We start from the raw sequence: 57,201 nt of genomic DNA, 5'->3' as shown, positions 1-57,201 counted from the left end.
AGCCACTGCGGGCCGCTGGTGTAGGGCAGGCCGGCGTCCAGGATGGCTTCCATGAGGGGGAATTTCGGGCTGCCGTCGGCCAGCCGGGCGCGGCTGACCACATTGCCCACCACGAACACATCGGGTCGCAGCGCCAGCTGGTCCGCGCCAAATCCTTCGATCAGCTCGATGCCCAGGGCCCGCAACTGGTCGCTCATGGGCGGATAAACGCCGGCATCGCATCCGGTGACCTTGTGGCCGGCTTCGCGCGCCAGCGCCGCCAGGCCGCCCATGAATGTTCCGCAGATTCCCAGTATGTGTATGTGCATGGGCGCAGATTCTAAGGTTCAACCAAAAAATGACCGGTAGCTCTTTCATGGTATGCGCGAGAAGCTATGAAAAACATAGTGTCTGCCGGGGTGTCCGGGGACAATGACCGTCACTGCGGCGGGCCATGGCGCGCGCAGCGGCGGTCTGTCACGGGTTGGCGCCACAATAGCGCCTCCAACGCCATCCAACGCCGCCATGCCTACACCTTTGAGCGCCGAAATCGCCAGCACCACTGCCCGGCTGGTCGTGGAAGAAGGGCTGGAATGGGGGCCTGCCAAGCGCCGCGCCGTGCGCGAGCTCGGCCTTCCGGTGCGCACCCCCCTGCCCGACAATGACCAGGTGGAAGAAGCCGTGCGCGAGTACATTGCTCTGTTCTGCGCCGATACCCAGCCCCAGGAATTGCGCGCTCTGCGCCAGCTGGCCCTGGTCTGGATGGAGCGCATGGCCGCCTTCCGGCCCCACCTCGGTGGGGCGGTATGGCATGGCACGGCTACCCGGTTGTCGGATATTTACTTGCAGTTGTTTTGTGATGACTCCAAATCTGCCGAGATCGCGTTGATAGACCACCAGGTGGACTATGAACCGCGCACCGTCACAGGTTTTCATGGTGAATCTGTCGAGGCCCTGAGCGTGGGCAGCATGTGCTCCGAACTGGGTGAAATGATTGGCGTGCATCTGTTGATCTACGATCTCGACGATTTGCGCGGGGCGTTGCGCCCTGATGCCAAGGGGCGATCGCCGCGGGGCGACATCACCGCCGTGCGGCGCCTCCTCCAGGAAAATATTCCATGACTGCACCCGTTACCGAGTCTTCTGCAACTGGCGAGCCTGCTCGCGGCGCCGCGCCCGTGAACCGGCGCCGGGCGCTGTATGCCGGTGTGGCCGCTGCCGCTGCAGTTGGCGGCGCGGGCCTGGCATGGTGGCGCCTGCAGCCCCACGCCATGGAGGCCGGCGCCGAGCAGGTGCTGTGGACGCAGGCGTTCGATACGCCCGAGGGCACGCGCTTGGCCATGCAGGCGTTTGCTGGCAAGCCCCTGCTGCTCAACTTCTGGGCGACCTGGTGCCCGCCCTGCGTGGACGAGTTGCCCATGCTCAATACCTTTTACCGTGACAACAAGGAAAAAGGCTGGCAAGTGGTGGGATTGGCGATTGATCAGCCGTCTTCGGTGCGGAAATTCCTGACCCGTCTGCCCCTTGATTTTCCGGTGGGGTTGGCGGGGCTGGGAGGCTCGGAGCTCGGGCGCTCCCTGGGCAACCTGACAGGTGGGCTACCTTTTACGGTGGTTTTCAGCCCGGAAGGGAGGGTGTTGCATCGTAAAATGGGGCAAGTCACCCCGCAGGATCTGCAAACATGGGTGGCCATGCGCTGAACATGGTGCGGCGCGGGGCGGGGCCGGATTGGTGGGGGTCCAGAGGCAATACCCTGCTGTCAGCGGTGAAAAATGTGCTCTGAAGACTGAAATAGGCTGAAATTGGAGTAAATTCGCGCCTTATTCAGTTTTATGGCCGTTGGAGCTCCCATGGATTTGCGAAAACTCAAAACCCTGATCGACCTGGTATCCGAGTCGAATGTGTCTGAACTCGAGATCACCGAAGCCGAGGGCAAGGTCCGCATCGTCAAGAGTGGCGGTGCCGTGGTGCAGCAATATGTTCCAGCCCCCATGCCCGCGCCGGCTGCTGCAGCAGCAGCCGCTCCGGTGGCTGTGGCGGAGTTGCCCGCCCCGGTGGCTGCAGCGCCCACTGGCCATGTGGTGAAGTCTCCCATGGTTGGCACGTTCTACCGTTCGTCGAGCCCGGGCGCCAAGGCCTTCGTCGAGGTGGGCAGCCAGGTCAAGGAAGGCGAGACGGTCTGCATCATCGAGGCGATGAAGATCCTCAATGAGATCGAGGCCGACAAGTCCGGCACCGTGACCAAGATACTGGGCGAGAACGGCCAGGCCGTCGAATACGGGCAGCCCCTGTTCGTGATCGAGTAAGGCGTTCATGTTCAAGAAGATCCTTGTTGCGAATCGCGGCGTTCTTGCCGCAGGCAAGGCGAAGCAAATTGCACTGGCACGCGCCAGCGTGCAGGCGATGAGCCGCGAGACAACCCATGTTTAAAAAGATTCTGGTCGCCAATCGCGGCGTTCTTGCCGCAGGCAAGGCGAAGCAAATTGCACTGGCACGCGCCAGCGTGCAGGCGATGAGCCGCGAGACAACCCATGTTTAAAAAGATTCTGGTCGCCAATCGCGGCGAAATCGCCCTTCGGATCCAGCGTGCCTGCCAGGAGCTGGGTGTGAAGGCCGTGATGGTCTATTCTGAGGCCGATCGTGATGCCAAGTATGTGAAGCTGGCCGAAGAGGCCGTGTGCATTGGCCCGGCGCCTTCGCCGCTGTCCTATCTCAACATGCCCGCCATCATCTCGGCCGCCGAGGTGACGGATGCAGAAGCCATCCACCCCGGCTATGGTTTCCTGTCCGAGAACGCCGACTTTGCCGAGCGCGTGGAAAAGAGTGGTTTCCAGTTCATCGGCCCCACCCCTGAAAACATCCGCATGATGGGCGACAAGGTGTCGGCCAAGCAGGCGATGATTCGCGCGGGTGTGCCGTGTGTGCCGGGGTCGGACGGCGAATTGCCGGACGATCCGGTGCAGATCCGTCGCATTGCCAAGGCGGTGGGTTATCCGGTGATCATCAAGGCTGCTGGCGGTGGCGGCGGCCGCGGCATGCGCGTGGTGCACACCGAGGCGGCGCTGGTCAATGCCGTGCAGATGACCAAGGCCGAGGCGGGTGCTGCGTTTGGCAACCCGGCGGTGTACATGGAGAAGTTCCTGCAGAACCCCCGCCATATCGAGATACAGATCCTGGCCGACAAGCACCGTAACGCGGTGTATCTGGGCGAGCGTGACTGCTCGATGCAGCGCCGCCACCAGAAGGTGATCGAAGAGGCGCCGGCGCCCGGCATTCCCCGCAAGCTGATCGAGCGGATCGGGGAGCGCTGCGTGGCGGCCTGCAAGAAGATCGGCTACCGCGGTGCGGGTACTTTCGAGTTCCTGTATGAAAACGGCGAGTTCTATTTCATCGAGATGAACACGCGCGTTCAGGTGGAGCATCCGGTGACCGAATGGATCACGGGTGTGGACATCGTGCGCACGCAGATCATGGTGGCAGCCGGTGAGAAGCTTCCCTTCACGCAGCGGCAAATTGAAATCCGTGGCCATGCCATCGAATGCCGGGTGAATGCCGAAGACCCCTACAAGTTCATCCCTTCGCCGGGGCGCATCACCATGTGGCATGCGCCGGGTGGTCCGGGGGTGCGCGTGGACTCGCACGCATATACCAATTATTTTGTGCCCCCGAACTACGATTCGATGATCGGCAAGATCATCGTGCACGGCGATACGCGTGAGCAGGCCCTGGCCCGCATGCGCGCGGCGCTGTCGGAAACGGTGATCGAGGGGATCAACACCAATGTGCCGCTGCACCGCGAACTGATGGTGGATGCCAAGTTTGTGGCGGGTGGTACCAACATCCACTACCTGGAAGAGTGGCTGTCCCAGCACAAGCGGTGAAGCCACCTTGTGCATCGTTTCATGCTGGCTCCTGGCAACGGGTGCCAGCATTTCATTTTTTCTGAGAGGCATGTCCCATGTTTGAGCTGAGCCTGATGTGTCCCGAAGACCGCATTGAGGCGGTGAGCGATGCGCTGGACGCGCTGGACGCGCTGAGCGTTTCGGTGGAGGATGCAGATGCGCAGACCGATGCCGAGCAGGCCTTGTTCGGCGAGCCGGGCATGCCGCCGCCCAAGGATGGTTGGCAGCGCAGCCGGGTGGTGTCATTGTTCGCGACCGAAGCGGTTGCCCGCGAGGCGCAGCAGTTGCTGGCGGTGCAGGATTTCTTCACGGGGTGCCAGGTGCTGGGGTTGGCGCGCGTGCCGGATCAGGACTGGGTGCGGCTCACCCAGTCACAGTTTGCACCCGTGGATATCACGGCGGATTTCTGGATTGTTCCGACCTGGCACGAGCTGCCTGCGCAGGCGCTGCGCAGCATCCGGCTGGATCCGGGGCTGGCTTTTGGCACGGGCACCCATCCCACCACGCGCATGTGCCTGCGGTGGATTGCGCGCCACGGTGTCACCAGCGCCGGGGCGGGCAATCCCCTCGGGCGTGTGCTGGACTATGGCTGTGGTTCGGGCATCCTGGCCATCGGTGCGGCGAAGTTCGGTGCAACCGACATCGATGCGGTGGACATTGATCCGGCTGCCGTCGAGTCCACGGTGCAGAATGCCCAAGCCAATGGTGTGCTGGTGCATGCCGGCCTGCCGGACCAGGCCCACGGGCTTTATCAGACCGTGCTGGCCAACATTCTGGCCACTCCGTTGAAGGTGCTGGCACCCTTGCTGTGCGCGCATGTGGCTCCGGGCGGACACCTCGTGCTGGCAGGTATCCTGGAGCGCCAGGCGCAGGAGCTGAAGGAGGCTTACGCTCCCTGGATCCGCCTGGAGGTTGCCGACACAGAGGATGGCTGGATTCTCATGACGGCCGCTCGCTGAAGTTGCAACCCCGTCGCAGTTTATTGAGAAGGGCGCCGACCACCATGGATCGCAGATGAGTCAGATCACACGCTGCCCGTCCTGCGCGACGATGTTCAAGGTGGTTGCCGATCAGTTGCGCATTTCCGATGGCTGGGTGCGATGCGGCCAATGCAAGGAGGTATTTGACGCATCCGCCCATTTGCTGCCTTCCGAGCCGCAGGTCTTGTTGCCGGATGTTTGCATGGCGGCAGCGCCACCCCCACCGGCACCTGCCAGGCGTGCGACCGATGATGTGCAGGTCTGGGGAGCGTATGCTGACTGGGGGCAGACTGCAGCGACGGCGCCCGGCGTGCCGCCCGTCGGTGCACAGGATTTGCCCGAGGGTCCCGTGGCATCGGATGCCATGCTGGATGTGCCCGTGCCTGCGGTTTCTGCATTGCTTGTCGCCGATGCAGAGACTGTCTTCTCCCCTGAGATGCGCCCGGCCTTGCAGCCAGGTGGCACATTGGCGTGGCGGTCGGTTGGATCGACAGGCGATACTTTCCTGGAGCCGGCGGTCGACGACCGGGCCCCGGCCATTCCGGCGGGGGCAGGGGAGTCTCGGAAAGAAGAGACTCCTGCGATTCGGATCAACGAATGCCCGGCCGGCTACGAGCTGCCAACCGCCGAGCTGGGTGACCCGGATGTGGCCGATGGGTTGCCGGATGGCATCCCGGCGGCAGGTGCGTTGTATGCGCCTTTGGAGTTGCTGCGCAAGCCGTCTGACGAGGCGCCGTCACCGACCGGCTTTGGCGGCGAGGGGGAGAGCGAACCGGCGCAGGAAGACGAACCAGAGCGGGCGTCCAGTCAGCCATTGGAAGCGCCCTTTCCACCGGAGGTTTTGCTCAGGCCCGATAGGGGTCAAAGCGAGGCGTTGGAGGTGGCTGCTCCTGACGGTATGCCCCTAGCGCAACAAGAGTACGACCCACCCGAGGACAGTGTGGGTGCGGAGGATGTGAGTTTCGTGCGCGCGGCCAAGCGCAAGGCCTTCTGGCGACGCCCTTTGGTGCGAGTAGTGCTGGGGACGATCGGGGTCGTGCTGTTGTGCACCCTGGCATTGCAGGTTGTGTTGCAGGAGCGGGACCGCATCGCGGCCATGGATCCCCGTGTGCGCCCCTGGCTTCAGGCACTGTGCGAACCATTTCAATGCACATTGGCTCCGCTGAAACAGATGTCGGATGTCGTGATTGACAGCTCTTCCTTCAACAAGGGGCGCGGGGACAGCTACCAGCTGACCTTCGCCATCAAAAATCGCGCCAACATCCCCTTGGCCATGCCCGCCATGGAGTTGACATTGACCGATGCACAGGACCAGCCCGTACTGCGGCGTGTATTCTTACCGCCGGAGATGGCAGCCCCTGCGGAACTTCCTGCCCTGGGCGTTTGGAACTCTTCGGTGGCGGTCATTGTGACCACTGGCGGAGCGCGCGTGGCGGGCTACCGGTTGCTGGCGTTTTATCCCTAATCTCTTGATCTACCCTCTTGCCATGGCTGTACTGATTTGCGGTTCTCTTGCGTTTGACACCATCATGACTTTTGAAGGGCGGTTCGCCGAGCAGATACTGCCCGATCAGCTTCACATTCTCAACGTCTCGTTCCTTGTGCCCTCCTTGCGGCGGGATTTCGGTGGATGCGCCGGCAACATTGCTTACAGTCTGCGGCAGCTGGGGGGGGAGCCGCTGCCCATGGCCATGCTGGGCAGTGATGGGGCCGACTACCTGGTGCGATTGAAAGAGTTGGGCATCAGCACGGCGCATGTGGGTCAAACCCATGACACCTACACGGCGCAGGCCATGATCATGACGGACCGTGACAATAACCAGATCACTGCCTTTCACCCCGGGGCGATGATGCAGGCCCATGTGAATCGCATTGAACCTCGGGCCGATGTGCGCCTTGGCATTGTTGCACCCGATGGACGGGATGCCATGCTGGAACATGCGGCCCAGTTTGTGGCGGCAGATATTCCGTTTGTCTTCGATCCAGGCCAGGGGCTGCCCATGTTCAGCGGAACGGAACTTTCCCGGTTCGTCGAGCAGGCCACCTGGGTTGCCGTGAACGACTACGAAGGCAAGATGCTGTGCGATCGTACCGGCTGGTCTTGCGCTGACATATCACGCAAGGTGAAGGGATTGGTCGTTACGCTGGGAGCCCAGGGTTGCGAGGTGTGGATTGATGGCGAAAAGACGGTGGTCCCTGCGGTGCAGCCTGCCCAGGTGGTGGATCCGACCGGGTGTGGAGACGCATGGAGGGGGGCGCTGCTTTTCGGATTGGAGCGTGGCTGGCCGCTGGTGCGTTGCGCGGAGTTGGGCAATCGGGTCGGAGCGCTCAAGATTGCACAGCGTGGTCCACAAAATTACCGGCTGGACTTTACGCCCGCCTGATGCCACTTCTCCATCCGGTGGAGGCGGTCACTTGGCTGGTTGCGTTGGGCTTCATCTGTACTGCCAGTGCTGCGCCTTCGCGTTGGTTCAGGGTAGAGAAATGGGCTGAACGGGCTGGCTGCCGAGATGGGTCTCCGCTCTATCGATGGCGGGGCACTATGGTTTTGGCATAAAAAAGCCCGGTGCACAGGCACCGGGCTGGGCACGCAGTGTGCCGGACTTATGGCTTCGTGCCGGTAGGGAAGGGCCAGGCTGCCTGGGGATTCAGTGTGGTTTGCGCAGCCGGCGCGGCAGCGGCGGTCTTGACGGCTTTCTTGGCTGGGGCGGCTTTCTTGGCCGGGGCTGCTGCCTTTGGGGCAGGTGCCGCAGCTTTCTTGGCAGGAGCGGCTTTCTTTGCGGGCGCAGCCTTCTTGGCAGCCACTACCTTCTTGGCGGGAGCAGCCTTCTTCGCCGGTGCAGCCTTCTTGGCGGCCACTACCTTCTTGGCGGGAGCAGCCTTCTTCGCCGGTGCAGCCTTCTTGGCAGCCACTACCTTCTTGGCGGGAGCGGCTTTCTTCGCCGGTGCAGCCTTCTTGGCGGCCACTACCTTCTTGGCGGGAGCGGCTTTCTTCGCCGGTGCAGCCTTCTTGGCGGCCACTACCTTCTTGGCGGGAGCGGCTTTCTTCGCCGGTGCAGCCTTCTTGGCGGCCACTACCTTCTTGGCGGGAGCGGCTTTCTTCGCCGGTGCAGCCTTCTTGGCGGCCACTACCTTCTTGGCGGGAGCGGCTTTCTTCGCCGGTGCAGCCTTCTTGGCGGCCACTACCTTCTTGGCGGGAGCGGCTTTCTTCGCCGGTGCAGCCTTCTTGGCGGCCACTACCTTCTTGGCGGGAGCAGCTTTCTTCGCGGGTGCAGCCTTCTTGGCGGCCGGTTTTTTCGCAGTTGCCATCATGTTCTCCTTGGGTCAATTTGCAAAGAGCACTTCCTGTCTGCAGTGGACAGAAAGCGATCCATGGAGATGGGGCAGAACCCCATCCCCATGAACACGGGAACGCCCCGCACGGCGCCGCTTTGCAGCGCTGTGTGTATTGGGCGTGGTGTAAGGATCCATGGTGGTGTGATGCAAAAAGGCGCTAGTCCCAGGACAGCGCACCACCGGACTGGTATTCAATAACCCGGGTCTCGAAGAAGTTGCGTTCCTTCTTCAAGTCGATCATCTCGCTCATCCACGGGAACGGGTTCTCTTCGTTGGGGAAGAGCGTTTCGAGCCCGATCTGCGTGGCACGGCGGTTGGCGATGTAGCGCAGGTAGCCCTTGAACATGGAGGCGTTCATGCCCAGCACGCCGCGGGGCATGGTGTCTTCGGCATAGCGGTATTCCAGTTCCACGGCCTTGAGGAACAGCGCCTTGATCTCGGCCTTGAACTCCGCGGTCCACAGGTGGGGGTTTTCCAGCTTGAGCTGGTTGATCAGGTCGATGCCGAAGTTGCAGTGCATCGACTCGTCGCGCAGGATGTACTGGTACTGCTCGGCGGCACCGGTCATCTTGTTCTGGCGGCCCAGCGCCAGGATCTGGGTGAAACCGACGTAGAAGAACAGGCCTTCCATCAGGCACGCGAAAACGATCAGCGACTTGAGCAGGGTCTGATCGGTTTCGGGTGTGCCGGTATGAAAGTTGGGGTCCATGATCGCCTCGATGAAGGGGATCAGGAATTCGTCCTTGTCGCGGATCGACTGAACTTCGTTGTAGGCGTTGAAGATCTCGCTCTCGTCCAGGCCCAGCGATTCCACGATGTACTGGTAGGCGTGGGTGTGGATGGCTTCTTCAAATGCCTGGCGCAGCAGGAACTGTCGGCACTCGGGTGCCGTGATGTGCCGGTAGGTGCCCAGCACGATGTTGTTGGCGGCCAGCGAGTCGGCGGTCACGAAGAAGCCGAGGTTGCGCTTGATGATGCGGCGCTCGTCGTCGGTCAGGCCGTTCGGGTCCTTCCACAACGCGATGTCGCGCGTCATGTTCACCTCTTGGGGCATCCAGTGGTTGGCGCAGGTGGCGAGGTATTTTTCCCAGGCCCACTTGTACTTGAACGGAACCAGCTGGTTGACGTCGGTCTGGCCGTTGATGATGCGCTTGTCTGCGGCGTTCACGCGGCGGTGTACGGTCGCAGCGGTGGGCGCATTGCCACCACCGATGGCGGCGGCGGCAGCACCTGTCGTTTGCAGTGATGGGGTCTGGAAAGACAGAGGCGGTTGTCCCGCCAGGCGGTTGCTGTGCAGACCGCCGTCCAGTTGATTTTGCGATGAGGGCTTGACTTCTTCGTCCCAGGTCAACATAGATTTTCCAGTGTTCGGATTATGAAAGCAGTGCTGCGAAAAGAAAAGCACTGAAGCGTTGCGCAGCAAGGTTTTGTTGCTTCACAGCACATGAGCAATGCCTCGGATGGGTCCGAGGCATTGCAGGCGAAGTCTTTACTGGCAGGCTTCGCAACCGGGATCGTCGATGGCGCAGAACTTCACGTCCGTGGCAGGCACTGCTGCGGCTTGCTGAGAGGCCGCAGCGGCTGCGGCTTCCAGCGGGCTTGGCTTGGCTTGCGTGGCGGCCGAAGCTGCCGATGCGCCGCTGTCGCTGCCCGACGAAACTGCGTTGAGCTGGCGTGTGTTCACGGTGCTCATCTCGACGTGCGTTGCGCTTTGCGTGCGCAGGTAGTACGTGGTCTTGAGGCCGCGCACCCATGCCAGCTTGTAGGTGTCGTCGAGCTTCTTGCCCGATGCGCCCGCCATGTAGATGTTCAGGCTCTGCGCCTGATCGATCCATTTCTGGCGGCGTGATGCGGCTTCCACCAGCCACTGGGGCTCGACTTCGAACGCGGTGGAGTACAGCGCCTTGATGTCCTGCGGCACGCGGTCGATGGGGTGCAGCGAGCCCTTGAAGTGCTTGAGGTCCATGATCATCACGTCGTCCCACAGACCCAGGCGCTTCAAGTCGCGCACCAGGCCGCCGTTGATGACCGTGAACTCGCCCGACAGGTTGGACTTGACCGACAGGTTGCCGAAGGAGGGCTCGATCGACGCGTCCACGCCGATGATGTTGGAGATCGTGGCCGTGGGGGCGATGGCGACGCAGTTGGAGTTGCGCATGCCGTCCTGTGCAATCTTCTTGCGCAGGGCATCCCAGTCCAGCGTGGACGAGCGGTCCACTTCCACATAGCCGCCACGGGCCTGCGACAGCATGTCCAGCGTGTCGAACGGCAGGATGCCGCGATCCCACAGCGAGCCCTTGTAGCTCGAATACTTGCCGCGCTCCCTGGCCAGCTCGGTGGACGCCCAGTAGGCGTAGTAGCAGATGGCTTCCATCGACTGGTCGGCGAATTCCACGGCTTCCTGCGAGGCGTAGGGGATGCGCAGTTCGTACAGGCTGTCCTGGAAGGCCATCACACCCAGGCCGACCGGACGGTGGCGCAGGTTGGAGTCGCGGGCCTTCTTGACCGCGTAGTAGTTGATGTCGATGACGTTGTCGAGCATGCGCATGGCGACCGTGATGGTCTTCTTGAGCTTGTCGTGGTCGATCTGGCCGTTCTTCAGGTGTTGCAGCAGGTTCACCGAGCCCAGGTTGCACACGGCGGTTTCGGTGTCGCTGGTGTTGAGCGTGATCTCGGTGCACAGGTTGGACGAGTGCACCACGCCAGCGTGCTGCTGGGGCGAGCGCACGTTGCAGGCATCCTTGAACGTGATCCAGGGGTGGCCGGTCTCGAACAGCATGGTCAGGATCTTGCGCCACAGATCGGTGGCCTGTACCGTCTTGGCGGGTTTGATCTCGCCGCGTGCAGCCTTTTCTTCATAGGCCACGTAGGCTTTCTCAAACGCGGCACCAAACAGGTCGTGCAGGTCGGGCACGTTGGAGGGCGAGAACAGCGTCCAGGTGCCCTTTTCCATCACGCGGCGCATGAACAGGTCGGGAATCCAGTTGGCCGTGTTCATGTCGTGCGTGCGGCGGCGGTCGTCGCCGGTGTTCTTGCGCAGCTCCAGGAACTCTTCGATGTCCAGGTGCCAGGTTTCCAGGTAGGTGCAGACGGCGCCCTTGCGCTTGCCGCCCTGGTTCACCGCCACGGCGGTGTCGTTGACCACCTTGAGGAAGGGCACCACGCCCTGCGATTCGCCGTTGGTGCCCTTGATGTGGCTGCCAAGGGCGCGCACGCGGGTCCAGTCATTGCCCAGGCCGCCGGCAAACTTGGACAGCAGCGCGTTTTCCTTGATCGACTCGTAGATGCCATCGAGGTCGTCGGGCACGGTGGTCAGGTAGCACGATGACAGCTGCGAGCGCAGCGTGCCGCTGTTGAACAGCGTGGGCGTGCTGGACATGAAGTCGAAGCTGGAGAGGATTTCGTAGAACTCGATGGTGCGGGCTTCGCGATCGATTTCACCCAGCGCCAGGCCCATCGCCACGCGCATGAAGAAGGCCTGGGGCAATTCGATGCGGGTTTTCTTGACGTGCAGGAAATAGCGGTCATACAGGGTCTGCAGACCGAGGTAATCGAACTTCAGGTCGCGCTCGGCCTTGAGCGCGGCCCCCAGGCGCTGCAGGTCGTACTGCAGCAGGCGTTCATCGAGTAGGTCGTTTTCCACGCCTTTTCTGATGAACTGGGGGAAATAGTCCACATAGCTCTGCGCCATTTCGCTCTGGGCGACGTCTTTGCCCAGGACTTCCCGCACGATGGTGTGCAGCAACAGGCGCGCCGTGGCATAGGTGTAGTCCGGATCCTTCTCGATCAGGGTGCGGGCGGCGAGGATCGAAGCCTTGTACACCTCTTCCATCGGAACCCCGTCGTACAGGTTGCGCATGGTTTCCGCCACGATGGGCAGGGCCGACACATCCGCGCCGAGGCCGGTGCAGGCCGACTCAATGAGGGACTGGAGGCGGGCCAGGTCCAGAACGACGCGTTCGCCGTTGTCCAGCACATGCAACCGGGGTGCCGTTGGCGTCTGCTCTTCGCTTTGCCGGGCGCGCTCCTGGGTGCGGCGTTCACGATAGAGCACATAGGCCCGTGCAATTTCATGGTGGCCACTGCGCATGAGGCCCAGTTCCACCTGGTCCTGCACGTCTTCGATGTGGAAGGTTCCGCCGCCAGGACGCGAGCGCATCAGCGCGCGGGTCACATTCTGGGTCAGCGTGTCCACCACTTCGCGCACGCTGGCCGATGCGGCGCCCTGCGTGCCATGCACCGCCAGAAAGGCTTTCATCATGGCGACGGCGATCTTTTGCGGCTCGAACGGGACGACCGCGCCGTTGCGCCGGATGATCTGGTAATGCGTCAGCACGTTGGCGGATGCGCCGCTGTGTGCTGGCTGCGATTGCGGGGTGGCTGCGAGGGCGGCGACGGGGGTGTTCAAAGCAGCTTGCATGGGGTTCCTCTTCTGTGGGCTGTCTGGGATGGGCTGACGGGCTGGAAACGCTGCCGCGGTGCCCGGATGGGGCGCGGCGTTCAATCTTTTGCACACTAGCTATGGTGTGTCGATAGTGTTCAGGACACTACCGGTAGTGTACAGCCGGGAAAACCCTTCTCGCCTGAAACCATCCGTGGCGCGGTTGTTCGGCAGGGTGTTGGCAAGCACGGAGAGCCGCGTATCGCCGGCATTTCATGACCCGGATCAAGCAATGTCGGGCCGTGCAGGCGGTTTTTCGGTAGCAGCCCGCATGGGCATTGCGTCCGATATTTTTTTCAATTTGTCGTGAACGCGTTGCAAGGAGTGATGCTTGCTCGCGACAGCCGCATCATGGGCCGGGGGGCGGTGCGTTGCGGGTGCCGATCGGAAACCGGGCGAGAGGCCACCCAAGCAGGTTCTGCAGCCGTGACCAGTCAAATCCGGGTCCTGGATCCTGTTTGCGCCCTGGCGCGATGTGTTCGTGTCCCGCCACATGGGCAATGGGGTAGCGCTCCTGGATGTCGGCGCACAGACGGGCCAGCACCTCGTATTGCGCCGGTTCAAAGGTCTGTCCTTCCAGTCCCTCCAGCTCGATGCCGATGGAGTCGTCGTTGCATTGGGCGCGTCCACGGTAACTGGATTGGCCGGCATGCCAGGCGCGCTGGTCGCAGTCCACAAATTGCCAGAGGGTGCCGTCGCGCGCTATGAAAAAGTGCGAAGACACCTGCAGCCCCCGGATGCTTTGGAAGTAGGGGTGGGCGTCCCAGTCCAGCGTGTTGGCAAACAGCCGTTGCACTGCCCCGTTGCCATAGTGTCCCGGCGGAAGGCTGATGGAGTGGACCACGATCAGGTCCACGGCGCCGCCGCCGGGGCGCAGGCCAAAATTGGGCGACGGCTGCCGCAGGGCGTCCCGATGCCAGCCTGCGTTCCACAAGTCCGGGGCGGGTGGCCCGTCAGGCAAGGTCGTCATGCACGTCGTTGTCGTTCGGCGCGGCAATGTTCAAGCGGGCGATGCGGTAGCGAATCTGGCGCAGGCTGATGCCCAGGCGCGCCGCCGTGGCGGTCCGGTTGAAGTTGGCCTCACGCAGCGCGCGCACCAGGATCTCGCGTTCCTGCTGGTCCAGCCAGGCCTGAAGATCACTGGGCAGCGTGGCACAGGGGGCCGGCCCGCCCGTTGCCGGCGTGCCAGGCGGTATGGGAGCGACGGGCGTTGGCGGGGCGGGGCGCGGGGGGCGGTTGCCAAAGGCATCGGCCGTGGAGGGGGCGCACTCCACATGCAGTTCTTCGCCATCACTCAGTGCCACCGCCCGGTGCAGCAGGTTCTCCAGCTCGCGCACGTTGCCGGACAGGGGGTAGCTGGCAATGGTGCTCAGCGCATGCTCGGTGAGCGCTGGTGGCTTGATTCCCGATTCGTGCGCAATGCGGGCCAGCAAGGCGGCGCACAAGGCAGGCAGGTCCTCCCGACGCTCGCGCAGCGGCGGAATGACGATCTCGATCACGTTCAGGCGGTAATACAGGTCCTGGCGGAACCGGCCCGACAGCACATCGGCAGCCAGGTCCCGGTGGGTGGCACTCACGATGCGCACGTCCACGGTTTCCTCCTGGGTGGAGCCCAGCGGCCGCACGCTGCGCTCCTGGATGGCGCGCAGCAACTTGGATTGCATGGCCAGCGGCAGGTCGCCGATTTCGTCCAGAAACAGCGTGCCCCCGCGTGCGGCCTGAAAGTAGCCGTCGCGATCCTGGCTGGCCCCGGTGTAAGAGCCTTTGCGGGCACCGAAAAATTCGGCTTCGAGCAGGTTTTCGGGGATGGCGCCGCAATTGACGGCGATGAGAGGGCCTTCAGCGCGCTGGCTGCTGGCGTGCAGCGCCTGGGCCACGAGTTCCTTGCCCGTGCCCGACTCGCCATGGATCAGCACCGGGGCCATGCTGCTGGCAACCTTGGCGATGCGCTGCTTGACGTTGCGAATGACCGGCGATTCGCCCACGATGCGGTCCATCGCACCCCCGGTGCCGACGGGTTCGGCCGTGCTGCCCGTGCGTCCGGCATTGCGGCTGGAGCGTGGCGCGGGGACGCCCCCCGTTCCCTGCACGGCCGAAGCCACCACCGAGCGGAACTGTTTCAGGTCTACTGGCTTCGTCAGGTAATCGAACGCGCCCGAACGCAGGGCTTCCACCGCATTTTCCGCGGATCCGTAAGCCGTCATGACCACGCAGCGCTCCCGGCGCTGCTGGTCGCGCAGGTCCCGCAGCAATTCCATGCCAAAGCCGTCGGGCAGGCGCATGTCGGTGATGACGGCGTCAAACCGCAGGTCTTTGAGCTGCTGGCGCGCCTCCTGCATGCTGGAGGCGGTTTCCACCCGGTAGCCTTCGCGCAGCAGCGTGAGTTCGTACAGGGTGCGCAGATCGGGCTCGTCATCGACGACGAGGATGGAGGCAGCTGGGGCGTTCATGGATTCAGGGGCGTTTCAGACCACGATGGTGTCAAACAGGGTTGCATTCTCTGCAGGGCGCGTGTTGCGGCGGAAACCCACGGTGAAGGCATTGCCACCGGTCTCGCCGCGCTTTGTGGTGCGCGCCAGGCGCTGGTAGCGAATGGATGCGCTGTGGCGCTGGCACAGCTCCCGGCAGATATACAGGCCCAGCCCGCTCGATCGGCTTTCAGAGGAAAAGAAGGGCTCGAACAGGTGGCGCTCCACCGATTTGTCCATGGGCGCACCATCGCTCCATACCTGAAGGCTGACGGCCCCCGAGGGGCTGACGCGCGTGGTGACGACCAGCGAATCGTCGTGCTGGCCCTTGTAGCGCAGGGCATTGTCCAGCAGGTTGAACAGTACACGCCGCAGGTGCTCCGTATCAAACTCGATCTGGGCCCCATGGGCCCTCAGTGAAATGGTGGCGCTGCGCTGCGCCGGGTCCTGGCGTTGCCAGTCGGTACAGATTTGGGCCACGGCGTCGTCCAGCATCAGTGTGGAGGCGGGCGCATGGCTGATCTGGTGCTGCACGCGGGCGATGTCCAGCACCTCTTCGGCGATGCGCGCCAGGCGCTCTGCATTCTGCCGCACCATCTGGGCCAGCCGCTGGTGGCCCGCGTCGCTGAGGTCCTCCTCCAGCAAGGCATTGGCCTGAACGATGGCCGCCAGCGGGTTGCGTATTTCGTGGGCCACGGCGGCAGACATGCGGCCCATGGCGGCCAGCTTTTCCGTGCGCAAGCGCGCTTCCAGCTCGCGCAGATCGTGCAGGAACATCACGCACAGGCGCTCTTCGGGCTCTGGCAGTGATTCACCGCGCGAGGTGGTGAGCCAGGTGCGCACATGCAGTCCGGTCGGGCTCTGCCCGGGGTGCAGCAGGTCCGCGTCGGCCGTGACGGGCTGACCCTGGCGGAATGTGCGCTGCGCCAGCGACACCAGCGGCTCCCAGGCGGGGCTATTGTTCAGGGCAAAAGGAGGTTTCAGGGCACCGGGGCCACCCAGCAGCAGCAATGCAGCAGGGTTGGCAATGCGCACCATATCCTGGTTGTCCAGCACCAGGACCCCGTCGGTGAGGTGCTCGATCACCAGCGCGTTCACCTGCGACTGCACTTGTGCTGCCCTCTGGCTTTGCAGTGCCAGCTGCTGTTCGCGCGTCAGTCGCACGGACAGCTGGTGCACCAGGTAGGAGATGATGAAGAAGCCGGTGCCTGTGAGGGCGCTCTGGAGGTAGCGGGCTGCGTCATCCCCGCCGCTGTGCAGGCCCTGCCACCAGGCCCAGGCCAGCAGCAGCAAGGTGACGCCCGCCGTCGTGCCGAGGGCCAGGGTCAGCGTGCCCAGCACCGCCGCCATCAGGATGGGCAGGCCGAACAGGGGGGTGTAATTCATGGTGCCGGCCTGCAGCAGCTGCAGGGCGCACACTGCCGCCAGGTCCACTCCGATGAACGGGAGCCATCGGGCGCCCGCCGTGGGCGGTGGTGGGGCGTGGCCCGCCAGCGTGCGCTCGGCCAGGGTCGCGGCCAGGTAGGCCAGGCACACCGTCAGCACCGCCGGCTCCACAGCCAGGTTCATGAACTGGCCCAGGCCCTGCAAAAAAAGCAGTGCCAGCGCCACCATCACGCGGCCTGTCAGGAACCCACGCCACAGGCGCACAAAAGGCGCATCAGTCGCTGAAGGGGCAAGGCCTGGCAGGAGATGGGGCATGGTGTCAGGCGCTGTGCTGGCGCCTGTGCTCGGCGCTGCAGTAGGCGTGATTGCCCAGCATCAGCGCCTCGGCGCGTGGCACATGCACGCCGCAGTGCTCGCAGGCCACCATGTCTTGCGGCAGAAGCGGAGCCCGGGGCGCTGCCCTGGCGGCGCCGGAGATGGTGGGCCGGCGGCTGCGCCAGATGCCCACGGCCACCGCCAGAACAATCAGCAAGACGAGGTATTTCATGTGCTTCGACCCAATACCACCTCCATCACGAAGCGCGAACCCACATACGCCAGCAGCAACAGCCCGGCACCCGCATAAAGCATGCGCACGGCATTGCGTCCACGCCAGCCAAAGCGCGAGCGGCCCAGCAGCAGGGCGGCAAAGGTGATCCAGGACAGGAGCGAGAAGACCGTCTTGTGGTCCCAACGCCCGGCATGCCCGTAAAGCATTTCCCCAAACAGCCAGCCGGCCAGCAGGGTGGCCGACAAGAGGACAAATCCGGCAGTCACGAAGCGGAAGGTCAGCCGCTCCAGCGTGAGCAGCGGGATGCCGTTCTGCGGGTCTTCGGCCTGGCGAATCTGGCGTTCGGCACGCGTCATCAGCCAGGCGTGCACTACCGCTGCGGCAAAAAGCCCATAGCAGGCAATGCCCAGTGCGAGGTGCAGCGGCAGCCAGGCGGAAGCGGTCACATGCAGAGGCTGGCCAGGAAACAGCAGGGTCAGCAGGACTGCCACCGCGCCCAGCACCGCCAGCATCCAGCGCGTCCGCAATTGCGGAAAAAGCTGGCGTTCGACGGCATACACGGTGAGCACCAGCCAGGCGGTCATCGACAGCGCGGGCGCAAAGCCGAAGCGGGGGGCATCGCCCCACAGGCCCCACACCAGCACGGCGGCGTGCAGTACCCACGCCAGCAGCAGCGCATTGCGCGCGGCGGTGGCGCTCAGGCGCGAGGACGCAGCCGCCGGTACGGCATACGCGGCAGCGGCCGCCAAGGCCAATAGCCAGCTGACAGGGGAAGCACTGGGTAAAATCATGGGCACAGTTTAGCCTTTCGCCCCACCGCCAGCGCCCTGGCGGGCCCGCATACACAACGACAGCCAGGCTGGCGCGCGGGCAACACCGGAACTTCTCCTATGGCCTCCGCCCTTACCGACAAACTCACGCGCCTCGTCAAGGAGATGCGCGGCCAGGCCCGCATCACCGAATCCAACGTCACGGACATGCTGCGTGAAGTGCGCATGGCCTTGCTGGAGGCCGACGTGGCCCTGCCCGTGGTGCGCGATTTCATCGCCCGCGTCAAGGAAAAGGCCCTGGGCCAGGAGGTGCTGGGCTCGCTCAAGCCGGGGCAGACGCTGGTCAGCATCGTCAACCGCGAGCTGGCCGCCACCATGGGCGAGGGCGTGGCCGACATCAACCTGGCGGCCCAGCCGCCGGCCGTGATCCTGATGGCAGGTCTGCAGGGCGCGGGCAAGACCACCACCACGGCCAAGCTGGCCAAGCACCTCATTGAAAAGCGCAAGAAAAAGGTGCTGACCGTGTCGGGCGACGTGTACCGCCCGGCCGCCATCGAGCAGCTCAAGACCGTGACCAAGCAGGCCGGTGCCGAGTGGTTCCCCAGCACGCCCGAGCAGAAGCCCCACGACATCGCCGTGGCCGCGCTGGACTACGCGAAGAAGCACTACTTCGATGTGCTGCTGGTCGATACGGCCGGCCGCCTGGCCATCGACGAGGCCCTGATGCAGGAAATCAAGGACCTGCATGCCACCCTGAATCCGGTCGAGACCCTGTTCGTGGTCGATGCCATGCAGGGCCAGGATGCCATCAATACGGCAAAGGCCTTCAAGGAGGCGCTGCCGCTCACTGGCATCGTCCTGACCAAGCTCGACGGCGATTCCCGCGGCGGCGCCGCCCTGTCGGTGCGCCAGATCACGGGCGCGCCGATCAAGTTTGCCGGGGTCAGCGAAAAAATCGACGGACTGGAAGTGTTTGACGCCGAGCGCCATGCCGGCCGCATCCTGGGCATGGGCGACATCGTGGCGCTGGTCGAGCAGGTCACTGCGGGCGTGGACATCGAAGCGGCGCAAAAGCTGGCCGCCAAGGTCAAGAGTGGCGACGGGTTCGACCTGAACGACTTTCTCTCGCAGATCCAGCAGATGAAGCAGATGGGCGGCCTCTCCAGCCTGATGGACAAGCTGCCGTCGCAACTCACGGCCAAGGCCGGCGCGGTGGACATGGACAAGGCCGAAAAAGACATCAAGCGCAAGGAAGGCATCATCCAGAGCATGACCCCGCTGGAGCGCCGCAAGCCCGAGCTCATCAAGGCCACGCGCAAGAAACGCATTGCCAACGGCGCCGGCGTGCAGGTGCAAGAGGTCAACCGCCTGCTCAAGGAGTTCGAGCAGATGCAGGACATGATGAAGAAGATGAAGGGCGGCGGCCTGATGAAGATGATGAAGAAGATGGGCGGCATGAAGGGCATGGGCGGCATGCCCAAGATGCCATTCTGAGGTTCGGATATTTTTGGCCTCTGGCGCTTGTGCAATAAGCGCTTGCAGCTATCAAAAAAATCAAAAACCGGCGCGGCGCCGGTTTTTTTGTGCCTGTACGCAGGGTTCATGCTCTCTCATATCAAGAGCTGATGAACGATCGCAAGGTGTTCGCTTTTTAAGCAGTCTCGTGCGTCAGCACATCGCCACGCAGCGTGTAGGCCTTGGCCTCGGTGATGGTCACATCCACCATCTGGCCCACCAGGCGGGGTTGGCCCACGAAGTTGACCACACGGTTGCACTCGGTGCGGCCCATCAGCTCGGTGGCGTCGCGCTTGGAGGCCCCTTCCACCAGGATGCGCTGCACCGTGCCCACGCGGCTTTCGCTGATGGACTTGATGTTGGCGTTGATGACGCCCTGCAGGTGCTGCAGGCGGCGCAGCTTCACGTCGTGCGGCGTGTCGTCGTGCAGGCCGGCGGCGGGTGTGCCGGGACGCGGGCTGAAGATGAAGCTGAAGCTGTTGTCGAAGTGGATGTCGTCGATCAGCTTCATCATCTTGGCGAAGTCGTCTTCCGTCTCGCCGGGGAAGCCCACGATGAAGTCGCTGCTCATGGCCAGGTCGGGGCGGATGGCGCGCAGCTTGCGCACGGTGCTCTTGTATTCCATGGCCGTGTAGCCGCGCTTCATGGCCATCAGGATGCGGTCGCTGCCGTGCTGCACGGGCAGGTGCAGGTGGCTGGCCAGCTTGGGCAGCTTGGCGTAGGCCTCGATCAGCCGGGGCGTGAACTCGTTGGGGTGGCTGGTGGTGTAGCGGATGCGTTCGATGCCCGGAATGTCGGCTACGTATTCGAGCAGCAGGGCAAAGTCGGCAATCTCTGCCGTATCACCCATCTTGCCCAGGTAAGCGTTGACGTTCTGGCCCAGCAGGGTGATCTCTTTCACGCCCTGGTCGGCCAGGCCCGCCACTTCCACCAGCACATCGTCCAACGGGCGGCTGACTTCCTCGCCCCGGGTGTAGGGCACCACGCAGTAGCTGCAGTATTTGCTGCAGCCTTCCATGATCGACACAAAGGCGCTGGCGCCCTCGACGCGCGCGGGCGGCAGGTGGTCGAACTTCTCGATTTCGGGAAAGCTGATGTCCACCTGGGGCCGGTTCAGGCGCTCGCGCTGGTTCAGCATGTCGGGCAGGCGGTGCAGGGTCTGCGGGCCGAACACCACGTCCACATAGGGGGCGCGCTTGATGATTTCGGCGCCTTCCTGGCTGGCCACGCAGCCGCCCACGCCGATGAGCACGCCTTTCTCCTTGAGGTGCTTGATGCGCCCCAGGTCGCTGAACACCTTTTCCTGCGCCTTTTCGCGCACCGAGCAGGTGTTGAACAGGATCAGGTCGGCCTCGTCCACGTTCTGGGTAGGCTCGTAGCCCTGGGCGGCGCCCAGCACGTCGGCCATCTTGTCCGAGTCGTACTCGTTCATCTGGCAGCCGAAGGTTTTGATAAAGACTTTTTTGGACATGGCAATTTCACAAAAGGGAATGCACGCCACGGCACGCAGGGGCGCCAGGGCGTGGACTGCGCACCACCGGGCGGCCGGTGGGCACGGTGGCTATTTCGGGTCCGAATCGGCGCGGAAGTTGCGTTCGACGGTGTCGCTGCCCTTGCGTGGCTGGCTGGCCTCCGCCTTGGTGAGGATCCAGGCGGAAAGCAGCATGCCCGTGCTGGGCTCGATGGTGTAATTCACCTGGAAGCTCTGCCCCACCACCGTGTGGGCCATGACCAGCGTGTTCTGGGGGCTCAGCAGCCGCATGCCCGGCGCCATGCGGATGGCGCGCCCGTTCAGGGTGGCGTCGGATGTTCCATTGATCGTGAGATGGCCGCGCAGCGCAGCTTCAGGAAAGTTGCGCACCATGCCCACGCCCGCAGGCACCTGGGCCGTGGCAGGGGCCATGGCCAGCAGCAACGCAGTGCCCAGGGCACCCGCGAGGGCGCGGCCATTGCGGGGTGATCTGACTGAGGTGGACGGCGGATCGAAGCGGCAGCGGTTCATGGTGTGTATCCAGAGGCTGAATGGAAGAAGGAGCTGATTCTAGGCGGCCGCAAAGACCGCACGCCATGGAAAAAGCCCGCAACAGGTGACTGTTTGCGGGCTTTTGAATTGGTGGTGATAGGTGGATTTGAACCACCGACATCAGCATTATGAATGCTGCGCTCTAACCAACTGAGCTATATCACCGAAGAGCAATATTATAGAACAAATTTACTGGTGGGTGAAGTTTGCCGTGCGTTTGTTCACGAACGCATCCATGCCTTCCTTCTGGTCCTGGGTGGCAAACAAGGCATGGAACAGGCGGCGCTCGAACATCACGCCGTCCGACAGCGAGCCTTCGAAGGCCCGGTTCACCGACTCCTTGGCGGCCATCACCGCAATCTGCGAGAAGTTGGCAATGACCAGGGCCGCGCCCAGGGCTTCTTCCATCAGCTTGTCCAGGGCCACCACGCGGCTCACGAGGCCGGCGCGTTCTGCCTCCACGGCGTCCATCATGCGCCCGGTGAGGGCCATGTCCATGGCTTTGGACTTGCCCACCGCGCGTGGCAGGCGCTGCGTGCCGCCCGCGCCGGGAATGACGCCCAGCTTGATTTCGGGCTGGCCAAACCTGGCGTTGTCGGCGGCGATGATGAAGTCGCACATCATGGCCAGCTCGCAGCCGCCGCCCAGGGCAAAGCCGCTCACCGCTGCAATCACGGGTTTGCGGATGGCGCGGATTTCTTCCCAGTTGCGGGTGATGTAGTCGCCCTTGTAGGCGTCGGCAAAGCTGTATTTGGCCATGGCGCCAATGTCGGCGCCGGCGGCAAAGGCCTTTTCACTGCCCGTGAGGATGGTGCAGCCGATCTTTTCATCGGCATCAAAGGCCTTGAGCGCTGCGCCCAGCTCGTTCATGAGCTGGTCGTTCAGGGCATTGAGCTGCTTGGGGCGGTTGAGCGTGATGACGCCGACTTTGTCCGCTTCGGTGCGAACTTCAATGGTTTCGTAGGCCATGAAATCTCCTGAGTTGATGGGTTGTTCGGGCAATTCTGGAGGACTATACCGAAGCACGAAACCGTCAACAGGTACTCGGCAAAGGCGTTGCCCTGGACCTCCGCCAGCCTCAGCCCAGCCAGCGTCCCAGTGCGGCGTTGTCGGTTGCGGTGAGGCTGATCGTGTCTGGCGTTGTGGCAAGTGCTTTTCTGCCACGCAGGCCGGCTGGACCAGCCTTGGCAGAGGCAGGGGTCGGCAGTGCCAATGGCAGTTGCAGCAGGCGGCCATCGCGCGCCACCACGGCGGTGACCTGTGTCGCCGCACCGGCATAGAACGCCACATCCTCCAGCCGGGCGATGCGCCAGCCCTGGCCCTGCACCTCCAGGCCCAGCCATTCGTCGCCCGCAGCCAGCCCTGCCTTTTCGGCCGGCCCGCCACGCAGCACCGTCTTGACCTGCACGCTGTGGTTTTCCGTGACGCGCAGGCCCAGGCGTTGCGCCAGCTGGGGCTGTTCGGGCTTCAGCGCCACGCCGTGGACAGCCAGCAGGTCGGCGAGCGGCAGTTCGGCCGTGCCGTGCACCCACTGGTCGAGTTCCTGGTCCAAAGACCGCCCAGCCAGCGTGGCCAGCTCGGTGCGCAGGTCGGCCTCGGTCATGGGGCCGCCGGCGCAGCGCTGCCACAGGGCGCGCATCACATCGTCCAGCGTGGCCTTGCCTTCGCGGCGCAGCGTGAGGTCCAGGCACAGGGCGACCAGCGAGCCCTTGGTGTAGTAGCTCACGGTGGCGTTGGGGGTGTTTTCGTCCTGGCGGTAGTACTTGACCCAGGCATCGAAGCTGGCCTGCGCCACCGTCTGCACGCTGCGGCCGGGCGTCTGCAGGACCTGGTTGGTGGCCTTGGCCAGCAGCTTGAGGTAGGTGGCATCGTCGATCAGGCCCGCCCGGCGCAGCAGCATGTCGTCGTAATAGCTGGTGAAACCCTCGAAGAACCACAGCAGCTGGGTGTAGTTCTCCTGGCTGTAGTCGTAGCGCGCAAACTCTGCCGGGCGCAGGCGTTTGACGTTCCAGGTGTGGAAATATTCGTGGCTGATGAGCCCGAGCAGGGTGGTGTAGCCCTCGCTGGCACGGGCCTCGCCCGTGCGGGGCAGGTCGCGCCGGCCGCAGATCAGGGCCGTGGAGTTGCGGTGTTCCAGACCGCCGTAGCCGTCCTGCACGGCGTTGAGCATGAACAGGTAGCTCTTCATGGGCGGCTTGCCCTTGCCGTGCCAGAAGCGGATGGCGGTCTCGCAGATCTTCCGGGTGTCGGCCAGCAGGCGTTTTCCGTCGAACGATGGTGCGGCACCGGCCACCACGAAGCGGTGGGGCACACCACCGGCGGTGAAGCGTCCGCTCCAGAAAGTTCCCATTTCGACCGGGCAGTCCACCAGCTCGTCGTAGCCGCTGGCCACGTAAACGCCAAAGCCCTTCCTGTCGACAGCCTGCGGGGCGAGGCCCGTGGCCACGGACCAGTGGGCGGTGGCCGCATTGCTGGCGATATCGAGCGCATGGAGCGCATCTTCCTGGCCGTGCACGCGCAGGCACAGGCTGGTGCCGTTGAAGAAGCCGCGCGCGGCATCCAGCCACGCCGTGCGCACCGAGGCGTCGTAGGCGCATACCTCGTAGGTCACGACGAGGGGGCGGTCGGTGCGGCAGGTGGCTTGCCAGCGGTGTTTGTCGAGCTGGGCCAGGGGCACGGCGCGCCGGCCCTGTTGCGCATCGAGGCGCTGGAGATTCTTGGAGAATTCGCGCACCAGGTAGCTGCCCGGTATCCACACGGGGAGCGACAGCTCCTGCTGCGCCTGCGGATGCGCCACGGTGAGCGTGACGGTGAACAGGCGGGCATGCAGGTCGGTGGCTTCCACGCGGTAATGAACGGGGGCCTGCGTGGAGCGGGTGCGGGAGGTGGGCATGGGGGGGCGTCGCGGAAGGCGGGTGCCTGGCGTCGATGCGCGCGTCACCCGCAGGGGTTTCGGGGCTGGAGGGGCGCATGGGCGGCCCCTCGCGTGAACTCAGTTGCTGCTGGTGGCGCTGCCCGCCTCGGCCAGACGCTTTTCCACATCCTGGGCGCTGATCGCTCCGGGAACGCGCGCGCCGTTCGCGAAAATCAGGGTGGGGGTTCCGGTGATCTTGTACTTTTTGCCGAACGCAAGATTGCGCTGCAAGGCACTGGTGTCGCAACTGGCGGTGTTGGGTGTCTTGTCGCGCAGCATCAGGTCATGCCAGGTGGCCGCCTTGTCTTTGGCGCACCAGATGTTGCGGGATTTTTCTGCCGAGTCGGGGCTCAGGATGGGGTAGAGAAACAGGTAGATCGTGATGTTGTCCACGCTCTGCAGATCCCGCTCGAAACGCTTGCAGTAGCCGCAGTTGGGGTCTTCGAACACCGCCAGCTTGCGTTTGCCATCGCCACGCACGATGGTGAAGGCGTCCTTCAGGGGCAGGGCCGCAAAATCCACCGCCGTGAGTTTGTTGATGCGGTCTTCGGTCAGATTGCGGCGCGCCTTGGTGTCGATCAGCTCGCCCTGGATTAGGTAATTGCCCTTGGTGTCGGTGTAAAAAATGTCGGTGCCGATGCGCACTTCGTACAGGCCGGGCATGGCCGTGGTGCGGACCTCGTCGATTTTTTCCATTTGGGGAATGCGTTCCGCCAGTGTTTTGCGGATGGTGGCTTCCTGGGCGGAGGCTGTGAAACTCAGGGCGAAAGCGGCCGCGGCCAGCAGGGTGGGGATCAATTGCATCGTGTTCTCGGTCAGTGTTGTCGCGGCGGCTGCACGCGCAGCCACAGGTGTCAGTGGGTTCCCATGGCCTGGCGGGCCATCCATTCCTTCAAGGGGCCGCTGTGCTCGAAGCCCTTCATGCCCCAGTTGCGCAGTGCTTGCCACGGAGCCTCGGTGCGTGCAAAAAGCTGTTGCAGGCTGTCCGTGGCCAACCCCATGGGCAGCATCGTCGCCTTGCGCTCGCGTTCGTAGCTGCGCAGCAAGCGCAGGTCGGCCACGCTGCGCCAGTAGTCGCGCCCATGCAGCACGCGAGCCAAGGCCTGCGCATCCGCCAGCCCCATGTTCAGCCCCTGTCCTGCCAGCGGATGCACGTTGTGGGCCGCATCGCCGGCCAGCACCCAGCTGCGAGGCTGGCTGCCCTGGCCGGGCAATGCGCCGCACCAGCGGCTGGCACGCGCCTGCTGCAGGGGCCAGGCGGCCCGTTCACCCTGCAATTGCAGCGTTCCCAGTGCACCCTGGCTGGCGATTTCGAGGCGCTGGGTGAATTCCTGCGGCGCCAGTGCCAGCAACTGGGGTACCTGTTCCTTGAGGACAGACCACACCACCGCTACAGAGTTCCCCTGGGCACCGTCCAGTGGCAAAAAAGCCAGGATGCCGTCCGGCAGAAACCACTGGCGGGCGACCTGTCCGTGGGGGCGCTCGCAGCTCAGCCGCGTGGCGATGGCGTGCTGTTCGTAGGCGGTGACTTCGAATGCCACGCCAAACTCGCTGCGGGTGCGGCTGGCCCGGCCCTCGCACACCACGGTCAGGGTTGCGGGGACCGGCTCGGACACTATCTCGACCTGCGGCTGGTAGCGCACGGCTTCCGCCAGGCGGGCCTCCAGCGCCGGGACGTCCACGATCCAGGCCAGCGCCTCGACGCCCTGGGTGGCCGCATCAAAGTGCACTGCGCCACCCTGATCGCCAAAAACCTGCATCTGTGCAATCGCCGTGGCATGGGCCGGATCGGGCCAGCTGCGCAGGGAATCGAGCAGCTGGCGCGATGCCGCATTCAGCGCGTAGGCCCGCACGTCGCCCGGGGGCGCCACCGAAGGAGAGGGTGCAGCCACCAGCGCAACGCGCAGCCTCTCGCGGGCCAGCAGCAAGGCCAGGGTGCGGCCCACCACGCCGGCGCCACGGATACAGATGTCAAAGGTTTTCGCCATGGGGGCATTGTAGGAGGGGGCCATGGGCCAGACGGCGCGGCACAATGGCCCATCCCCGGCCCTTGGTGCTGCCGACTGGAGCCTGCTCGCGTGACTTCTCTCCCTGAATCCGATCTCTCCGGCACGATCTCGCGCCTGTTCGTTTACCCGGTCAAATCCTGCGCGGGCATAGCGGTGCAGGAGGCCTTGCTCACCGAGACGGGTCTGGACCTCGACCGCGCCTGGATGGTGGTCGATGCGCAGAGCATGTTCCTGACCCAGCGCACCGTGCCCCGCATGGCGCTGGTGCGCCCCCAGCTCAAGACCTTCGAACTGGTGCTGCGCGCGCCGGGTATGCTGGCGTTGCACCTGGCCCTGGATGCCGTGGACGGCCCCACCACCGTGAAGGTATGGAGCGATACCGTACCCGCCTGGGACATGGGCCCTGTGGCGGCGCAGTGGTTCAGCGATTTCCTGGGCCAGCCTTGCCGCCTGGTGCGCTTCGACCCGGATCACCGCCGCCTGTCGGGCATGGACTGGACCCAGGGGGTGGAAGCGCCCAACCAGTTTGCCGATGCATTCCCTTTGCTGGTCACCAGCGAGGCATCGCTGGCCGGGCTGAATGCGCGCCTGATGGCCGCCGGGCAGGCCAGCGTGGGCATGGAGCGTTTCCGGCCCAACGTGGTGCTGGCGGGGCTGGAAGCGCACGACGAAGACCGCGTGGACAGGGTGCGCGTGGCGGCGGAGCACGGCGAAGTGCATCTGCAGCCCGTCAAACCGTGCGCGCGCTGTCCCATACCCAACATCGATCCCGCCACCGCGCACAGCAGCCCGGCCGTGACCGACGCACTGCAGGCGTACCGCCAGGATGCGCGCGTCGGCGGCGCCATCACCTTCGGCATGAATGCCATCGTGCGCCAGGGGGCGGGGCAGGTGCTGCGCGTGGGGCAGCGCGTTGCCGCGGATCTGTGCTTCGAATGAGCGGCGCCCTCTGTCCACAGGGTATGCGCGGCAGGGCTTTGCCCCAGGCCCGTAAAATCCGGGGTTTGTCTCCAGAACACCAGAAAGCCCTGCCATGAGCCTCCAATGCGGCATCGTGGGCCTGCCCAACGTCGGCAAGTCCACCCTCTTCAACGCGCTGACCAAGGCTGGCATCGCCGCCGAGAACTACCCCTTCTGCACCATCGAGCCCAATGTGGGCGTGGTGGAGGTGCCCGATCCGCGCCTGCAGCAGCTGGCCGAGATCATCTCGCCTGAGCGCATCGTGCCGGCCATCGTCGAGTTCGTGGACATCGCCGGCCTGGTGGCGGGCGCCAGCCAGGGCGAGGGCCTGGGCAACCAGTTCCTGGCCCATATCCGTGAAACCGACGCCATCGTCAACGTGGTGCGCTGCTTCGAGGACGACAACGTGATCCACGTTGCAGGCCGCGTGGACCCGATCTCCGACATCGAAGTCATCCAGACCGAGCTGTGCCTGGCCGACCTGGGCACGGTGGAGAAAGCCCTCAACCGCTACAGCAAGGCCGCCAAATCGGGCAACGACAAGGACGCCGCCAAGCTGGTGGCACTGCTTACACGCATCCAGGCCGCGCTCAACGAAGGCAAGCCCGCCCGCAGCGTGGAGATCACCAAGGAAGAGCAGCCCCTGCTCAAATCCCTGTGCCTGATCACGGCCAAGCCCGCCATGTTTGTCGGCAACGTGAGCGAAGATGGTTTCGAGAACAACCCGTTCCTCGATCGCCTCAAGGAATACGCCGCCAGCCAGAACGCTCCCGTGGTGGCGATTTGCGCCAAAATGGAAGCCGAAATGGCTGAGATGAGCGACGAAGATCGCGACATGTTCCTGGCCGAAATGGGCCAGAGCGAACCCGGCCTGGCCCGCCTGATCCGGGGTGCCTTCAAGCTGCTGGGTTTGCAGACCTATTTCACTGCCGGCGTGAAGGAAGTGCGCGCCTGGACCATCCACATCGGTGACACGGCACCGCAGGCCGCTGGCGTGATCCACGGCGACTTCGAGCGTGGCTTCATCCGTGCCCAGACCATCGCCTTTGACGACTTCATTGCCTACAAGGGCGAGCAAGGTGCCAAGGATGCAGGCAAGATGCGCGCCGAAGGCAAGGAATACGTGGTCAAAGACGGCGATGTGCTGAATTTCCTGTTCAACGTCTGATCCCCGGGCGCATGGCGCCCGCCTGGGTCACACGGCCTGACATGTTCCGGTGGCGGGTGGCTCGGATCATCCGCCCGGGCTCGGAGTTCGTCTGCGTATTTTTCAGGCAACCCGCCGGCGCTGCCGAACCACGATATGGAGGGGTGAGATTGATGGAGGCACTGCACAACATTCGCCTGGAGTCGCTGATCGATACGCTGGTGAGCCTGACGGCTGCGTTCGTGCTGGGAGGGCTGATTGGCCTGGAGCGCCAGTACCGCCAGCGCACGGCGGGGCTGCGCACCAATGTGCTGGTGGCCGTGGGGGCCGCCGTTTTTGTGGATATGGCCAACCGCCTGCATGGGCATGAGGGCGCTGTGCATGTGGCGGCCTACGTGGTGTCGGGCATCGGCTTCCTGGGGGCCGGCGTGATCATGCGTGAGGATGGCAATGTGCGCGGCCTTAACACCGCGGCCACGCTCTGGGGGTCTGCTGCCGTGGGGGCGGCGGCGGGTGCCGATCTGGTCCTGGAGGCCATGCTGGCGACCTGCTTCGTGCTGGCGGCCAACACCTTGCTGCGCCCCATCGTGAACACCATCAACCGCAAGCCGCTGGATGACGAATCCGTGGAGGTGACCAACACGGTGTATGTGATTGCCGCGCGGGCACACCAGAAAGTCGTGCTGGCCAGCCTGGAGGATGAGCTGGCCCACTGCAGCTACCCGGCACGGGACCTGGAGATCCACGCCTTCGGGCAGGAGGAGGTGGAAATCGAAGCCGTTCTGGCAGCCACTTCCGTGGATGGCGAGGTGATGGATGCCCTGGTGCAGCGTCTGACCGCCGTGCCGGCGGTGCGGCAGGCTTTCTGGAGCCCCAGCACCTCGGAATGAGCGGTGTGCTGCCTTGCAAGAAATGAAGTGACATGTCCTCTGGCGTGATATTTGCCGCCCTGGCGTATGTGGCCTGGGGCCTGTTTCCGCTGTATTTCCGGCAGGTGGCCCATGTGCCCGCGCTGGAGGTGGTGGTGCACCGCACCGTGTGGTCGCTGGTGTTCGTCTTCGCCGTGCTGGCCGTGCGCAGGCATTGGGGCTGGATGCGCGCCCTGTGGGGCCAGCCCAGGGTGCTGGGGGCGTTCGCGGTGTCGGCGCTGCTGCTGTCGGGCAACTGGCTCACCTATGTCTGGGCGGTGCAGAACCAGCATGTGGTGGATGCCAGCCTGGGCTATTTCATCCTGCCGCTGGTGAATGTGGCGCTGGGTTTTGTCTTCCTGCACGAGCGGCCCCGCCCCGGGCAGTGGCTGGCCGTGGCTGTGGCGGCGGCCGGTGTGCTGTGGCTGGCGGTGCAGGCCGGGCGCGTGCCGTGGATTGCGCTGGTGCTGGCCCTGAGCTTTGGTTTTTATGGGCTGATGCGCAAGGTGGCCACGCTGGGCGCGCTGGAGGGTCTGGCGCTGGAGACCATGATGCTGGCGCCGGTGGCGGCGGCCGCGCTCGCCATCTGGTCTGCGCAGGGGCAGGGCGCGCTGGTGCAGGGGGATATACCCACCATGGCGTGGCTGCTGGTGGCCGGCCCCCTGACCGCTGTGCCGCTGCTACTGTTTGCCGCGGGCGCGCGCCGGATTCCCCTGGCCACCATGGGCATCCTGCAGTACATCTCGCCCAGCCTGCAGTTTGCGCTGGGGGTCTGGCTGTTCAACGAGCCGCTCCAGCCGGCGCGTCTGGTGGGTTTTGTGCTGATCTGGGCGGCCCTGCTGGTGTACAGCGTGGAAGGGGCCTGGACGCGCCGGGGCCGTGCCGCACCCTGAGCACGGAACCAAAGCATGGGGCCCGAAATTCTGAATCGAATAAGCTTCTATCGCTTATGAAATAAGCGCTGGTAGCTGTTTTTTTCAGGAGTCAGGGTGCCGCCATCGCGGTGCTGTTGGCCACGGGCTGGTTGCGTGATGTTCGCTGTCCACAAGGCGAACCTGTGTGGCGGCTACCGTTTTGTGCCCATCGCTTGACCCAGGGTGGTTGACACGCATCAAGCAGTGCCCACACTGTGCGGCATTGTCCTGATGCCCGGCGCGCAGCGCTGCCTTCCATGCCCGATGCCCTTGTCAATCCGCCCGTGGTGCCACCACCCGGTGCCGCCGTGGTGTTCCACGCGCGCAATCTGTGCAAGTCTTACCAGACGGGGGAGGTGCGGGTGCGGGCGCTGCACGACGTCAATCTCGACATCGTGCGCGGCGAGTTCGTCGTGCTGCTGGGCGCCTCGGGCAGCGGCAAGTCCACGCTGCTCAACATCCTGGGCGGGCTGGATGTGCCCACCAGCGGCGAGGTGCGGTTTGCCGACCACGCCCTGAGCGGCGCCAGCGAGAGCGAGCTCACCACCTACCGGCGCGAGCATGTGGGCTTCGTGTTCCAGTTCTACAACCTGATCCCCAGCCTGACGGTGCGCGAGAACGTGGCGCTGGTGACCGATATCGCACCGCACCCCATGCCCATCGACGAGGCCATTGCCCTCGTCGGGCTCACGCCGCGCCAACACCACTTTCCGGCACAGCTCTCGGGCGGCGAGCAGCAGCGCGTGGCCATTGCGCGCGCCATCGTCAAGCGCCCCGAGGTGCTGCTGTGCGACGAGCCCACGGGCGCGCTCGACTACCAGACCGGCAAGATGGTGCTGGAGGTGATCGCCCGCATCAACGCGGAGCTGGGCACCACGGCCGTGGTCATCACGCACAACGCCGCGATTGCCGCCATGGCCGACCGCGTGGTCTACCTGGTGGATGGCACCATTGCGCGCATCGAGCGCAATGCGCACCGGCGCTCGCCTTCGGAGCTGTCGTGGTGAGGGCCCGGAAGCCGTCCCCACTCTCACCCACTGTGTGTGCGTGGCACCCCCTCGGCGGCAACACAGCATGAAAGCCATCGACCGCAAGCTGCTGCGCGACCTGCGCCGCATGTGGAGCCAGGCTCTCACCATTGCGCTGGTGGTGGCCAGCGGGCTGGGGGGCTTCATTACCACCTTGTCGGCGGTGGATTCGCTGGCGCTGGCGCGCGACCAGTTCTATGCCCAGGGCCACTTTGCCGATGCGTTCGCCACCGTCAAGCGCGCGCCGCTGGCGCTGGCCGACGTGTTGCGCGGCGTGCCTGGCGTGGCCGATGTGCAGGTAACGGTGGAACAGGTGGTGCGCGTGGAGATCGCCGGGCTGGTCGATCCCATCATCGGCCAGCTCATCGGCGTGGACCTGCGCCAGCCGCCGCACATGAACCGGGTCACGGTGCGCAGTGGCCAGGCGCTGGCCCCGCCCGGCGCGGGTCAGGGCCGCAGCGACAGCACCATCGATGCGCTGGTGTCCGAAGGTTTTGCCCGCGTGCGCGGCCTGCGCCCGGGCGATGAGGTGACGGCGCTGATCAATGGCAAGCGCCGCCAGCTGCGCATCGTGGGCACGGCGCTGTCGCCCGAGTACATCTTTGCAGGCATGGCTGGCATGCCCGACCTGCGCGGTTTCGGCGTTTTCTGGGTGGACCGTGAGGCGCTGGCCGCGGCCTACGACATGCAGGGCGCCTTCAACCGTGTGGCCGTCAAGCTGGCGCCGCAGGCGTCGGAGCCCGCCGTGCTCGATGGCCTCTCACGGCTGCTGGCGCCCTATGGCGGGCGCGATGCCCGGGGCCGCGAGGACCAGGCCTCGCACGCCATGCTCGACAACGAGATCAAGGAGCAGCGCGTGATGGGCACCCTGCTGCCCGCCATCTTCCTGGCCGTTGCGGCCTTTTTGCTGCATGTGGTGCTCTCGCGCCTGGTGGCCACGCAGCGCGAGCAGATCGCCGCGCTCAAGGCGCTGGGCTATCCCAACAGCACCATTGCCGGGCATTACCTCAAGCTGGTGGGCGTAATCGTGGCGGTGGGGCTGGCGCTGGGCGTGGCCCTGGGCAACGGGCTGGGCACGATGCTGACGGGCCTGTATGCCGAGTTCTTTTTCTTTCCGGTGTTCGAACATCGCATTGCGCCCTGGCTGATCCTGGTGGGGGCTGGCGTCACGGGCGGCACCGCGCTGCTGGGCACGCTCAGCGCAATCGGGGCCACCGTGCGCCTGGCCCCGGCCGAGGCCATGCGCCCGCCCGCCCCGGGCCAGTACCGCCGCACCACGCTGGAGCGCCTGGGGGTGCGCCGCATACCCGCTGGGCTGCGCATGATCCTGCGCAACATGGAGCGCAAGCCCCTGCGCACCACGCTCACCATCGGTGGCACGGCCGCTGCGGTGGCCATCGTGGTCATGGGCAATTTCTTTCGCGATGCCATCGATCACATCGTGGACACCACCTTCCACATCGCGATGCGCAGCGATGTGAATGTCTGGATGACCGAACCGGTGGATGCGCTGGCCCGCCTGCAGCTGGCGCGCTTGCCCGGTGTGACGGGTGTGGAGCCCGCGCGCAGTGTGGCGGTGCGCATGGCCTACGGCCACCGCAGCGAGCGGGTGGGGCTGCAGGGCGTGGCCCCGGACGCACAGCTGTTGCGCATTGTGGATGTGGAGGGCCGCCAGAGCACCGTGCCCGATGCCGGACTGCTGCTCACCGACCGCCTGGCCGACAAGCTGGGCGTGCGCGTGGGCGACAGGGTGCGCGTGGAGGTGCTGGAAGGCCGGCAGCGCACGCTGTATGTGCCCGTGCAGGCCACCGTGCGCGAGATGATGGGCCTGAACGCCTACGTGCAGCGCGACACACTCAACCGCTGGCTGCAGGAGGGCAACGTGGCCTCGCAGTTCAATGTGGCGCTGGAGCCCGGCTCCGAAGCGCGCTTTCTGGAGGCCACCAAGGCCCTGCCGCGCGTGGCGGGCGCCTTCAGCAAGGCCACGCTGCTGCGCAACATGCAGGATGTGAGCGCGCGCAATGTGCGCATCATGAGCACCATCCTCACGCTGTTCGCGGCCGTAATCGCCGTGGGCGTGGTCTACAACAATGCGCGCATTGCCCTGGCCGAACGCACCTGGGAGCTGGCCAGCCTGCGCGTGCTGGGTTTCACGCGCGGCGAGGTGTCGGCCTTGCTGCTGGGCGAGCTGGCGATCGGCATTGCGCTGGCGCTGCCGCTGGGCATGGCCATGGGCTGGGGGCTGGTGCACCTGCTGGTGGAACTGCTCAAGAACGACCAGTTCCTGTTTCCGGTGGTCATCAGTGCGCGCACCTATGCCTGGGCAGGGCTGTGCGTGGTGGCGGCGGGGGTGGCCAGCGCCCTGGTGGTGCGCCGGCAGATCGACCGGCTGGACATGGTGGGTGCGCTCAAGACGCGGGAATGACACAGGCAACCAACAATGCAGGCAAGGGGAAGACGGCAATGCAGAAGAAAACGGTGATCTGGGGTGGCGGGACGCTGGTGGTGCTGGGCGCCTTGCTGGCCTGGGCATTTGCACCCCGGCCGCTGCCGGTGGAGACGGCGGCCGTGGTGCAGGGGCGCTTCGAGGCTGGCGTTGACGAGGACGCGAAAACCCGCCTGCGCGATCGCTACAGCATTTCGGCCCCGCTGGCCGGTCGCTTGGCGCGCATTGTGCTGCGCGAGGGCGATGCCGTGCGGGCGGGTGACGTGGTGGCGCGCATGACCCCCGGTTTGCCGGCCCTGCTGGACGAGCGCAGCCTGCGTGAACAGCAGGCCCGCGTGACGGCGGCTCAGGCCGGTGTGCAGCGCGCTGCCGTGCGCATCGAGCGCAGCCGCGTGGCGCTGGAACAGGCCCGCCATGACCTGCGCCGCAGCGAGCAGCTGGCGCAGCAGGGCTTTGTGGCCCCCGCGCGGCTGGATACCGAGCGCCTGGCGGTGCAGGCGGCCGAGAAAGACGCCGACGCCGCGGTGCAGGACCAGCAGGTGGCCCGCGCCGACCTGGCCCAGGCCCGTGCGGCGCTCGACGTGGTGCAGCGGCCCGGCGGCACGCAGGTTGGCAAAGCCTTCGAGGTGCTGACCCCTGTGGCCGGCCGTGTGCTGCGCGTGGCGCAGGCCAGCGAGGGCGTGGTGGCGCTGGGCGCCGTGCTCATCGAGGTGGGTGACACCGCGCAGCTCGAAGTGGTGGCACCGCTGCTGTCCACCGATGCGCTGCAGGTACACCCCGGCAGCCCCGTGCGCATTGAGCGCTGGGGTGGCCCGGGCGTGTTGCAGGGGCGCGTGCGCAGCGTGGAGCCGGTGGCGTTCACCAAGGTCTCGGCGCTGGGAGTGGAGGAGCAACGGGTCAACGTGCTGATCGACCTGACCAGCCCCCCCGCACAGTGGGCCGCGCTGGGCGACGGCTACCGCGTGGTGGCGCGCGTGCTCACGCGCGAGGCGCAGGACGCCACCCTGGTGCCGGTGAGCGCGCTGTTCCCGCTGCCCGCCAGCGCCGATGCCGCAGCGCCCCCCATCGCGGATTCCACGGAGTTCCGCATGGCGGTGTTTGTGGTCGATGGAGGCCGGGCGCGGCGCGTGCCGGTGGTGCTGGAGGCGCGCGGCAGCACCCATGCCTGGGTGAAAGAGGGGCTGCAGGCGGGTGCACAGCTGGTGGTGTACCCGCCCGCTGCGCTGGCCGATGGCGCCCGCGTCAAGGTGCGCACCCCCTGACGAAGGGTGGGCCCATGTACCCTGAATCCCTTGTGAAAGCCTATGCCGCCGCCGAGCAGCGCCTGCGCCAATTGCAGCGCAGCCCCGAGGCTTTTGGCCACCCCACCGGTACCGTGGAGTGGATCGAAACCCATATCTCCTGGCTGCTGCTGGCGGGCGGCTTTGTCTACAAGTTCAAGAAGCCCCTGAAGCTGGATTTCCTGGACTTCAGCACCCCTGCGCTACGGCGCGCCGCCTGCGAGGAAGAGCTGCGCATCAACCGCCGCACCGCGCCCGCCCTGTACCTGGGCCTGGTGGCGCTGAGTGGTGCCGCAGGCAGCCTGCGGTTGCACCCCGCCGAAGCAGCCCCGGCCGATGCCGAACCCGCCGTGCGCATGCGCCGCTTTGCGCAGGAGGCGCTGCTGAGCCACCTGCTGGAGCAGCAGCGCCTGCTGCCTGCCCATATCGACGCCCTGGCGCAGCAGGTGGCGCAATTCCACGCCAGTGCAGCCGTGGCCCTGCCGCAGCAGGGCTGGGGCACGGCCCGGGCGGTTACCGCGCCGGTGCACGACTGCCTGGCGGCGCTGCAGCCGCAGGTGGCGCAGTGGGTGCCCGACCTGGTCCTCGCGCTGGCGCAGGTGGCGCAGTGGTGTGCCGCACAGGGCGCCGCGCTGGAGCCAGTGTTTGCGCAGCGCCTGCAGGCCGGGCGGGTGCGCGAATGCCATGGCGACCTGCACCTGGCCAACCTGGTGCTGATCGACGGACAGCCGCAGCTGTTTGACGCGATCGAGTTCAACCCGGCGCTGCGCTGGATCGACTGCGTGGCCGACATCGCTTTCCTGGCCATGGACCTGGAGGCGCGCGGCCGCGCCGACCTGGCCTGGCGCTTTCTGAATGCCTGGCTGGAGCACACGGGCGACTATGCCGGCCTGCCGGTGCTGCCGTACTACCGCGTGTACCGTGCCCTGGTGCGCGCCCGCGTGGCGGGCCTGCGGCTGGCGCAGGCGCAGGGTGAGGCGCGTGCCGCCAGCCTGCGCGAGGTGCAGCGCTATCTGGCGCTGGCGCAGCGTTTCGTCCAGCCCCTGGCGCCCGAGCTGTGGCTGGCGCATGGTTTTTCGGGTGCGGGCAAGAGCACGCAGTCGCAAGCCCTCATCGCCGAGCGCGGCGTGGTGCGCGTGCGCGCCGATGTGGAACGCAAGCGCCTGTTCGGCCTGGCGCCACAGGCATCGAGCGCGGCGGTGCCGGGCGGTATCTACACGGCCGAGGCCTCGCGGCGCACCCACGAGGCCCTGGCGCAGGCGGCCCGCTGGGCACTGGATGCGGGCCACACGGTGCTGGTGGACGCCACCTTCCTGAACCCCGCGATGCGCCAGCGCTTCATGGCCCTGGCGCGGCAGGCGCAGGTGCCCTGCCGCATCCTCGCGTTCGAGGCGCCCCTCGCGGTGCTGCGCGAGCGGGTGCGCCGCCGCCAGCAGACGGGGGGCGACGCCTCCGAGGCCTCGGTGCAGGTGCTGGAGGCGCAATGGGCGGCAGCCCAGCCGCTTTCCCCCGCCGAGGAAGCGATCGCGGTGCATGTGGACACCACCCGGCCGGTGGACTGGAATGCGCTGCTGCCGCCCGCTGGTGCCTGCGCGGGCGCTAGAACGCCAGGTGGCCCGGCATGAAATACAGCAGCACGCTGGTCATGACCAGGTAGCGAAAGAATTTGCCCACTGCCATGTAGGCCAGGCAGGGCCAGAACGGCAGCTTGAGCCAGCCCGCCACGGCGCACAGCGGGTCGCCCACCACGGGCAGCCAGCTCAGCAGGCAGGTCTTGGCCCCCCATTTGCGCAGCCAGATGCGCGCGCGGCGCTCGGTGCGGCTGAGTGCGCGCGCCGGTTGGGAGTCGGCGCTGGGGGGCTGGCCGGCGCGCCGGTGGCGCCGCGCCGCATCCCAGGCACGGTGCGCGCCCAGGCCCATCCACCAGCTCACGCCGCCGCCCAGGGTATTGCCCAGCGTGGCCACGGCGATGGCGGGCCAGTACAGGTCGGGGTTGAGCTTGATCAGGCCGAACACCGCGGGCTCCGAGCCCATGGGCAGCAGCGTGGCCGAAACGAACGAGACGACAAACACCGTGCCCAGCCCGAACTGCGGCAGAGCCAGCCATTGCAGCAACTGGTGCATCCAGATTTCCATGAGGGCAAGTGTAGGGCGGCATTGCGCGCGCCGCAGGCCCTGGGGATTCCGTCCTACAAGGCGCTGCGCTGTTGGGCCACGGCGCGGGTGCGCCAGGGTTTGTATCGTGGGCTGACTCCCGCCCTTGGCAATCACCGGAAGGCTTGCGATGCATATCACCCCCACGACGCCCCGATTTCCCTGCCGTACGTACTGGCTGTCACTGGCCGCTGGCATCTCACTGGCGGCCTGTGTGCAGAGCCCGCAGTCCGCGGCGTCTGGGCAGACGCCGCCTCCGGCGCATATGGCCTGGAACGCCGCGGAGGAGGGCTGCGCGGGGGACGAGCGCCTGCGGGCCGCCGTGGCCAGTGCACGCAGCGAGTTGCAGGCCCAGGGGCTGGTGCTGAAGACCGTATGCCAGGCGTCGCAAGGCGCGCTGGCCGTTCGGGTGGAGGTGGCGAACGGCCTGCTGGCCAGCAAGGTGGTGCGCGGCCCGCTGGCCGAGGGCGAAGCGGTGGACATGGGCACTGCTGCCGGCGTCGGCGGCGCAGCGGCCGCTAGCCACAGTGCAGATTTTTCACCCGACGTGCAGCACAACCGCCAGTGGCTGCGTGCGCTCATGGCGCGCCACCAGCTCGACAATCTGCCGGACGCCTGGTGGCGTTATGCCCGGAAAGCGGCGCCGTCGGCCGTGGCCGAGGTGGACCTGGCCGCGCGCTGAGAGCCTGTTCACGATCTCCCAGGGGTCGCGCAGCGGTCTTTGCGGGATGGGATGCAAGGCGCGGTGTGCAGTGGATAGCCCGGCTATCCACAAGCGCCGCAACGCCGCAGACCGCCCGCGAAGACCACTGCCCGATGGGTTGGAGCGAAATCGGGCGACAAGGCCGCCCCGGCCGCTTGCATGGGCACGAGCCCATGCGGCGCACCCGAAGCATCCACTCATCCCGATTGCGCTCCAACGCGATCCCCTGCGAGATCGTGAACAGGCTCTGAGTCCGCTGGCGCCAGAAGGCGCGGATGGAGGGCGGCACCGGCCATTGATTTCCACTATCTGGCGGGGGCGTGCATTTCGTTTGCTGAAAATTTGAGCAGCTACAATGCTGCCTCCTTTTTCAGCATCCGCTGCACGCCCATTCCTTCCCCTTCATGCAGATCGGCCACATCCCTTTGGCGAACCGTTTGTTCGTCGCCCCCATGGCGGGCGTCACGGACCGGCCGTTTCGCCAGCTGTGCAAGCAGCTCGGCGCGGGCTACGCGGTGAGCGAGATGGTGACCTCGCGCAAGGACCTGTGGAACAGCCTCAAGACCTCGCGCCGGGCCAACCATGAAGGCGAGCCCGGGCCGATTGCCGTGCAGATTGCCGGCACCGAGGCGCAGATGATGGCCGAGGCCGCGCTCTACAACGTGGACCGGGGCGCGCAGATCATCGACATCAACATGGGCTGCCCGGCCAAGAAGGTGTGCAACAAATGGGCGGGCTCGGCGCTGATGCAGGACGAGGCGCTGGCCGTGGAAATCGCCGCCGCCGTGGTGGAGGCCTGCGCCCCGCGCAACGTGCCCGTCACGCTCAAGATGCGCACTGGCTGGTGCCAGCAGCACAAGAACGCCGTGGCATTGGCGCGGCAGTTTGAAAAGGTGGGCATCCAGATGCTCACCGTGCACGGCCGCACGCGCGAGCAGGGTTACAAGGGCCAGGCCGAATACGACACCATTGCCGCAGTGAAGGCCGCCGTGCGCGTGCCCGTGGTGGCCAACGGCGACATCACCACGCCGGAAAAGGCCCGCGCCGTGCTGGCCGCCACCGGGGCTGACGCCCTCATGATCGGCCGCGCAGCGCAAGGCCGGCCCTGGATCTTCCGCGAGGTGGGCCACTTCCTGGCCACGGGCGAGCACCTGGCACCGCCGCTGGTGGCCGAGCTGCGGCGCCTGCTGCTGGAGCACCTGCAGGACCACTACCGCCTGTATGGCGAACTGACCGGTGTGCGCAGCGCGCGCAAGCACATTGCCTGGTACCTGCGCGCGCTGCCGGGCGGCGAGGCCTTGCGGCAGCACATCAATACGATAGAAGACTGCACCACGCAGTGGCAGGCGGTGGCCGACTACCTGGATGCCCTGGCGCAACAGATGGACCGGCTGCCGGCTGCCACCGATGTGGATGCGAATACACAAGAACAAGAGGGAATGGCTGCATGAGCAAGAAAAACATTGAAGAATCCGTGCGCGAAAGCCTGCAAGGCTACTTTCGCGACCTGGGCGGCGAGACGCCCGATGGCATGTACGACATGGTGGTTCGCCTGGTCGAGCGCCCGCTGCTGGAGGTGGTGATGCTCCAGGCCGACAACAACCAGTCGCGGGCCGCCGAATGGCTGGGCCTGAACCGCAACACCCTGCGCAAGAAGCTGGTCGAGCACAAGATGCTCTGATGCCAGGGTGTCATTTGCTATTTAATTTATAGCTTCTGGCGCTTGTTGAGTAAGCGCCAGTGCCTGTTTTTATTCAAACTCTATCCATCCACACCATGAACGCACTTCTCTCCGTCTCCGACAAGACCGGTATCGTCGAATTCGCCCAGGCCTTGCACGCGCTCGGCATCAAGCTCTTGTCCACCGGCGGCACCGCCAAACTGCTGGCCGACAAGGGCCTGCCCGTGACCGAGGTGGCCGAAGTCACCCAGTTCCCCGAGATGCTCGACGGCCGCGTCAAGACCCTGCACCCCAAGGTGCATGGCGGCCTGCTGGCCCGCCGCGAGTTGCCCGAGCACATGGCCGCTCTCAAGGAGCACGGTATCGACACCATCGACCTGCTGGTGGTCAATCTCTACCCCTTTGAAGCCACGGTGGCCAAGGCCGGTTGCACGCTGGCCGATGCCATCGAGAACATCGACATCGGGGGCCCCGCCATGGTGCGCAGCGCCGCCAAGAACTGGAAAGACGTGGGCGTGATCACCTCGGCGGACCAGTACGAGGCCGTGCTGGCTGAACTGAAGGCGGGCGGCAAGCTGTCTGACAAGCTGCGCTTTGCGCTGTCGGTGGCCGCGTTCAACCGCATCGCCCAGTACGACGGCGCCATCAGCGACTACCTGTCGTCGGTCGCGTTCGAAGCCGAAAAGCTGTCTGAAACCTACGTGCCCGCCCGCACCCAGTTCCCCGGCCAGAGCAATGGCATCTTCACCAAGGTGCAGGACCTGCGCTACGGCGAAAACAGCCACCAGCAGGCCGCGCTGTACCGCGACCTCTACCCCGCGCCCGGCTCGCTGGTCACCGGCGTGCAGCTGCAGGGCAAGGAGCTCTCCTACAACAACATCGCCGACGCCGATGCCGCCTGGGAATGCGTCAAGAGCTTCGAGGCCGCCGCCTGCGTGATCGTCAAGCACGCCAACCCCTGCGGCGTGGCCGTGGGCCTGGATGCCCTGAGCGCCTACAGCAAGGCCTTCCAGACCGACCCCACCAGCGCCTTTGGCGGCATCATCGCGTTCAACCGCGTGGTCGATGGCGCGGCCGCAGCCCAGGTCAGCAAGCAGTTTGTCGAGGTGCTGATGGCGCCCGACTTCACGGCGGAAGCGCTGGAAATCTTCAAGGCCAAGGCCAATGTGCGCCTGATGAAAATCGCGCTGCCAGCCCATGGTGGCCAAACCGACTGGGAACGCGGCCGCAACGCCATGGACGCCAAGCGCATCGGTTCGGGCCTGCTGCTGCAGACCGCCGACAACCACGAGCTGGCCCTGGCCGACCTGAAGGTGGTGACCACCAAGCAGCCCTCGAACGAAGAAATGCAAGACCTGTTGTTTGCGTGGAAGGTGGCCAAGTACGTCAAGAGCAACGCCATCGTCTTCTGCAAGGGCGGCATGACCATGGGCGTGGGTGCCGGCCAGATGAGCCGCCTGGATTCGGCCCGCATCGCCAGCATTAAGGCCCAGCATGCCGGCCTGACCCTGCAGGGCACGGCCGTGGCGAGCGACGCCTTCTTCCCCTTCCGCGACGGCCTGGATGTGGTGGTCGATGCAGGCGCCACCTGCGTGATCCAGCCCGGCGGCAGCATGCGCGACCAGGAGGTGATTGACGCCGCCAACGAGCGCGGCGTGGCCATGGTGTTCAGCGGCGTGCGGCACTTCCGCCACTGATCGGTTTCGATCAGAGCAACAAAAAAGCGGCCTCGGCCGCTTTTTTGTTGTCTGCGTTCCTGCCCGGAGCGCGGGGCGGTCAGGCCGCCACGATGTGCCCGCGTCCGCTGGCGCCGGCCAGCACCTTGAGTGACTTGTCGGTGCTGGCGGTGTAGTTGCGGCTGGTGATGGTGTTCACATACACCCAGTCGGCACGGCACTCGGTGGCCGTGGCGGTGAGCAGCATGTAGCCGCGGCGCGCGGTGTCGCAGTATTTCAGCGTCTTGATCAACTGCTGGAAGGCGCCCGCCAGCATGGCCGGGTTTTCCTTGGGCAGGTATTCCTCGAAGCCGGGCGACGACACCGACGAGGTGGCGAACTCCACGCCCACGGCGTTGCCGTTCATGTCGGCCAGTTCGTTGGCCCAGGCGTTGTGCGTGTCGCCCGACAGCACCACCAGGTTCTTGCCCAGGCTGCGGGCCGTGCCCAGCACGGTTTCGCGCGCGGCCTGGTAGCCGTCCCAGGCGTCGAGGTTGTAGGGGATGCTGGGCTGGGCCAGGATGGCCTGCTCGGCGGGGGTCAGCGTGGCGGGCGCAGTCTGGGCCTTGGCCACGAGGGCCGAGTATTGCGACAGCGACACCCCCGTGGCCGGGTTGTTGAAATGGAGCAGCAGGGGGGCGGGCACGTTCATGCGCCCCATCAGCACCTGCTGGCCCAGCACCTGCCAGGTGGCGCTGGAGGCAGCCATCTGCTGCTGCAGCCATTGGGTCTGTGTGCTGCCCATCAGCTGGCGCGCGGGGTTGCCCACGGCGGCGGTAAAGCCAGCGGCATCGATGCCGCTGGCGGTGATGTAGTTGTTGTAGTCGAGCTGCTCTTCGCGTCCGATGGCGCGCGTGTCCAGCATGTGCAGCGCCACCAGGTCGCCAAATTGAAAACTGCGGTAGATCAGCTCGGGCTGCGCGTTGCGGGTGGGCATCCACTCGTGGTAGGCCTGCATGGCGGCGGCCTTGCGTGTGGCAAAGCTGCCTTCGGTGGCGCTCTGGTGGTTTTCGGCGCCGTTGGCCCAGGTGTCATTGGCGATCTCATGGTCGTCCCAGATGGCGATCATGGGCGCCACGGCGTGCAGGGCCTGCAGGTCGGGGTCGGTCCGGTACTGCGCGTGGCGCGCGCGGTAGTCTGCCAGCGAGAGGATTTCGCCTGCGGGCTGTACCAGGCGGCCCAGCTGTTCGGCATTGGCCGAGGCATAGCCGCCGCGCGCGTATTCGTACAGGTAGTCGCCCAGGTGCACCGTGGCGTCCAGGTCGCTGCGGCGTGCGGCTTCGGCATACACATTGAAGTAGCCTGCCGGATAGTTGGCGCACGAGAACACGGCCAGCCTGACCTGCGCGACACTGCCCGTGGGCAAGGTGCGCGTGCGTCCCAAGGGGGAGCTGGCCGCGTAGGCGGTGAAACGGTAGTGGTAGGCCGTGGCGGGCTTCAGGCCGGTGGCATCGACCTTGACGGTGAAGTCGCGGGCTGCGGTGGCGGTGGCCTGTCCCTTGGCCACCACGGTGGTGAAGGCGGCATCGCTGGCCAGCTCCCATTGCACGGGGATGTCTGCTGTGGCACCCGCAGCCGGCGTCACGCGCGTCCACAGGATCACGCGGTCGCTCAGCGGGTCGCCGCTGGCCACGCCGTGGACAAAGCGCACTTCCGGGTCGTCGCCGCCACCGCAGGCCGCCAGCGGCAAGGTGCCGAGCGCCGTGGCGCCCCAGGCCATCTGGCGCACGAAGCGGCGCCGGCCCGTGTCCGTGGCTGCCTCCGTGGCGGTAGCAGGCTGCAACAAGTTGGTCAGGGGCTTCTTGTCGTGGGGGCTGTGCATGGTGGAACGCTCGGGTTAAAGCCACCAAGGCTGACAGGCGCTTGTGACGGGGCTGTGAACGCCTGCACCATGCAAAAACCCCGTGGCAACGGGGTGCGTTGCCACGGGGTTGGTGGGAGAAAGCCAATGAGCGTTTTTGACTTGTGGCGCTTATCTGGGAAGCGCTATGCGCCCTTATTTTGTGAGCGTTCTGAAGACGTCGCGCGCAATGGACACGGTGTCGGCAATGTCCTGCGCCGTATGGGCGGCGCTCACAAAGCCGGCTTCGTAGAGCGCGGGCGCGATGTACACGCCGCGGCCGAGCAGGCCATGGAACAGCTGGTTGAAGCGCGCGCCGTCGGTCTTCAGCACTTGCGCGTAGTTCTGCGGCAACTCGGGCAGCAGGAAGAAGCCGAACATGCCGCCCTCGCAGTCGGCGCTGAAAGGCACGCCTTCGGCCGCCGCCGCTGCGGCCAGCCCATCGACCAGCGAGCGGGTACTGGCGCCCAGGGTGTCAAAGAAGCCGGGCTTCCTGATCTCGCGCAGCGTGGCCAGGCCGCAGGCCGTGGCCACGGGGTTGCCCGACAGGGTGCCGGCCTGGTACACCGCGCCCAGGGGTGCCAGGTGCTCCATGATGGCGCGCGAGGCGCCAAAGGCCGCCAGCGGCATGCCCCCACCGATCACCTTGCCCAGCACCGTGATGTCGGGCCGGAAGCCCGGGATGCTCTTGGCGTACACGCTTTGCGCGCTGCCCAGGGCCACGCGAAAACCGGTCATCACTTCGTCCAGCACCAGCAGCGCGCCATATTCGGTGCACAGCTCGCGGCAGCGGCGCATGAAGGGCACATTGGCGCGCACGAAGTTCATGTTGCCTGCAATGGGCTCGATCATCAGACAGGCCAGGTCCTTGCCGTGCAGGGCGAAGGCCTCTTCGAGCTGGGCCACGTTGTTGTATTCGAGCACCAGCGTGTGCTGCACCACTTCGGGCGGCACGCCGGCGCTGGTGGCGTTGCCAAAGGTGGCCAGGCCCGAGCCGGCCTTGACCAGCAGCGCATCGGCATGGCCGTGGTAGCAGCCCTCGAACTTGATGAGCTTGCTGCGCCCCGTGGCGCCGCGCGCCAGGCGGATGGCGCTCATGCCGGCTTCGGTGCCCGAGCTGACCAGGCGGATCATCTCCATGGAGGGCACCAGGCCCAGGATTTCTTCGGCCAGCTCGATCTCGCGCTCGGTCGGGGCACCAAAGCTGAAGCCTTCCAGCGCGGCTTTCTGCACGGCTTCGAGCACGGCCGGGTGGCCATGGCCCAGGATCATCGGACCCCAGGAGCCGATGTAGTCGATGAAGCGCTGGTCATTGGCGTCCCAGAAGTAGGCGCCCTGCGCGCGCTTGACAAAGCGGGGCGTTCCGCCCACGGCCTTGAAGGCCCGCACGGGCGAGTTCACGCCACCGGGGATGAGCGCCTTGGCGCGTTCGAACAGGGGGATGTTGAGGTCAGTGCTTGGTGTCATGGGGTGGCATCACAAAGCCTTCGAGGGCCTGTGTTTCGTCAAGGGGTTCTTCTTCATCGCCATCGTCCTCATCGGGCTGGGCCCAGAACATGCGATCGGGAATGATGTGCCCCATTCCGGGGCGAAATCCGGCGTCTAGGCAGCGGTCAAGGTAGCTCAGTGCTTCGCTGGTGGCTTCGCCCAGATCGTTGCCGCTGGCTACCAGCGCTGTGAGGGCGGCCGAAAGGGTGTCGCCTGCACCGGCAAAGGTGGCGTCGAACAGCTCGAACTTGCCGCTGCCCAGCACGGTCTGGGGCGAGGCCAGCACGTTCTCGACGAACTGCTCGGGCAGCGGTATGCCCGTGACCAGGGTGTAAGGCACGCCCATTTCGGCGGCGGCCCGGGCGATGTCGCGGGCGGTGGGGCTGCGGTCGCTTCGCCACTCGGGCAGCAGCCAGCGCCACAGCGTGCTGTGGTTTCCGACCAATACGGATGTCTGTGGCAGCAGCAGTTCGCGAAAAGCATCCAGGTACTGGTCGATCAGGTCGTCCTGCCACCACGACAGGTTGGGCATGTAGGCGATGACGGGGACCTCGTCATAGTCCGTGGTGATCTCGGTAATGGCGCTGATGTTCTCGGGGCTGCCCACAAAACCGATCTTGATGGCCTGCACCGGCAAGTCTTCCAGCACGGTGCGCGCTTGCTCGGACACGGCCTCGTCGTCAAAACTGAAGTGGTCGAAGATCTCGGCGGTGTCGCGAACGTAAGCGCCTGTAACAACGGCAATGGGGTGTCCTCCCACCGAAGCAATGGTGCTGATATCGGCGGTAAGACCACCCGCACCGCTGGGATCGCTGGCATTGAACACCAGGACGCAGGCAGGGCTGGCATCGTCCGCTGCCTGGTCGGAAATGTCCGCTATATCAGAAGAAGGGGGGGTATTTGTTGTCATGGGCCGGATTCGGCAGTGAGGGTGGCACAGAAGCAGCAACCCGGTGTGATGACTAGATACAATCGTTGCATTCTATGTGAAGGCCCAGTAAGCTGTGACTGACTTTAAAACTTGGATGTGTCTGATCTGTGGATGGATATATGACGAGGCGCAAGGTTCACCCGAGCACGGCATTGCGCCCAACACACCGTGGGACCAGGTCCCCATGAATTGGATCTGTCCCGAGTGTGGTGCCCGCAAAGAAGATTTCGAGTTGGTTCAGATTTGAGACGCTTCAGCACCATCTGCTGCGGCGTTGTTTTTTTCTCCATCGGGAGCAGTGACAATTGACTACAGCAGGCGCAACTTTCAAAGTGCTCGTGGTGGATGACAGCAATACCATTCGCCGAAGCGCCGAGATTTTTCTCAAGCAGGGAGGGCACGAGGTCTTGCTGGCAGACGATGGGTTCGATGCCTTGGCCAAGGTGAATGACTACCAGCCGCAGCTCATTTTCTGCGACATTCTGATGCCCAAGCTTGATGGATATCAGACATGCGCCATCATCAAGCGCAATGCGCGTTTTGCGGATACTCCTGTGGTCATGCTGTCCTCCAAGGATGGCGTGTTTGACAAAGCGCGCGGCCGCATGGTCGGTTGCCAGGAATATCTCACCAAACCCTTTACCAAAGACCAGTTGTTGCAGGCGGTGCAGCAATTCGGTAATTCCCAACAAGGAGCCATGTAATGCCTATTCAGAAAGTGCTGGTCGTTGACGACTCGAAGACCGAGTTAATGTTTCTGACCGACTTGCTGCAGAAAAAAGGCATGCAAGTGCGTACCGCCGAAAATGCCGAAGAGGCGTTTCGCCGATTGGCGGAAGAAAAGCCCGATTTGATTTTGATGGACGTGGTGATGCCGGGGCAAAATGGTTTCCAGCTGACCCGTGCCATTACGCGTGATCCCCTCTATGCGGATGTGCCCATCATCATGTGCACCAGTAAAAACCAGGAAACAGATCGTGTCTGGGGAATGCGCCAAGGCGCACGTGGCTACATCACGAAACCGGTAGATCCAGCCGAGCTGCAGGCCAAGATCGATGCGCTGAACTGAGGCGGTTCGCGTTCATGGCCAATCGCGAAGCACTGCGAGAACTCCAGACCCGTCTCGCCAGCCGTCTTCAGGCGGCAAGGGGTGAGGGAGTATCTGTTTCCTCCTGGCTGGCGGTCGAGGCTGCCGGGCAGGCTTATCTTTTGCCGCTGGGTCAATCGGGTGAAATTTTTCCCTGGATCGCGGTTCAGCGTGTCCCTTACACCCAGAAATGGTTTCTGGGTGTGGCCAATCTGCGGGGTGGTCTTGTGGGGGTGGTGGATCTGGCGGGACTGCTGGGATCGACCGTCGCGCGCAATGAGCAGGCCCTGTCGGAGGCCAGTCTGCTTGCTTTCAATGCTGCACTGGAAGTCAACGCTGCCCTCTTGGTGGATCGGCTTGCCGGGCTGCGGGGCACGGATGCCTTTGTCTCGTCGGAGCCCCCGGCCCACGACGCTCCCGCCTTTTTCGGCACCATCTATGTGGATTCGAATGGGACCCGCTGGCAGGAGATCAATCTTCAGATGCTGTCCCAAAATCCTGCTTTCCTGAGTATCAGTGCTTGAGTTTTTCTGTAAGGCTGCACCATGTCCGTCGTGAATCAATTTGGAAAACTGTTCAATCGCAAGCCCGAGGAATCGGACAAGGTGCTGGGTGCCGGCATGGTGGATGGCAGGCGCAATGCCATGGAGGCGGGAACTGTCGAAGCCAGCGCTGTGCGGGAGTCTTACCAGACCGATGCCATGCACAGTGTGCAGGGTGATCCAGGTGCCGAGTCGCTGGAACCATCAGCGAATGAAACGGACGAAGACCTTATTTCCTTGCCGCTGCTGGGCCGTTCCACGGCGGCTGGCCACCAGCGGCGTTTGCTGGCTTTGCTGGCCATTGGCGTTGTGGCGCTGGCACTGATTGCGGGCTGGGTGCTGCGGCAGGCAGATCGCTCTGCCCAGCAGTTGGCTGCTACCGGTCAGTCGCTGATGCAGTCCCAGCGGCTTGCCAAATCTGTTTCACAGGCGCTGGTGGGGAGTCCGCAGGCCTTCCCGGACGTGGTGGAAAGCTCTGGTGTTCTGGCCCGCAACGTGCGCGCACTGGGCACTGGCGACAGTGAGCTGGGCGTGCAGTCCCTGGGCGAACAGCTCCGGCCGGATCTGGAGGCCGTGAACCCGCTCATGGAGCGCGCGGAACGCAACGCCAGCGTGGTGATGGGGCAGCAGAAAATCCTTATGCAGGTGGGCGACGCACTGCGCACCATCAATCGCCAGTCGTCGGATCTGCTGGAAATCGCAGAAACCGTGTCGTCTCTCAAGCTGCAGCAAAACGCTCCGGCGGCCGAGATTTCCGCCGCCGGTCAATTGGTGATGCTGACCCAGCGTATTGGCAAGTCGGCCAATGAATTCCAGACCATGGAAGGCGTAAGCCCCGAAGCCGTGTTCCTGCTGGGCAAGGACTTGAATTCCTTCAAGGAAATTGCCCAAGGCCTGCTCAATGGAAGTCCGGAGTTGCGGCTGGCTGCAACCAAGGATGCGCAGACACGCGAACAGCTCGAAGCCCTGATCAAACTCTACGAAGAGACCCGTACGCAAGCCAGTGCCATTCTGGGCAACCTGCAAGGTCTGGTTTCTGCCCGGGAGGCCCAGTCGTCGATCATTGCCGATAGCGAGCCGCTGCGTCGCCAGTTGGAAGGCTTGCAGGACAAGCTTTCTTCGCAGACGGGCCTGGGGGCCGGGCAGTTTGCTGCCCTGGCGTTGGCGGGTTTGTTCGTGCTGCTTTGCGGTGTCGGAATTTCCCGCGTTCAGCTGCTGGACAGCCGGGGTCGCCAGGTGGCTGCTGAAGTACAGCAAAAGGATGCAAAACGCCAGGAGCAGGAGGCCAAGCGCGTCAACGATGCCAACCAGGCCGCCATTTTGCGTTTGATGAACGAATTGCAATCCGTTGCGGAAGGTGATCTGACGCAGGAAGCCACGGTGACCGAAGACATCACCGGCGCTATCGCTGACTCTGTGAACTACACGGTGGAAGAGTTGCGCCAACTGGTGGGCAGCGTGCAGAACACGGCAACCCGTGTGGCGCAGACGACGGCCCAGGTGGACAGCACGTCCACTGAGCTGCTGGCGGCTTCCACAGAGCAGCTGCGCGAAATTCGTGAAACCGGCCGGTCCGTTCTGGATATGGCGACCCGAATCAACGAAGTGTCCACCCAGGCGCAAGAGTCCGCTACGGTGGCGCGTCAGTCGCTGCAGGCGGCCGACTCGGGTTTGCAGGCTGTGCAGAACGCCATCGGTGGTATGAACTCGATTCGTGACCAGATCCAGGATACGTCCAAGCGGATCAAGCGTCTTGGTGAGTCGTCGCAGGAAATCGGTGAAATCACCGAGCTGATCTCTGACATTACGGAGCAGACGAACGTGCTGGCCCTGAACGCTGCCATTCAGGCTGCATCTGCGGGTGATGCCGGTCGCGGCTTCTCGGTGGTTGCCGAAGAAGTGCAACGACTGGCTGAGCGGTCCGCCGATGCAACCCGGCAGATTTCGGCCCTGGTGAAAGCCATTCAGACCGATACCCAGGATGCGGTGGCCGCCATGGAGCGTTCCACGCAGGGTGTGGTGGAAGGGGCGCGCCTGTCTGACAGTGCAGGTACCGCACTGACTGAAATTGACCGTGTGTCGCGCCGCCTGGCGGAGCTGATCGAGCAAATTTCGTCGTCCACGTCCCGGGAAGCTGTTCTGGCCAATGAAGTGGCAGACAACATCCAGCACATTTTTGCGGTGACCGAGCAGACGGGTGAGGGCACGCGTACCACGGCACAACAGGTGCGCGAGCTCTCGCACATGGCTGAAGAACTGCGCCAGTCGGTGGCACGTTTCAAGATCGCCTGACGCAACCATCAAGCAGTCATCAACCAGCGGCTCACTGCAGCCGGGGACGAATTCATGCCATCTATTGATGTCAACAATGCACCGGCCGCGGATGAAATCCAGGGCGTTCAGGATCTGGGGCCTCTGGCATGGGTGCTTGACGAACTGCGCAAATCACTGGATGGAGCTGTCAAGGCAATGCGCCGTTTTGTGCGGGACGCAGAGCTGGCGCGAGAGTCCGATCTGGCCTCGTTGGATGCCGGAGCCTTGCGTATTGCGCGCCAGCAGCTCCATCAGGCCAGCGGAGCGCTTGAAATGGTGGGCATGGGTTCGCCGGCCCTGGTCTTGCGAGCCATGGAGTCGGCCGTACAAAAGTTTGTGCAACGCCCTGAGCAATGCACAGACGATGCTGCTGCGGTGATCGAGCGTGCCAGCTTCGCCCTCATCGAATATCTCGAAAACGTGCTGGGAGGCAAGGCTGTTTCTGCGGTCGCCCTTTTTCCTCAGTACCGAGACGCCCAGGCGCTGGCAGGGGCCGAGCGTGCGCACCCTGCAGATCTGTGGCCGGCGGAGCGTCGTTTCCGTGAGCCGGAAGATTCCGTGGCAGCCACGCCGTTGCCATACGGCCCCGAGGCACGGGCGCGCCTAGATTCTGCAGTATTGAAAATCGTCAAATCGGGCGATCAGTCGGCCGCGACGAGCATGCGCGAAATCTGCCTGGGTTTTGCTGCGGCCCAGTCCGACCGCCAGTCGCGGGCTTTCTGGAAGATCTGTGCCGGTTTCTTCGAAGCACTTGGCGCAGGGCTGCTGGCGCCCGACGTCTACGTGAAGCGGGTGGCGTCGCGCGTGCTGATGCAGTACGCCACCTTGGCCAAGGGCGACGATGCCATTGCTGATCGCTTGGTCCAGGATCTGCTTTTCTTCTGTTCACAGGCGAATCTCGCGGGCGGTGAGGCGGATAAGGCGCCGGCTCTCGAAGCCGTCAGAAAATCCTTTGGTCTGGAGCGATTCAAGCCGGTAGATTATGAAATCGCGCGTTTTGGCCGGTTTGACCCGGCCTTGCTGGCGCAGGCGCGCAAGCGCATCGCATCTGCTACCGAAACCTGGTCCGCGCTGGCAGGTGGAGACCGCAACAAGCTCAAGCCGGCAGCGGATCAGTTCAGTCTGGTTTGCGACTCGCTGCGCAAGCTGCATCCGGGAAGCGAAAGTCTCGCCGCAGGCCTGACGCGGGCCCTTGAGTCCACAACCCGCTCGGGGGAACCGCCGTCACCAGCGCTGGCAATGGAGGTGGCAACTTCAGTGCTTTACCTGCAGGCCGCGTTTGAGGAGCTGGATGCGGATGACGGACTGATGGAGTCGCGTGCAGAGCGCCTGGCGCAGCGGCTGGACGCTGTGGTCGCGGGCGCGGAGCCAGAGCCGCTTGAACTCTGGATGGAAGAGCTGTACCGCCGGGTCAGCGACAACCAGACAATGGGCAGTGTGGTGGATGAATTGCGTTCCACACTGGGTGAAGCCGAGAAAGCGCTGGACCAGTTTTTCCGGAATTCCCAGGATACGGAGGTGTTGGCGGCAGTGCCGGGCCACCTGGCGCAGATGCGTGGCGTCTTGTCCGTTCTGGGACTGGAGCAGGCATCGCTGGCGGTGGTGCGCATGCGTGACACCGTGGAGCACTTGCTCATCAATGACATTCCTGAAGAAGATCGACAGCCAGCGTTTGAAAAGCTGGGCAACAGCCTGGGAGCGCTCGGATTTCTGATTGACATGCTGAGCTACCAGCGCACGATGGCGCGCAAGCTCTTTGTTTACGATGAAGAGCTCGGGGAGTTGCGTATCCTGGTGGGCAAAACCCGCGCCCGTGCCACCGATGATGTGGCAGAAGCACCGGCCAAGATGGAGGAGCGTGCGGCTCCGTCTCTGCCGGATGTGGTACCACGTTTTCCTGCGCAGGAGCAGGCTGCGGTGGCAGCGGCGTTGGCCCAGATACCTGATGCCGGTCCCCAGCCAGAGGCGGCAACGGAAGTGCTGTCAGCGGATATTTTCTTTGATCTCCCGTTGCCGGAGGATCTTCCTTCTGCTGCATCCGTCCCTCCCTCCGTCGCAACCCCTGCATCAGCGACCGCGTCAGAGCCTGGATTGGACGATGAGTTGCTGGGCGTTTTCCTGGAGGAGGCCCGTGAGGTGGTGGCTACAGGTCTGGCAGCCATTGAAGTGCTGTCCGAAGAGCCAGCCAATCTGAGCGAGCAAACCACCTTGCGTCGTGCGTTTCATACCCTCAAGGGCAGCTCGCGCATGGTGGGGCTCCATGATTTCGGCGAGGCGGCCTGGTCCATGGAGCAATTGCTGAACGCCTGGCTGGCCGAGCAAAAGCCCATGCAGCCCAATTTGCTGCAGTTGTCGTCGGATGGCTTGCAGGCGTTTGGCCGCTGGGCCGATGATATCTCTGCAGGATCTGCGTTGGTCTGGGGGGCTGAAGCATTCCGCCGTTCCGCCGATGCCATGCGCCTTGACGGCACTTTGCTGCCGCTCATGGCGCGGGGGGCGGCCGTGGCGCCAGTCGAAACAGACGCTGTCGCGACAGCCGTCCTGCCCGCACCGCAGGCTGGCGTGGACGCGGTGGACGCGGTGGACGCAGCGCTTGCCGTCGCCGCCGTGCCTGAGCCATTGCTGGCGGATGGCGCCGAAGCGGAGACGGAAGCGGAATCGGCTGCAGAAAGTCTGGCGTTGGATGTTTCTGCGGCGACCGTGACGGAAGACATCGATTTCTCCGTGTTCTCCGAGGCCCTGAACGAAACTGGGGCCACGGCGGAGGTGGTGAGTGAGTCCATCCCTCTGGATCTGGAGTTGCCCGATTTGGTGCCAGCGCCTGATGTGGCCATGGATGCCGCCTCCGGCGATCTGCCTGCCACGGTTGCAAGCCCGGACGATGGGGGCGCATCTTCGTTGTTGTCCGGCGATGTGCCGGAGTTCCTGGCGGACGCTGCACAGGATGCCAGCCTCGCTGGCACGGGTGTGGATGTGAGCTTGCCAGAGGCTGGGCTTGAGCCTTGCGTCGTGCCAGTCTCGGAGCCCGAGGAAGAAACGCCGACGGATGAGGCGGTCAAGGTGATCGAGACCTTGCGAATCGGTATCCCCCTGTACAACGTGTACCTCAATGAGGCTGACGAGTGGTCGCGGCGACTGGTTACCTGTATGCAAGAGTGGGCGCTCGAGTTGCATGAGCCTTTGCCGGACATGGCAGTAGCTCTGGCCCATTCGCTCGCTGGCAGTTCGTCGACCGTGGGGTTCTCGGCACTGTCCGACCTGGCCAGGGTGGTCGAGCACGCGATGCAGCATGTCCAACTGCAGTCTGGTGGTACCGTCGAACAGGCCGAAGCGTTCATGGCCGCCGCGGACGATATTCGCCGTCTTCTGCACCAGTTTGCGGCAGGGTTCCTCAAAGAGCCGAACGAAGCAGTATTGCAGCAGCTGCGCCAGATCCTCGAAACCGAGGTGGCCAATACCCTGCCACCTCCGGAAGATGAGTTCGATGACATCGCTCTTCCGAAGGATGGCGTACCGGCTGCCAGCGTCGGTCCTGACTTCGTTGTACCGGAGCTGCCGATTGCGAAGGCGGCGGAAGTGGCCGCTGCTGGGTATGTGGCCCCGGCGCTCTCCGTGGTGGGAAGTGACCATGACCAGCCCATCGACGATGCCATGGCCCATGGCGTCTCCGAGCGGTCGGATGTGGATGATGACATTGACGCCATTGACGTCATTGATCCCGATCTGTTCCCCATCTTTGAAGAAGAAGCCGCGGAACTGCTGCCCCAACTGGGTGGCGCATTGCGACAGTGGGCATCCCGTCCGGACAATCTCGGTGCGCGCAACGAGGTACTGCGGGCCTTGCACACCCTCAAGGGCAGTTCCCGCCTTGCCGGTGCCATGCGCCTGGGAGAGATGTCCCACCGACTCGAATCGGCCATCGAACAGCTGGACATGGAGTCTGTCACGACGGACCAGATTGAACCGTTGCTTGCGAGTTTTGATGGATTGCAGGCGAACCTCGAGTTCCTGCGCGCCGTCGGTGCGCACGGGGCAGCTGGCGCCGACGGCTCTTCCCCTACGGTTCCGAGCGATCTGGGTACCGCTGCGAATGGTTCAGGTGCCATCTTGGCAGCTGTGTCGCCTCCAAAGCCCTCGGTAAGGCTTCCGGGGCCCTCGCAGCTGGCCCCTGTGCGCGTGGCGGCCAACCAGTCGGTGCGTGTGCGTGCGCAATTGCTGGACCGCCTGGTGAATCAGGCGGGCGAGGTCATGATCAGCCGCTCGCGTCTGGACGCGCGTCTGGGTCAGTTCCGCAGTTCACTGGCGGATCTTTCGGGCAACCTGGACCGCCTGCGTCAGCAGCTGCGTGACATCGAGGTGCAGTCCGAGTCGCAGATGCAGTCGCGACTGGCACTCTCAAAGGATTCCGCCGCCGGATTCGACCCGCTGGAGTTCGACCGTTTTACGCGGGTACAGGAACTCACGCGCATGATGGCCGAGTCGGTGAACGACGTTGCCACCGTGCAACGCAACCTGCAGCGTGCCATGGAAGGCGCCGAGGACGACCTGATCGCTCAGGGCCGCCAGGCGCGTGAGTTGCAACGCGATCTCTTGCGCACACGCATGGTGGAGTTCGAGGGCATCGCCGAGCGTCTGTATGCGGTGGTGCGCCAGGCATCCAAGGAAACCGGCAAGCAGATCAAACTCGACATCACGGGTGGTTCCATCGAAATGGACCGTGGCGTGCTCGATCGCATGACGCCCGCCTTCGAGCATTTGCTGCGCAATTGCGTGGTGCATGGCATTGAAGCATCCGAGGTCCGTGTGGCTGCGGGCAAGCCCGCATCGGGCACTATCACCGTGGATTTGCGCCATGAAGGCAATGACGTATCGGTTGAATTCCGGGACGATGGCGCCGGTCTGGATCTGCAGCGCATCCGAGAAAAGGCCATGGCCCAAGGGCTCGTGCAGGTCGACGCGGACATCAGTGATACCGAAGCTGCCAACCTAATCTTCATGCCAGGCTTTTCCACGGCATCCGAGGTGACAGGCCTGGCGGGACGCGGCATCGGGATGGACGTCGTGCGTTCGGAAATCAATGCCCTGGGTGGCCGGATTGAAACCTCGACCGAATCGGGCAAGGGTGCCGCCTTCCGCATGGTGCTGCCTTTGACCACTGCAGTGACGCAGGTGGTGATGTTGCGTGCGGGAGATCTGGTCATCGGCGTGCCGGCCAACGTGGTTGAAATCGTGCGGCGTACCACTGCTGCAGATCTTGAGGAAGCGTATCGCACAGGTTACTTTGACGATGGCTTCGAACCATTGCCATTTTTCTGGGTCGGTGCATTGCTTCAGGCTTCAGCGCGCAGCAGTGAAGCCGCCGGCAAGACGCGGCCTGTGGTGATTTTCCGCAGTGCGTCGCAGCGCATCGCCATGCATGTGGATGAAGTGCTGGGCAACCAGGAAGTCGTGGTGAAGAACCTGGGCGCCCAACTGTCGCGCCTGCCAGGCCTGGCCGGCATGTCGGTGCTGGTTTCTGGCGCCGTGGTGCTGATCTACAACCCGGTGGCGCTGTCCACGGTGTATGGCGACCAGGTTCGTGCAGCCAGTGCCGGCTTGCCCGCCATACTGGAAGCCGAAAGTCCTGACGCCGGCAAACCGCCCGCTTCGATGCTCGCAGGCCCCACCCAGGTGCCTTTGGTGCTGGTGGTGGATGATTCCATCACCGTGCGCCGTGTCACGCAGCGATTGCTGCAACGTGAGGGCTATCGCGTGGCGCTCGCTGCCGATGGCCTGCAGGCCCTGGAGCGCTTGCAGGAAGAGCGTCCGACGGTGGTGTTGTCCGACATTGAAATGCCGCGCATGGACGGATTTGACCTGGCACGCAACATCCGGGCAGACGGTGCATTGAAGGGGTTGCCGATCATCATGATCACATCCCGCATCGCAGAAAAGCACCGCGAGCATGCGATGGAACTGGGAGTCAACCACTATCTGGGCAAGCCGTACTCGGATGAAGAGCTGCTCAGCCTCATCCAGCACTACGCTCGGCTGGAGGCGACTGCAGAGGCATGATCTGGGTTGACTGGCCCGCAGGGGCCGGTCAATCGGTGCAGCCTTGCTGGCAGCGCCGATAAGATGCCAGCATGATCAGGAGACCCCATGGATTCGGTAACACCTGAGGCGGACAGCCGTCTGTTGTCCTGCCTTGCACTGATGGTGCGCGAAAGCGCTTCGGACCTGTTTCTCCTGGCAGGTGCGCCGCCCACACTCAAGCGGCAGGGGACATTCCTGCCCATCACCAAGGGTTCGGTGACGGCAGAGGATGTCCGGGCGATGGTCTATTCGATCATGGGCAAGGCGCAGATCGAAGAATTTGAAGCGTCGAAGGAGTGTGATTTCTCGTTCCAGACGCAGGACCAGGCCCGCTTTCGGGTGAATGTGCATCTACAGCGCGGCAATGTGGGCGTGGTCGTGCGCCATGTCACGGCCAGGATTCCCAGCCTTGACGAGTTGGGGCTGCCCCCCGTGCTCAAACAGCTGGCGTTTCTGAAAAGCGGGCTGGTGCTTGCCGTGGGGGCGGCAGGCTCGGGCAAGACCACCACGCTGGCCGCCATGCTCGACTACCGCAATGAGCACACTGCGGGCCATATCCTCACGGTGGAAGACCCCATCGAATACCTGCACACGCACAAGAAATCGCTGGTGACGCAGCGCGAGGTGGGGCTGGATACCGCGTCTTACGACGAGGCCTTGCGGCGCGCCATGCGGGAGGCGCCGAACGTGATCATGATCGGCGAGATCCGCGACCGGGCCACCATGCAGCATGCCCTGCACTACGCCGAGTCGGGGCATCTGTGCGTGTCCACCCTGCATGCCAGCAACGCCAACCAGGCGGTGCAGCGCATCCTCAATTTCTTTCCCGAGCCAGCCCACCGCCAATTGCTGATGGATTTGTCCTTGAACCTGCAGGCGGTGGCGGCACAGCGGCTGGTCAAGAGCGTGCAGGGCTCGGTGGTGCCTGCCATGGAGGTGATGCTGCTCACCCCCTATGTGTCGGAGCTGATCCAGAAAGGCCAGGTGGACGAGCTCAAAACTGCCATTGTGCGCAGTGGTGAGCAGGGCATGTGCACCTTTGACCAGTCGCTGTTCGAGCTGTATGAACGCGGCATCATTTCGCCGGACGAAGCCGTGGCCCATGCCGACAACCGTACCGATGTCACGCTGCGCCTGCGCCTGGCCTCGGGCACGCCCCTGGAGATGGACGGGATGCGCATGAGCGAGCAGAAGATCGAGGATGCGCCCCAACGCACCCGAGGCCCATTGTGATGGCCCCGGCCACGGTGGGCCCACGATGGGCAATCATCCCGTCTTGACGACTGCATAGCGCTGCAGCGTGCGCAGTCTGGCCGTGTCATGGTCGATCACCGGTTGCGGGTAGGTCTGGCCCAGCACCACGCCGGCCTCCGCCAGTTCCAGCGGGCGGGCCAGCCAGGGGGCATGCAAGGCCGCGTTCGGCAGCCGTGCCAGCTGCGGCAGGTAGCGGCGGATGAACTTGCCCTCCGGGTCGAACTTCTCGCTCTGGCTGACCGGGTTGAAGATGCGAAAGTAGGGCTGCGCATCGCAGCCGCTGGAACTGGCCCATTGCCAGCCACCGTTGTTGGCGGCCAGGTCAAAGTCATTGAGTCGCGCGGCAAAGTAGGCCTCACCCCGGCGCCAGTCCAGCCCCAAGTCCTTGACCAGAAAACTCGCCACCACCATGCGCAGTCGGTTGTGCATGTAGCCCGTCTGGTTGAGCTGGGCCATGGCCGC

At 64.6% G+C, this 57,201-nt stretch carries 47 protein-coding genes and 1 tRNA gene (2 of these 48 running past the window's edge); 27 read left to right on the top strand and 21 right to left on the bottom strand.

Going from position 1 to position 57,201, the window contains the following annotated elements:
• Positions 1-308 carry the 5' portion of a UDP-N-acetylmuramate:L-alanyl-gamma-D-glutamyl-meso-diaminopimelate ligase gene (gene mpl, locus BLW02_RS03080; RefSeq protein ID WP_092696953.1) on the bottom strand. It extends 1,114 nt beyond the left edge of the window, so only the first 308 of its 1,422 coding nucleotides appear in the window; the start codon lies at positions 306-308; the stop codon falls past the left edge of the window.
• Between the two features lie 196 nt (positions 309-504).
• Here mpl and BLW02_RS03075 point away from each other — a divergent pair, with 196 nt between their 5' ends.
• From BLW02_RS03075 to BLW02_RS03040, 7 genes are all read left to right on the top strand, one after another.
• The gene (locus BLW02_RS03075) at positions 505-1,101 is read left to right on the top strand and encodes a hypothetical protein (RefSeq protein ID WP_092696952.1); all 597 of its coding nucleotides are present in this window, start codon (positions 505-507) and stop codon (positions 1,099-1,101) included.
• Positions 1,098-1,679: a TlpA family protein disulfide reductase gene (locus BLW02_RS03070; RefSeq protein ID WP_092696951.1), complete on the top strand. Its 582-nt coding sequence runs from the start codon at positions 1,098-1,100 to the stop codon at positions 1,677-1,679. Before BLW02_RS03075 ends, BLW02_RS03070 begins: the two co-directional genes overlap by 4 nt.
• Before the next feature lie 150 nt (positions 1,680-1,829).
• Positions 1,830-2,285 (top strand): acetyl-CoA carboxylase biotin carboxyl carrier protein, encoded by a 456-nt coding sequence (gene accB, locus BLW02_RS03065; protein WP_092696950.1) that lies wholly within the window; start codon positions 1,830-1,832, stop codon positions 2,283-2,285.
• 225 nt (positions 2,286-2,510) lie between these two features.
• The gene (accC, locus tag BLW02_RS03060) at positions 2,511-3,860 is read left to right on the top strand and encodes an acetyl-CoA carboxylase biotin carboxylase subunit (protein WP_092696949.1); all 1,350 of its coding nucleotides are present in this window, start codon (positions 2,511-2,513) and stop codon (positions 3,858-3,860) included.
• A 77-nt stretch (positions 3,861-3,937) separates the two neighbouring features.
• Entirely contained in the window at positions 3,938-4,840 is a 903-nt protein-coding gene (gene prmA / locus BLW02_RS03055; RefSeq protein ID WP_092696948.1) for a 50S ribosomal protein L11 methyltransferase, read from the top strand.
• Positions 4,841-4,895: 55 nt separating this feature from the next.
• Positions 4,896-6,326, top strand: coding sequence for a DUF3426 domain-containing protein (locus BLW02_RS03045; RefSeq protein WP_244273601.1), 1,431 nt, complete (start codon positions 4,896-4,898; stop codon positions 6,324-6,326).
• A 22-nt stretch (positions 6,327-6,348) separates the two neighbouring features.
• Positions 6,349-7,245 (top strand): carbohydrate kinase family protein, encoded by an 897-nt coding sequence (locus BLW02_RS03040; RefSeq protein WP_092696947.1) that lies wholly within the window; start codon positions 6,349-6,351, stop codon positions 7,243-7,245.
• 220 nt (positions 7,246-7,465) lie between these two features.
• Here BLW02_RS03040 and BLW02_RS03035 read toward each other — a convergent pair whose 3' ends face one another.
• The 8 genes from BLW02_RS03035 to BLW02_RS03000 all read right to left on the bottom strand — a co-directional run bounded on the left by BLW02_RS03035 (position 7,466) and on the right by BLW02_RS03000 (position 17,833).
• Positions 7,466-8,170 carry a histone gene (locus BLW02_RS03035; protein WP_092697009.1) on the bottom strand — a complete coding sequence of 235 codons (705 nt, stop codon included), beginning with the start codon at positions 8,168-8,170 and terminating at the stop codon, positions 7,466-7,468.
• A 184-nt stretch (positions 8,171-8,354) separates the two neighbouring features.
• Entirely contained in the window at positions 8,355-9,551 is a 1,197-nt protein-coding gene (locus BLW02_RS03030; RefSeq protein WP_092696946.1) for a ribonucleotide-diphosphate reductase subunit beta, read from the bottom strand.
• Between the two features lie 135 nt (positions 9,552-9,686).
• On the bottom strand, positions 9,687-12,617 hold the full coding sequence (locus BLW02_RS03025) for a ribonucleoside-diphosphate reductase subunit alpha (RefSeq protein ID WP_092696945.1): 2,931 nt from the start codon (positions 12,615-12,617) through the stop codon (positions 9,687-9,689).
• A gap of 370 nt (positions 12,618-12,987) precedes the next feature.
• Entirely contained in the window at positions 12,988-13,608 is a 621-nt protein-coding gene (gene ampD / locus BLW02_RS03020; protein WP_092696944.1) for a 1,6-anhydro-N-acetylmuramyl-L-alanine amidase AmpD, read from the bottom strand.
• The gene (locus BLW02_RS03015) at positions 13,592-15,088 is read right to left on the bottom strand and encodes a sigma-54-dependent transcriptional regulator (RefSeq protein ID WP_092696943.1); all 1,497 of its coding nucleotides are present in this window, start codon (positions 15,086-15,088) and stop codon (positions 13,592-13,594) included. The genes ampD and BLW02_RS03015 overlap by 17 nt, the downstream gene beginning before the upstream one ends.
• A gap of 15 nt (positions 15,089-15,103) precedes the next feature.
• Positions 15,104-16,807, bottom strand: coding sequence for an ATP-binding protein (locus BLW02_RS03010; protein WP_092696942.1), 1,704 nt, complete (start codon positions 16,805-16,807; stop codon positions 15,104-15,106).
• A gap of 4 nt (positions 16,808-16,811) precedes the next feature.
• Positions 16,812-17,039, bottom strand: coding sequence for a PP0621 family protein (locus BLW02_RS03005; RefSeq protein WP_092696941.1), 228 nt, complete (start codon positions 17,037-17,039; stop codon positions 16,812-16,814).
• Positions 17,036-17,833 carry a cytochrome C assembly family protein gene (locus tag BLW02_RS03000; RefSeq protein WP_092696940.1) on the bottom strand — a complete coding sequence of 266 codons (798 nt, stop codon included), beginning with the start codon at positions 17,831-17,833 and terminating at the stop codon, positions 17,036-17,038. Before BLW02_RS03000 ends, BLW02_RS03005 begins: the two co-directional genes overlap by 4 nt.
• A gap of 99 nt (positions 17,834-17,932) precedes the next feature.
• On the opposite strand from BLW02_RS03000, the gene ffh reads away from it, so the two are divergent.
• Positions 17,933-19,306 (top strand): signal recognition particle protein, encoded by a 1,374-nt coding sequence (gene ffh, locus BLW02_RS02995; RefSeq protein ID WP_092696939.1) that lies wholly within the window; start codon positions 17,933-17,935, stop codon positions 19,304-19,306.
• 157 nt (positions 19,307-19,463) lie between these two features.
• Here ffh and miaB read toward each other — a convergent pair whose 3' ends face one another.
• The 7 genes from miaB to BLW02_RS02960 form a co-directional block, all read right to left on the bottom strand.
• Positions 19,464-20,798 (bottom strand): tRNA (N6-isopentenyl adenosine(37)-C2)-methylthiotransferase MiaB, encoded by a 1,335-nt coding sequence (gene miaB / locus BLW02_RS02990; protein ID WP_092696938.1) that lies wholly within the window; start codon positions 20,796-20,798, stop codon positions 19,464-19,466.
• Positions 20,799-20,888: 90 nt separating this feature from the next.
• On the bottom strand, positions 20,889-21,329 hold the full coding sequence (locus BLW02_RS02985; protein ID WP_167544058.1) for a hypothetical protein: 441 nt from the start codon (positions 21,327-21,329) through the stop codon (positions 20,889-20,891).
• A gap of 109 nt (positions 21,330-21,438) precedes the next feature.
• Positions 21,439-21,515 (bottom strand) — tRNA-Met (locus tag BLW02_RS02980).
• Between the two features lie 24 nt (positions 21,516-21,539).
• On the bottom strand, positions 21,540-22,319 hold the full coding sequence (locus BLW02_RS02975; protein WP_092696937.1) for an enoyl-CoA hydratase: 780 nt from the start codon (positions 22,317-22,319) through the stop codon (positions 21,540-21,542).
• Between the two features lie 109 nt (positions 22,320-22,428).
• Complete coding sequence (locus tag BLW02_RS02970) at positions 22,429-24,243, bottom strand: M61 family metallopeptidase (RefSeq protein WP_092696936.1); 1,815 nt, start codon at positions 24,241-24,243, stop codon at positions 22,429-22,431.
• A 99-nt stretch (positions 24,244-24,342) separates the two neighbouring features.
• Positions 24,343-25,068, bottom strand: coding sequence for a DsbC family protein (locus tag BLW02_RS02965; RefSeq protein WP_092697007.1), 726 nt, complete (start codon positions 25,066-25,068; stop codon positions 24,343-24,345).
• 50 nt (positions 25,069-25,118) lie between these two features.
• Positions 25,119-26,252, bottom strand: a complete 1,134-nt coding sequence (locus tag BLW02_RS02960; protein ID WP_092697006.1) for an FAD-dependent monooxygenase — start codon at positions 26,250-26,252, stop codon at positions 25,119-25,121.
• 90 nt (positions 26,253-26,342) lie between these two features.
• Between BLW02_RS02960 and BLW02_RS02955 the strand changes: the two genes are divergently transcribed.
• From BLW02_RS02955 to BLW02_RS02920, 8 genes are all read left to right on the top strand, one after another.
• Positions 26,343-27,212, top strand: coding sequence for an MOSC domain-containing protein (locus BLW02_RS02955; RefSeq protein WP_092696935.1), 870 nt, complete (start codon positions 26,343-26,345; stop codon positions 27,210-27,212).
• A gap of 94 nt (positions 27,213-27,306) precedes the next feature.
• Entirely contained in the window at positions 27,307-28,401 is a 1,095-nt protein-coding gene (gene ychF, locus BLW02_RS02950; RefSeq protein ID WP_092696934.1) for a redox-regulated ATPase YchF, read from the top strand.
• 152 nt (positions 28,402-28,553) lie between these two features.
• Positions 28,554-29,270, top strand: a complete 717-nt coding sequence (locus BLW02_RS02945) for an MgtC/SapB family protein (RefSeq protein WP_092696933.1) — start codon at positions 28,554-28,556, stop codon at positions 29,268-29,270.
• Between the two features lie 32 nt (positions 29,271-29,302).
• Positions 29,303-30,181 carry an EamA family transporter RarD gene (gene rarD / locus BLW02_RS02940; RefSeq protein ID WP_092696932.1) on the top strand — a complete coding sequence of 293 codons (879 nt, stop codon included), beginning with the start codon at positions 29,303-29,305 and terminating at the stop codon, positions 30,179-30,181.
• Between the two features lie 278 nt (positions 30,182-30,459).
• On the top strand, positions 30,460-31,209 hold the full coding sequence (locus BLW02_RS02935) for an ABC transporter ATP-binding protein (protein WP_092696931.1): 750 nt from the start codon (positions 30,460-30,462) through the stop codon (positions 31,207-31,209).
• 67 nt (positions 31,210-31,276) lie between these two features.
• Entirely contained in the window at positions 31,277-33,655 is a 2,379-nt protein-coding gene (locus BLW02_RS02930; protein ID WP_092696930.1) for an ABC transporter permease, read from the top strand.
• A 38-nt stretch (positions 33,656-33,693) separates the two neighbouring features.
• Positions 33,694-34,938 carry an efflux RND transporter periplasmic adaptor subunit gene (locus tag BLW02_RS02925; RefSeq protein WP_092697005.1) on the top strand — a complete coding sequence of 415 codons (1,245 nt, stop codon included), beginning with the start codon at positions 33,694-33,696 and terminating at the stop codon, positions 34,936-34,938.
• 14 nt (positions 34,939-34,952) lie between these two features.
• Entirely contained in the window at positions 34,953-36,581 is a 1,629-nt protein-coding gene (locus BLW02_RS02920) for a bifunctional aminoglycoside phosphotransferase/ATP-binding protein (protein WP_092696929.1), read from the top strand.
• Here BLW02_RS02920 and BLW02_RS02915 read toward each other — a convergent pair.
• Complete coding sequence (locus tag BLW02_RS02915) at positions 36,556-37,080, bottom strand: YqaA family protein (RefSeq protein ID WP_092697004.1); 525 nt, start codon at positions 37,078-37,080, stop codon at positions 36,556-36,558. The genes BLW02_RS02920 and BLW02_RS02915 overlap by 26 nt on opposite strands.
• Positions 37,081-37,375: 295 nt before the next feature.
• On the opposite strand from BLW02_RS02915, the gene BLW02_RS02910 reads away from it, so the two are divergent.
• The 4 genes from BLW02_RS02910 to purH all read left to right on the top strand — a co-directional run bounded on the left by BLW02_RS02910 (position 37,376) and on the right by purH (position 41,191).
• On the top strand, positions 37,376-37,792 hold the full coding sequence (locus BLW02_RS02910; protein ID WP_244273600.1) for a M15 family metallopeptidase: 417 nt from the start codon (positions 37,376-37,378) through the stop codon (positions 37,790-37,792).
• Positions 37,793-38,217: 425 nt separating this feature from the next.
• The gene (dusB, locus tag BLW02_RS02905) at positions 38,218-39,264 is read left to right on the top strand and encodes a tRNA dihydrouridine synthase DusB (RefSeq protein WP_092696927.1); all 1,047 of its coding nucleotides are present in this window, start codon (positions 38,218-38,220) and stop codon (positions 39,262-39,264) included.
• A complete protein-coding gene (locus BLW02_RS02900) occupies positions 39,261-39,494 on the top strand; it encodes a Fis family transcriptional regulator (RefSeq protein WP_026437884.1) in 234 nt (77 codons plus the stop codon). The genes dusB and BLW02_RS02900 overlap by 4 nt, the downstream gene beginning before the upstream one ends.
• Before the next feature lie 95 nt (positions 39,495-39,589).
• Positions 39,590-41,191 (top strand): bifunctional phosphoribosylaminoimidazolecarboxamide formyltransferase/IMP cyclohydrolase, encoded by a 1,602-nt coding sequence (purH, locus tag BLW02_RS02895; RefSeq protein ID WP_092696926.1) that lies wholly within the window; start codon positions 39,590-39,592, stop codon positions 41,189-41,191.
• A 79-nt stretch (positions 41,192-41,270) separates the two neighbouring features.
• On the opposite strand, the gene BLW02_RS02890 is transcribed toward purH, so the two are convergent.
• From BLW02_RS02890 to thiD, 3 genes are all read right to left on the bottom strand, one after another.
• Positions 41,271-43,031: an alkaline phosphatase D family protein gene (locus BLW02_RS02890; protein WP_092696925.1), complete on the bottom strand. Its 1,761-nt coding sequence runs from the start codon at positions 43,029-43,031 to the stop codon at positions 41,271-41,273.
• A 174-nt stretch (positions 43,032-43,205) separates the two neighbouring features.
• A complete protein-coding gene (hemL, locus tag BLW02_RS02885; RefSeq protein WP_092696924.1) occupies positions 43,206-44,516 on the bottom strand; it encodes a glutamate-1-semialdehyde 2,1-aminomutase in 1,311 nt (436 codons plus the stop codon).
• Positions 44,500-45,447: a bifunctional hydroxymethylpyrimidine kinase/phosphomethylpyrimidine kinase gene (thiD, locus tag BLW02_RS02880; RefSeq protein WP_092696923.1), complete on the bottom strand. Its 948-nt coding sequence runs from the start codon at positions 45,445-45,447 to the stop codon at positions 44,500-44,502. The genes hemL and thiD overlap by 17 nt, the downstream gene beginning before the upstream one ends.
• A 94-nt stretch (positions 45,448-45,541) precedes the next feature.
• Here thiD and BLW02_RS02875 point away from each other — a divergent pair, with 94 nt between their 5' ends.
• The 7 genes from BLW02_RS02875 (at position 45,542) to BLW02_RS02845 (ending at position 56,718) form a co-directional block, all read left to right on the top strand.
• Complete coding sequence (locus BLW02_RS02875; protein ID WP_092696922.1) at positions 45,542-45,715, top strand: rubredoxin; 174 nt, start codon at positions 45,542-45,544, stop codon at positions 45,713-45,715.
• Between the two features lie 58 nt (positions 45,716-45,773).
• On the top strand, positions 45,774-46,172 hold the full coding sequence (locus tag BLW02_RS02870) for a response regulator (protein ID WP_026437879.1): 399 nt from the start codon (positions 45,774-45,776) through the stop codon (positions 46,170-46,172).
• The gene (locus tag BLW02_RS02865) at positions 46,172-46,537 is read left to right on the top strand and encodes a response regulator (protein WP_005796104.1); all 366 of its coding nucleotides are present in this window, start codon (positions 46,172-46,174) and stop codon (positions 46,535-46,537) included. Before BLW02_RS02870 ends, BLW02_RS02865 begins: the two co-directional genes overlap by 1 nt.
• Positions 46,538-46,551: 14 nt before the next feature.
• Entirely contained in the window at positions 46,552-47,079 is a 528-nt protein-coding gene (locus BLW02_RS02860) for a chemotaxis protein CheW (RefSeq protein ID WP_092696921.1), read from the top strand.
• Positions 47,080-47,199: 120 nt separating this feature from the next.
• Positions 47,200-49,389, top strand: coding sequence for a methyl-accepting chemotaxis protein (locus BLW02_RS02855; RefSeq protein ID WP_425285640.1), 2,190 nt, complete (start codon positions 47,200-47,202; stop codon positions 49,387-49,389).
• Between the two features lie 54 nt (positions 49,390-49,443).
• Complete coding sequence (locus tag BLW02_RS02850) at positions 49,444-55,464, top strand: hybrid sensor histidine kinase/response regulator (RefSeq protein WP_092696919.1); 6,021 nt, start codon at positions 49,444-49,446, stop codon at positions 55,462-55,464.
• Between the two features lie 87 nt (positions 55,465-55,551).
• Complete coding sequence (locus BLW02_RS02845) at positions 55,552-56,718, top strand: PilT/PilU family type 4a pilus ATPase (RefSeq protein WP_092696918.1); 1,167 nt, start codon at positions 55,552-55,554, stop codon at positions 56,716-56,718.
• 33 nt (positions 56,719-56,751) lie between these two features.
• Here the strand turns inward: BLW02_RS02845 and BLW02_RS02840 are convergent, their stop codons facing one another.
• Positions 56,752-57,201: the 3' portion of a cryptochrome/photolyase family protein gene (locus BLW02_RS02840; protein WP_092696917.1), read on the bottom strand. 1,029 nt of this gene lie beyond the right edge of the window; 450 of the gene's 1,479 nt are visible here — the last part of the coding sequence; its start codon lies off the right edge, out of view; it ends in the stop codon at positions 56,752-56,754.

It is taken from the genome of Acidovorax soli (assembly GCF_900107605.1).
GTDB lineage: Bacteria > Pseudomonadota > Gammaproteobacteria > Burkholderiales > Burkholderiaceae_C > Acidovorax > Acidovorax soli.
This window is presented reverse-complemented; position numbering and strand designations above follow the sequence as displayed.

Bases quoted from the DNA above. Each gene is read 5' to 3' on its own strand.
- BLW02_RS03040 (WP_092696947.1), top strand. From the start codon at position 6,349: ATGGCTGTACTGATTTGCGGTTCTCTTGCGTTTGACACCATCATGACT.
- BLW02_RS02845 (WP_092696918.1), top strand. From the start codon at position 55,552: ATGGATTCGGTAACACCTGAGGCGGACAGCCGTCTGTTGTCCTGCCTT.
- purH (WP_092696926.1), top strand. From the start codon at position 39,590: ATGAACGCACTTCTCTCCGTCTCCGACAAGACCGGTATCGTCGAATTC.
- ffh (WP_092696939.1), top strand. From the start codon at position 17,933: ATGGCCTCCGCCCTTACCGACAAACTCACGCGCCTCGTCAAGGAGATG.
- BLW02_RS02935 (WP_092696931.1), top strand. From the start codon at position 30,460: ATGCCCGATGCCCTTGTCAATCCGCCCGTGGTGCCACCACCCGGTGCC.
- BLW02_RS03045 (WP_244273601.1), top strand. From the start codon at position 4,896: ATGAGTCAGATCACACGCTGCCCGTCCTGCGCGACGATGTTCAAGGTG.
- rarD (WP_092696932.1), top strand. From the start codon at position 29,303: ATGTCCTCTGGCGTGATATTTGCCGCCCTGGCGTATGTGGCCTGGGGC.
- BLW02_RS02915 (WP_092697004.1), bottom strand. From the start codon at position 37,080: ATGCACCAGTTGCTGCAATGGCTGGCTCTGCCGCAGTTCGGGCTGGGC.
- BLW02_RS02925 (WP_092697005.1), top strand. From the start codon at position 33,694: ATGCAGAAGAAAACGGTGATCTGGGGTGGCGGGACGCTGGTGGTGCTG.
- dusB (WP_092696927.1), top strand. From the start codon at position 38,218: ATGCAGATCGGCCACATCCCTTTGGCGAACCGTTTGTTCGTCGCCCCC.
- BLW02_RS02855 (WP_425285640.1), top strand. From the start codon at position 47,200: ATGGAGGCGGGAACTGTCGAAGCCAGCGCTGTGCGGGAGTCTTACCAG.
- BLW02_RS03000 (WP_092696940.1), bottom strand. From the start codon at position 17,833: ATGATTTTACCCAGTGCTTCCCCTGTCAGCTGGCTATTGGCCTTGGCG.
- BLW02_RS02985 (WP_167544058.1), bottom strand. From the start codon at position 21,329: ATGAACCGCTGCCGCTTCGATCCGCCGTCCACCTCAGTCAGATCACCC.
- BLW02_RS03035 (WP_092697009.1), bottom strand. From the start codon at position 8,170: ATGGCAACTGCGAAAAAACCGGCCGCCAAGAAGGCTGCACCCGCGAAG.
- BLW02_RS03030 (WP_092696946.1), bottom strand. From the start codon at position 9,551: ATGTTGACCTGGGACGAAGAAGTCAAGCCCTCATCGCAAAATCAACTG.
- BLW02_RS03005 (WP_092696941.1), bottom strand. From the start codon at position 17,039: ATGAAATACCTCGTCTTGCTGATTGTTCTGGCGGTGGCCGTGGGCATC.
- BLW02_RS02910 (WP_244273600.1), top strand. From the start codon at position 37,376: ATGGCCTGGAACGCCGCGGAGGAGGGCTGCGCGGGGGACGAGCGCCTG.
- hemL (WP_092696924.1), bottom strand. From the start codon at position 44,516: ATGACACCAAGCACTGACCTCAACATCCCCCTGTTCGAACGCGCCAAG.
- BLW02_RS02970 (WP_092696936.1), bottom strand. From the start codon at position 24,243: ATGCCCACCTCCCGCACCCGCTCCACGCAGGCCCCCGTTCATTACCGC.
- accC (WP_092696949.1), top strand. From the start codon at position 2,511: ATGTTTAAAAAGATTCTGGTCGCCAATCGCGGCGAAATCGCCCTTCGG.
- BLW02_RS03070 (WP_092696951.1), top strand. From the start codon at position 1,098: ATGACTGCACCCGTTACCGAGTCTTCTGCAACTGGCGAGCCTGCTCGC.
- BLW02_RS03025 (WP_092696945.1), bottom strand. From the start codon at position 12,617: ATGCAAGCTGCTTTGAACACCCCCGTCGCCGCCCTCGCAGCCACCCCG.
- BLW02_RS03015 (WP_092696943.1), bottom strand. From the start codon at position 15,088: ATGAACGCCCCAGCTGCCTCCATCCTCGTCGTCGATGACGAGCCCGAT.
- BLW02_RS03075 (WP_092696952.1), top strand. From the start codon at position 505: ATGCCTACACCTTTGAGCGCCGAAATCGCCAGCACCACTGCCCGGCTG.
- BLW02_RS03010 (WP_092696942.1), bottom strand. From the start codon at position 16,807: ATGCCCCATCTCCTGCCAGGCCTTGCCCCTTCAGCGACTGATGCGCCT.
- accB (WP_092696950.1), top strand. From the start codon at position 1,830: ATGGATTTGCGAAAACTCAAAACCCTGATCGACCTGGTATCCGAGTCG.
- BLW02_RS02960 (WP_092697006.1), bottom strand. From the start codon at position 26,252: ATGGCGAAAACCTTTGACATCTGTATCCGTGGCGCCGGCGTGGTGGGC.
- BLW02_RS02890 (WP_092696925.1), bottom strand. From the start codon at position 43,031: ATGCACAGCCCCCACGACAAGAAGCCCCTGACCAACTTGTTGCAGCCT.
- BLW02_RS02965 (WP_092697007.1), bottom strand. From the start codon at position 25,068: ATGCAATTGATCCCCACCCTGCTGGCCGCGGCCGCTTTCGCCCTGAGT.
- thiD (WP_092696923.1), bottom strand. From the start codon at position 45,447: ATGACAACAAATACCCCCCCTTCTTCTGATATAGCGGACATTTCCGAC.
- BLW02_RS02850 (WP_092696919.1), top strand. From the start codon at position 49,444: ATGCCATCTATTGATGTCAACAATGCACCGGCCGCGGATGAAATCCAG.
- BLW02_RS02920 (WP_092696929.1), top strand. From the start codon at position 34,953: ATGTACCCTGAATCCCTTGTGAAAGCCTATGCCGCCGCCGAGCAGCGC.
- ampD (WP_092696944.1), bottom strand. From the start codon at position 13,608: ATGACGACCTTGCCTGACGGGCCACCCGCCCCGGACTTGTGGAACGCA.
- BLW02_RS02930 (WP_092696930.1), top strand. From the start codon at position 31,277: ATGAAAGCCATCGACCGCAAGCTGCTGCGCGACCTGCGCCGCATGTGG.
- BLW02_RS02865 (WP_005796104.1), top strand. From the start codon at position 46,172: ATGCCTATTCAGAAAGTGCTGGTCGTTGACGACTCGAAGACCGAGTTA.
- prmA (WP_092696948.1), top strand. From the start codon at position 3,938: ATGTTTGAGCTGAGCCTGATGTGTCCCGAAGACCGCATTGAGGCGGTG.
- ychF (WP_092696934.1), top strand. From the start codon at position 27,307: ATGAGCCTCCAATGCGGCATCGTGGGCCTGCCCAACGTCGGCAAGTCC.
- BLW02_RS02860 (WP_092696921.1), top strand. From the start codon at position 46,552: ATGGCCAATCGCGAAGCACTGCGAGAACTCCAGACCCGTCTCGCCAGC.
- miaB (WP_092696938.1), bottom strand. From the start codon at position 20,798: ATGTCCAAAAAAGTCTTTATCAAAACCTTCGGCTGCCAGATGAACGAG.
- BLW02_RS02945 (WP_092696933.1), top strand. From the start codon at position 28,554: ATGGAGGCACTGCACAACATTCGCCTGGAGTCGCTGATCGATACGCTG.
- BLW02_RS02975 (WP_092696937.1), bottom strand. From the start codon at position 22,319: ATGGCCTACGAAACCATTGAAGTTCGCACCGAAGCGGACAAAGTCGGC.
- BLW02_RS02900 (WP_026437884.1), top strand. From the start codon at position 39,261: ATGAGCAAGAAAAACATTGAAGAATCCGTGCGCGAAAGCCTGCAAGGC.